63 protein-coding genes and 4 tRNA genes (2 of these 67 running past the window's edge) are annotated in these 55221 nt (G+C 68.5%); 39 read left to right on the forward strand and 28 right to left on the reverse strand.

Annotation, left to right across the window (positions count from 1 at the left end; all coding sequences use genetic code 11):
- Positions 1-330 carry the 5' end (the start) of an ABC transporter permease gene (locus HQ306_RS20045; protein WP_222633266.1) on the reverse strand. It extends 546 nt beyond the left edge of the window, so 330 of the gene's 876 nt are visible here — the first part of the coding sequence; the start codon lies at positions 328-330; the stop codon falls past the left edge of the window.
- Positions 331-357: 27 nt separating this feature from the next.
- A complete protein-coding gene (locus tag HQ306_RS20050; protein ID WP_222633267.1) occupies positions 358-969 on the reverse strand; it encodes a bacterial proteasome activator family protein in 612 nt (203 codons plus the stop codon).
- Positions 970-1063: 94 nt separating this feature from the next.
- Between HQ306_RS20050 and HQ306_RS20055 the strand changes: the two genes are divergently transcribed.
- Positions 1064-2266: a cysteine desulfurase-like protein gene (locus tag HQ306_RS20055; protein ID WP_222633268.1), complete on the forward strand. Its 1203-nt coding sequence runs from the start codon at positions 1064-1066 to the stop codon at positions 2264-2266.
- Between the two features lie 10 nt (positions 2267-2276).
- On the opposite strand, the gene HQ306_RS20060 is transcribed toward HQ306_RS20055, so the two are convergent.
- Together HQ306_RS20060 and mgrA are read right to left on the reverse strand one after the other, a co-directional pair.
- Positions 2277-3266, reverse strand: coding sequence for an NAD(P)H-quinone oxidoreductase (locus tag HQ306_RS20060; RefSeq protein WP_222633269.1), 990 nt, complete (start codon positions 3264-3266; stop codon positions 2277-2279).
- A 20-nt stretch (positions 3267-3286) separates the two neighbouring features.
- Entirely contained in the window at positions 3287-4333 is a 1047-nt protein-coding gene (gene mgrA / locus HQ306_RS20065) for an L-glyceraldehyde 3-phosphate reductase (protein WP_204869541.1), read from the reverse strand.
- 79 nt (positions 4334-4412) lie between these two features.
- Between mgrA and HQ306_RS20070 the strand changes: the two genes are divergently transcribed.
- The 3 genes from HQ306_RS20070 to HQ306_RS20080 all read left to right on the forward strand — a co-directional run bounded on the left by HQ306_RS20070 (position 4413) and on the right by HQ306_RS20080 (position 6245).
- Complete coding sequence (locus HQ306_RS20070; RefSeq protein WP_308115535.1) at positions 4413-5588, forward strand: alpha-hydroxy-acid oxidizing protein; 1176 nt, start codon at positions 4413-4415, stop codon at positions 5586-5588.
- 50 nt (positions 5589-5638) lie between these two features.
- Positions 5639-6145, forward strand: a complete 507-nt coding sequence (locus tag HQ306_RS20075; protein WP_222633270.1) for a MarR family winged helix-turn-helix transcriptional regulator — start codon at positions 5639-5641, stop codon at positions 6143-6145.
- A 10-nt stretch (positions 6146-6155) separates the two neighbouring features.
- Positions 6156-6245: transfer RNA gene (locus tag HQ306_RS20080), tRNA-Ser, on the forward strand.
- Positions 6246-6312: 67 nt separating this feature from the next.
- Here HQ306_RS20080 and HQ306_RS20085 read toward each other — a convergent pair.
- On the reverse strand, positions 6313-7482 hold the full coding sequence (locus tag HQ306_RS20085) for a CdaR family transcriptional regulator (protein WP_261770345.1): 1170 nt from the start codon (positions 7480-7482) through the stop codon (positions 6313-6315).
- A gap of 631 nt (positions 7483-8113) precedes the next feature.
- Here HQ306_RS20085 and HQ306_RS20090 point away from each other — a divergent pair.
- Entirely contained in the window at positions 8114-9130 is a 1017-nt protein-coding gene (locus HQ306_RS20090) for an alpha/beta hydrolase family protein (protein WP_222633271.1), read from the forward strand.
- 94 nt (positions 9131-9224) lie between these two features.
- On the opposite strand, the gene hisC is transcribed toward HQ306_RS20090, so the two are convergent.
- A complete protein-coding gene (hisC, locus tag HQ306_RS20095) occupies positions 9225-10298 on the reverse strand; it encodes a histidinol-phosphate transaminase (protein WP_222633272.1) in 1074 nt (357 codons plus the stop codon).
- A gap of 92 nt (positions 10299-10390) precedes the next feature.
- Between hisC and HQ306_RS20100 the strand changes: the two genes are divergently transcribed.
- From HQ306_RS20100 to HQ306_RS20130, 7 genes are all read left to right on the forward strand, one after another.
- Entirely contained in the window at positions 10391-11104 is a 714-nt protein-coding gene (locus tag HQ306_RS20100; RefSeq protein ID WP_222633273.1) for a dienelactone hydrolase family protein, read from the forward strand.
- Positions 11105-11198: 94 nt separating this feature from the next.
- Positions 11199-11288 (forward strand) — tRNA-Ser (locus HQ306_RS20105).
- Positions 11289-11331: 43 nt separating this feature from the next.
- Positions 11332-11407, forward strand: a tRNA-Arg gene (locus tag HQ306_RS20110).
- Between the two features lie 121 nt (positions 11408-11528).
- Positions 11529-12317, forward strand: coding sequence for a crotonase/enoyl-CoA hydratase family protein (locus HQ306_RS20115; protein ID WP_027506574.1), 789 nt, complete (start codon positions 11529-11531; stop codon positions 12315-12317).
- Between the two features lie 34 nt (positions 12318-12351).
- Positions 12352-12690: a DUF2834 domain-containing protein gene (locus HQ306_RS20120; RefSeq protein WP_037186452.1), complete on the forward strand. Its 339-nt coding sequence runs from the start codon at positions 12352-12354 to the stop codon at positions 12688-12690.
- A 34-nt stretch (positions 12691-12724) separates the two neighbouring features.
- Positions 12725-13363, forward strand: coding sequence for a TetR/AcrR family transcriptional regulator (locus HQ306_RS20125; RefSeq protein WP_027506576.1), 639 nt, complete (start codon positions 12725-12727; stop codon positions 13361-13363).
- Positions 13364-13508: 145 nt separating this feature from the next.
- Positions 13509-14882: a lipase family protein gene (locus HQ306_RS20130; RefSeq protein ID WP_222633274.1), complete on the forward strand. Its 1374-nt coding sequence runs from the start codon at positions 13509-13511 to the stop codon at positions 14880-14882.
- Positions 14883-14913: 31 nt separating this feature from the next.
- On the opposite strand, the gene HQ306_RS20135 is transcribed toward HQ306_RS20130, so the two are convergent.
- The 3 genes from HQ306_RS20135 to HQ306_RS20145 form a co-directional block, all read right to left on the reverse strand.
- On the reverse strand, positions 14914-15546 hold the full coding sequence (locus HQ306_RS20135; RefSeq protein ID WP_222633275.1) for a dihydrofolate reductase family protein: 633 nt from the start codon (positions 15544-15546) through the stop codon (positions 14914-14916).
- Positions 15547-15625: 79 nt separating this feature from the next.
- Positions 15626-16480, reverse strand: coding sequence for an LLM class flavin-dependent oxidoreductase (locus HQ306_RS20140; RefSeq protein ID WP_222633276.1), 855 nt, complete (start codon positions 16478-16480; stop codon positions 15626-15628).
- The gene (locus HQ306_RS20145; protein ID WP_222633277.1) at positions 16477-17469 is read right to left on the reverse strand and encodes a YafY family protein; all 993 of its coding nucleotides are present in this window, start codon (positions 17467-17469) and stop codon (positions 16477-16479) included. Before HQ306_RS20145 ends, HQ306_RS20140 begins: the two co-directional genes overlap by 4 nt.
- Before the next feature lie 110 nt (positions 17470-17579).
- Here HQ306_RS20145 and HQ306_RS20150 point away from each other — a divergent pair, with 110 nt between their 5' ends.
- Entirely contained in the window at positions 17580-17990 is a 411-nt protein-coding gene (locus HQ306_RS20150; protein ID WP_222626241.1) for a VOC family protein, read from the forward strand.
- Here the strand turns inward: HQ306_RS20150 and HQ306_RS20155 are convergent.
- Complete coding sequence (locus HQ306_RS20155; protein WP_308115534.1) at positions 17968-18861, reverse strand: amidohydrolase family protein; 894 nt, start codon at positions 18859-18861, stop codon at positions 17968-17970. The genes HQ306_RS20150 and HQ306_RS20155 overlap by 23 nt on opposite strands.
- A gap of 85 nt (positions 18862-18946) precedes the next feature.
- On the opposite strand from HQ306_RS20155, the gene HQ306_RS20160 reads away from it, so the two are divergent.
- Positions 18947-19798 carry an SDR family oxidoreductase gene (locus tag HQ306_RS20160; protein ID WP_222633279.1) on the forward strand — a complete coding sequence of 284 codons (852 nt, stop codon included), beginning with the start codon at positions 18947-18949 and terminating at the stop codon, positions 19796-19798.
- Here HQ306_RS20160 and HQ306_RS20165 read toward each other — a convergent pair.
- Positions 19795-20406: a TetR/AcrR family transcriptional regulator gene (locus HQ306_RS20165; RefSeq protein WP_222633280.1), complete on the reverse strand. Its 612-nt coding sequence runs from the start codon at positions 20404-20406 to the stop codon at positions 19795-19797. The two genes, HQ306_RS20160 and HQ306_RS20165, sit on opposite strands and share 4 nt — an antisense overlap.
- A gap of 44 nt (positions 20407-20450) precedes the next feature.
- Between HQ306_RS20165 and HQ306_RS20170 the strand changes: the two genes are divergently transcribed.
- The 3 genes from HQ306_RS20170 to HQ306_RS20180 are packed head-to-tail and all read left to right on the forward strand — an operon-like array spanning position 20451 to position 23358.
- The gene (locus HQ306_RS20170; RefSeq protein WP_222633281.1) at positions 20451-22004 is read left to right on the forward strand and encodes an acetyl-CoA acetyltransferase; all 1554 of its coding nucleotides are present in this window, start codon (positions 20451-20453) and stop codon (positions 22002-22004) included.
- Positions 22001-22798: an enoyl-CoA hydratase-related protein gene (locus tag HQ306_RS20175; RefSeq protein ID WP_222633282.1), complete on the forward strand. Its 798-nt coding sequence runs from the start codon at positions 22001-22003 to the stop codon at positions 22796-22798. The genes HQ306_RS20170 and HQ306_RS20175 overlap by 4 nt, the downstream gene beginning before the upstream one ends.
- On the forward strand, positions 22783-23358 hold the full coding sequence (locus HQ306_RS20180; RefSeq protein WP_222633283.1) for a DUF6518 family protein: 576 nt from the start codon (positions 22783-22785) through the stop codon (positions 23356-23358). The genes HQ306_RS20175 and HQ306_RS20180 overlap by 16 nt, the downstream gene beginning before the upstream one ends.
- Positions 23359-23364: 6 nt before the next feature.
- Here the strand turns inward: HQ306_RS20180 and HQ306_RS20185 are convergent, their stop codons facing one another.
- The 4 genes from HQ306_RS20185 to HQ306_RS20200 all read right to left on the reverse strand — a co-directional run bounded on the left by HQ306_RS20185 (position 23365) and on the right by HQ306_RS20200 (position 25970).
- Positions 23365-24246: an NAD(P)-binding domain-containing protein gene (locus HQ306_RS20185; RefSeq protein WP_308014337.1), complete on the reverse strand. Its 882-nt coding sequence runs from the start codon at positions 24244-24246 to the stop codon at positions 23365-23367.
- The gene (gene modA / locus HQ306_RS20190; RefSeq protein ID WP_222633284.1) at positions 24128-24886 is read right to left on the reverse strand and encodes a molybdate ABC transporter substrate-binding protein; all 759 of its coding nucleotides are present in this window, start codon (positions 24884-24886) and stop codon (positions 24128-24130) included. Before modA ends, HQ306_RS20185 begins: the two co-directional genes overlap by 119 nt.
- 66 nt (positions 24887-24952) lie before the next feature.
- Complete coding sequence (locus tag HQ306_RS20195) at positions 24953-25492, reverse strand: thioesterase family protein (protein WP_051613550.1); 540 nt, start codon at positions 25490-25492, stop codon at positions 24953-24955.
- A 37-nt stretch (positions 25493-25529) separates the two neighbouring features.
- The gene (locus HQ306_RS20200; protein WP_027506590.1) at positions 25530-25970 is read right to left on the reverse strand and encodes a MarR family winged helix-turn-helix transcriptional regulator; all 441 of its coding nucleotides are present in this window, start codon (positions 25968-25970) and stop codon (positions 25530-25532) included.
- 77 nt (positions 25971-26047) lie between these two features.
- On the opposite strand from HQ306_RS20200, the gene HQ306_RS20205 reads away from it, so the two are divergent.
- A complete protein-coding gene (locus HQ306_RS20205; RefSeq protein ID WP_222633285.1) occupies positions 26048-27295 on the forward strand; it encodes a multidrug effflux MFS transporter in 1248 nt (415 codons plus the stop codon).
- On the opposite strand, the gene HQ306_RS20210 is transcribed toward HQ306_RS20205, so the two are convergent.
- Together HQ306_RS20210 and HQ306_RS22690 are read right to left on the reverse strand one after the other, a co-directional pair.
- The gene (locus tag HQ306_RS20210) at positions 27279-28655 is read right to left on the reverse strand and encodes an ATP-binding protein (protein WP_027506591.1); all 1377 of its coding nucleotides are present in this window, start codon (positions 28653-28655) and stop codon (positions 27279-27281) included. The genes HQ306_RS20205 and HQ306_RS20210 overlap by 17 nt on opposite strands.
- Positions 28652-29356, reverse strand: a complete 705-nt coding sequence (locus HQ306_RS22690) for a response regulator transcription factor (RefSeq protein WP_308115533.1) — start codon at positions 29354-29356, stop codon at positions 28652-28654. The genes HQ306_RS20210 and HQ306_RS22690 overlap by 4 nt, the downstream gene beginning before the upstream one ends.
- Before the next feature lie 158 nt (positions 29357-29514).
- Between HQ306_RS22690 and HQ306_RS20220 the strand changes: the two genes are divergently transcribed.
- The 8 genes from HQ306_RS20220 (at position 29515) to HQ306_RS20255 (ending at position 33725) form a co-directional block, all read left to right on the forward strand.
- Positions 29515-30141, forward strand: a complete 627-nt coding sequence (locus HQ306_RS20220; RefSeq protein ID WP_222633286.1) for a hypothetical protein — start codon at positions 29515-29517, stop codon at positions 30139-30141.
- A 533-nt stretch (positions 30142-30674) separates the two neighbouring features.
- Positions 30675-31145, forward strand: a complete 471-nt coding sequence (locus HQ306_RS20225) for a MarR family winged helix-turn-helix transcriptional regulator (protein WP_027506593.1) — start codon at positions 30675-30677, stop codon at positions 31143-31145.
- Positions 31142-31519 carry a DUF5313 family protein gene (locus HQ306_RS20230; RefSeq protein WP_027506594.1) on the forward strand — a complete coding sequence of 126 codons (378 nt, stop codon included), beginning with the start codon at positions 31142-31144 and terminating at the stop codon, positions 31517-31519. Before HQ306_RS20225 ends, HQ306_RS20230 begins: the two co-directional genes overlap by 4 nt.
- A gap of 45 nt (positions 31520-31564) precedes the next feature.
- Complete coding sequence (locus HQ306_RS20235; protein ID WP_231476430.1) at positions 31565-31918, forward strand: YidH family protein; 354 nt, start codon at positions 31565-31567, stop codon at positions 31916-31918.
- A complete protein-coding gene (locus HQ306_RS20240) occupies positions 31915-32214 on the forward strand; it encodes a DUF202 domain-containing protein (protein WP_027506596.1) in 300 nt (99 codons plus the stop codon). Before HQ306_RS20235 ends, HQ306_RS20240 begins: the two co-directional genes overlap by 4 nt.
- Positions 32215-32281: 67 nt before the next feature.
- Positions 32282-32971: a ZIP family metal transporter gene (locus HQ306_RS20245; RefSeq protein WP_027506597.1), complete on the forward strand. Its 690-nt coding sequence runs from the start codon at positions 32282-32284 to the stop codon at positions 32969-32971.
- 108 nt (positions 32972-33079) lie between these two features.
- A complete protein-coding gene (locus HQ306_RS20250; protein WP_027506598.1) occupies positions 33080-33250 on the forward strand; it encodes a CsbD family protein in 171 nt (56 codons plus the stop codon).
- Between the two features lie 211 nt (positions 33251-33461).
- On the forward strand, positions 33462-33725 hold the full coding sequence (locus tag HQ306_RS20255) for a lipopolysaccharide assembly protein LapA domain-containing protein (protein WP_056443214.1): 264 nt from the start codon (positions 33462-33464) through the stop codon (positions 33723-33725).
- Between the two features lie 4 nt (positions 33726-33729).
- On the opposite strand, the gene HQ306_RS22395 is transcribed toward HQ306_RS20255, so the two are convergent.
- From HQ306_RS22395 to HQ306_RS20270, 4 genes are all read right to left on the reverse strand, one after another.
- Positions 33730-35589, reverse strand: coding sequence for a GGDEF domain-containing protein (locus tag HQ306_RS22395; protein ID WP_308116127.1), 1860 nt, complete (start codon positions 35587-35589; stop codon positions 33730-33732).
- Positions 35590-35709: 120 nt separating this feature from the next.
- Positions 35710-35925 carry a PAS domain-containing protein gene (locus HQ306_RS22400; RefSeq protein WP_261770343.1) on the reverse strand — a complete coding sequence of 72 codons (216 nt, stop codon included), beginning with the start codon at positions 35923-35925 and terminating at the stop codon, positions 35710-35712.
- 121 nt (positions 35926-36046) lie between these two features.
- Entirely contained in the window at positions 36047-37462 is a 1416-nt protein-coding gene (locus HQ306_RS20265; protein WP_037186465.1) for an acyl-CoA desaturase, read from the reverse strand.
- A gap of 38 nt (positions 37463-37500) precedes the next feature.
- Positions 37501-38598 carry a ferredoxin reductase gene (locus tag HQ306_RS20270; protein ID WP_222633287.1) on the reverse strand — a complete coding sequence of 366 codons (1098 nt, stop codon included), beginning with the start codon at positions 38596-38598 and terminating at the stop codon, positions 37501-37503.
- Between the two features lie 178 nt (positions 38599-38776).
- Here HQ306_RS20270 and corA point away from each other — a divergent pair, with 178 nt between their 5' ends.
- Positions 38777-39793, forward strand: a complete 1017-nt coding sequence (gene corA / locus HQ306_RS20275) for a magnesium/cobalt transporter CorA (protein WP_056443220.1) — start codon at positions 38777-38779, stop codon at positions 39791-39793.
- Positions 39794-39804: 11 nt separating this feature from the next.
- Here corA and HQ306_RS20280 read toward each other — a convergent pair whose 3' ends face one another.
- Positions 39805-40947: an FAD-binding oxidoreductase gene (locus HQ306_RS20280; protein ID WP_056443223.1), complete on the reverse strand. Its 1143-nt coding sequence runs from the start codon at positions 40945-40947 to the stop codon at positions 39805-39807.
- Between the two features lie 95 nt (positions 40948-41042).
- Between HQ306_RS20280 and HQ306_RS20285 the strand changes: the two genes are divergently transcribed.
- Entirely contained in the window at positions 41043-41582 is a 540-nt protein-coding gene (locus tag HQ306_RS20285) for a hypothetical protein (RefSeq protein ID WP_222633288.1), read from the forward strand.
- Between the two features lie 2 nt (positions 41583-41584).
- Here the strand turns inward: HQ306_RS20285 and HQ306_RS20290 are convergent, their stop codons facing one another.
- Genes HQ306_RS20290 through HQ306_RS20300 form a run of 3 tightly spaced genes read right to left on the reverse strand, consistent with a single transcriptional unit; the run spans position 41585 to position 43979 of the window.
- Positions 41585-42013, reverse strand: a complete 429-nt coding sequence (locus tag HQ306_RS20290) for a very short patch repair endonuclease (protein WP_027506605.1) — start codon at positions 42011-42013, stop codon at positions 41585-41587.
- The gene (locus HQ306_RS20295; RefSeq protein ID WP_056443224.1) at positions 42010-42819 is read right to left on the reverse strand and encodes a hypothetical protein; all 810 of its coding nucleotides are present in this window, start codon (positions 42817-42819) and stop codon (positions 42010-42012) included. Before HQ306_RS20295 ends, HQ306_RS20290 begins: the two co-directional genes overlap by 4 nt.
- The gene (locus HQ306_RS20300) at positions 42819-43979 is read right to left on the reverse strand and encodes a DNA (cytosine-5-)-methyltransferase (RefSeq protein WP_222633431.1); all 1161 of its coding nucleotides are present in this window, start codon (positions 43977-43979) and stop codon (positions 42819-42821) included. Before HQ306_RS20300 ends, HQ306_RS20295 begins: the two co-directional genes overlap by 1 nt.
- A gap of 313 nt (positions 43980-44292) precedes the next feature.
- On the opposite strand from HQ306_RS20300, the gene HQ306_RS20305 reads away from it, so the two are divergent.
- Complete coding sequence (locus tag HQ306_RS20305) at positions 44293-44901, forward strand: putative glycolipid-binding domain-containing protein (RefSeq protein ID WP_285189678.1); 609 nt, start codon at positions 44293-44295, stop codon at positions 44899-44901.
- Between the two features lie 11 nt (positions 44902-44912).
- Here HQ306_RS20305 and HQ306_RS20310 read toward each other — a convergent pair whose 3' ends face one another.
- Positions 44913-45872, reverse strand: coding sequence for a prephenate dehydrogenase (locus HQ306_RS20310; RefSeq protein WP_307096718.1), 960 nt, complete (start codon positions 45870-45872; stop codon positions 44913-44915).
- Between the two features lie 121 nt (positions 45873-45993).
- Here HQ306_RS20310 and HQ306_RS20315 point away from each other — a divergent pair, with 121 nt between their 5' ends.
- The 6 genes from HQ306_RS20315 to HQ306_RS20340 all read left to right on the forward strand — a co-directional run bounded on the left by HQ306_RS20315 (position 45994) and on the right by HQ306_RS20340 (position 49336).
- Positions 45994-46551 (forward strand): tRNA adenosine deaminase-associated protein, encoded by a 558-nt coding sequence (locus HQ306_RS20315; RefSeq protein ID WP_027506608.1) that lies wholly within the window; start codon positions 45994-45996, stop codon positions 46549-46551.
- A 32-nt stretch (positions 46552-46583) separates the two neighbouring features.
- Entirely contained in the window at positions 46584-47021 is a 438-nt protein-coding gene (locus HQ306_RS20320; protein ID WP_027506609.1) for a nucleoside deaminase, read from the forward strand.
- A 117-nt stretch (positions 47022-47138) separates the two neighbouring features.
- On the forward strand, positions 47139-47336 hold the full coding sequence (locus tag HQ306_RS20325; protein ID WP_222633433.1) for a CsbD family protein: 198 nt from the start codon (positions 47139-47141) through the stop codon (positions 47334-47336).
- Between the two features lie 69 nt (positions 47337-47405).
- Positions 47406-47496 (forward strand) — tRNA-Ser (locus HQ306_RS20330).
- A 67-nt stretch (positions 47497-47563) separates the two neighbouring features.
- Complete coding sequence (locus HQ306_RS20335; protein ID WP_261770341.1) at positions 47564-48580, forward strand: aldo/keto reductase; 1017 nt, start codon at positions 47564-47566, stop codon at positions 48578-48580.
- A gap of 72 nt (positions 48581-48652) precedes the next feature.
- The gene (locus HQ306_RS20340; protein WP_222633290.1) at positions 48653-49336 is read left to right on the forward strand and encodes a YceI family protein; all 684 of its coding nucleotides are present in this window, start codon (positions 48653-48655) and stop codon (positions 49334-49336) included.
- On the opposite strand, the gene HQ306_RS20345 is transcribed toward HQ306_RS20340, so the two are convergent.
- Positions 49249-50250, reverse strand: coding sequence for a sterol desaturase family protein (locus HQ306_RS20345; RefSeq protein WP_374197687.1), 1002 nt, complete (start codon positions 50248-50250; stop codon positions 49249-49251). The two genes, HQ306_RS20340 and HQ306_RS20345, sit on opposite strands and share 88 nt — an antisense overlap.
- Before the next feature lie 26 nt (positions 50251-50276).
- On the reverse strand, positions 50277-51338 hold the full coding sequence (locus HQ306_RS20350; protein WP_027506613.1) for an acyl-CoA desaturase: 1062 nt from the start codon (positions 51336-51338) through the stop codon (positions 50277-50279).
- A gap of 351 nt (positions 51339-51689) precedes the next feature.
- Here HQ306_RS20350 and HQ306_RS20355 point away from each other — a divergent pair, with 351 nt between their 5' ends.
- From HQ306_RS20355 to HQ306_RS20370, 4 genes are all read left to right on the forward strand, one after another.
- Positions 51690-51827: a hypothetical protein gene (locus tag HQ306_RS20355; protein ID WP_155957101.1), complete on the forward strand. Its 138-nt coding sequence runs from the start codon at positions 51690-51692 to the stop codon at positions 51825-51827.
- A 19-nt stretch (positions 51828-51846) separates the two neighbouring features.
- Complete coding sequence (locus HQ306_RS20360; RefSeq protein WP_027506614.1) at positions 51847-52428, forward strand: antibiotic biosynthesis monooxygenase; 582 nt, start codon at positions 51847-51849, stop codon at positions 52426-52428.
- A 93-nt stretch (positions 52429-52521) separates the two neighbouring features.
- Positions 52522-53160 (forward strand): TetR/AcrR family transcriptional regulator, encoded by a 639-nt coding sequence (locus HQ306_RS22410; RefSeq protein WP_051613574.1) that lies wholly within the window; start codon positions 52522-52524, stop codon positions 53158-53160.
- Between the two features lie 56 nt (positions 53161-53216).
- Positions 53217-55221: the 5' portion of an MMPL family transporter gene (locus HQ306_RS20370; RefSeq protein WP_222633292.1), read on the forward strand. It continues 326 nt past the right edge of the window; 2005 of the gene's 2331 nt are visible here — the first part of the coding sequence; its start codon is at positions 53217-53219; its stop codon lies off the right edge, out of view.

Raw genomic sequence — 55221 nt, forward strand, 5'->3', positions numbered from 1 at the left:
GAGGATCGACGCGCTGATGAGGTTCCAGATGATGAGCCCGACGGTGACGTGGGGCAGGAACGACTTCAGGTCGATGTCGAGGAGGACCGAGTACAGCAGACCCATCGCGACGGCCTGCACACCCGTGGCGATGGTGATCCAGAACGGGCCGATGACGGAACGCCGGTACCGCTGCTTGATGTCCTGCCATCCGAGGCTCAGCCACAGCTCACGCTGGGCGTAGCCCTGCCGGAGATCGCGGACGGCCCGGCGGAACGTCTGCGAATCGGACGCGGGTGCATCCCCGGAGTTCGAGTCCCCGGTGTTCGAGTCGATCGCTGGTGCTGCCACGACCGACGACCCTACAGACGAGAACCGTCAGAGGTACTGGCCGGTGCCCTGCCCGTGCTGGCCCTGACCGCCGCCGCCGATGGACACACCGGGAGGAAGTGCACCCTGGCGCATCTGCTCGAGCTGGGCGCGCGCCGCCATCTGCTGGGCGAAGAGTGCCGTCTGGATGCCGTGGAACAGTCCCTCCAGCCAGCCCACCAGTTGTGCCTGGGCGATGCGGAGCTCGGCGTCGGACGGCACCGCGTCCTCGCCGAAGGTGAACGCCAGGCGCTGGAGCTCGTCGCGCAACTCCGGCGCGAGTCCCTGCTCGAGCTCACGGATGGAGGAGGTGTGGATCTCCTTGAGGCGGGTGCGGCTGGCGTCGTCCAGCGGTGCCGCGCGCACCTCCTCGAGGAGCTGCTTGATCATGGTGCCGATGCGCATGACCTTGGCGGGTTGCTCGACCATGTCCGCCAGCGATTCCTGGTCGTCGCCGTCCGACGAGTCGCCGGCCCCGGTGACGTTCGCGCGGGCCGCGGCGGCCGCCGCCTCGCGGGGACTGAGCGCGATCGGCTGCCCGTCCGGACCGATGACGACGACGTGGTCGGCGCTGTCGTCCGCGCGGCCGCCGTCCGAGTTCTGCTCGTGTGAAGACGTCATGTCTCCATCTTGACCCGGGTCGCTCACCAGGGTGGGGTCCGGGGCGTGCCCGTGCGTGCCCGCCCTGTCGCCGTCGGCGCCTAGAGTGTGCGGCATGACCTACGACGTCGCCCGCGTACGAGGGCTGTTTCCCTCGCTCGGCGACGGCTGGATCCACCTCGATCCGCAGCTGGGCATGCAGATCCCCGACCGGGTGGCCACGGCCGTGTCCACCACCTTCCGCGGGACCGCATCGACGCACATCGGTCGGCACCCCTACGCGCAGCGCAGCGCGAAGGTCGCCGACGATGCTCGGCAGGCCGTCGCAGATCTGGTCGGTGGATCCCCCGAGGGCGTGGTCCTCGGTCCGGACCACGGCATCCTCCTGACCGCTCTCGCGGAAGCCCTCAGCACGCGTCTCGGCCTCGGTACGGGCATCGTCCTGTCCCGGCTGGACGACGAGGCGAACGTGGCACCGTGGCTGCGCATCGCCAATCGGTACGGCGCCCAGGTGCAGTGGGCCGAGGTGGACATCGAGACGTGCGAGCTCCCCAGTTGGCAGTTCGGGGAACTCATCGCGGCGAACACTCGGCTCGTCGCGCTGACCGCGGCGTCGACGGTGGTGGGGTCGGCCCCCGACGTCCGTGTCGCCGCCGACCTCGTGCACGACGCCGGCGGGTTGCTGGTCGTCGACGCGGTGGGTGCGGCCCCCTACGCGGTGCTCGACATCGAGGAATTCCGGGCGGACGTCGTCGCCGTCAACGCCGCGGCCTGGGGTGGGCCTCGCGTCGGAGCGCTGGTGTTCCGGGACCCCGAGCTGCTCGACCGGTTGCCGTCGCAGGCGCTCGACACCGATGCGAAGGGTCCGGCGCGGCTCGAGGTCGCCGGTCTGCACTACTCACTGCTCGCGGGGATGACCGCGTCCGTCGACTGTCTCGCCGCCCTCGACGAGAACGCGAGCGGGACACGCCGACAGCGTCTCGAGATGTCCATCGGCTCGCTGCAGGACTATCAGGATCGGCTCTTCGCGTACCTGCAGGAGCGCGTGGCGGCACTGCCGCACGTCATGGCCATCGGTCAGGCGTCCAGCCGCATCCCGTGCCTGAGCATCAGCGTGGACGGCGTCGACTCCGACAAGGTGGCGGCGCGTCTGGCGGACAACAGGATCGACGTGGTCGGTGGCCTGCACGGCGGCAGCCGCCTGCTCGAGTCGCTGGGTGTCGCCGATGCCGGTGGCGCGATCACGGTGGGGCTGGCCCCGTACACGACGCGGCACGAGATCGACCAGCTCGTCACGGTTCTCGAGACGCTGACCTGACCCGCGCCCGTCAGCGGACGCGCAGGATCACCTTGCCCACCGTGGCGTGGTCGTCCAGCATGCGATGAGCCTGCGGTGCGTCCGATACCGGCACCTCCGCGTGCACGACGGGCACGACCGCACCGTCGGCGATCATCGGCCACACGTGCTCGCGGACCTGGCGCACGATGTCGGCCTTGCCGCCCGGGCCGGTGAGGGGGCGCGCCCGCAACCCGGCGCAGTGCACACTGCCGCGCTTGGCCATCAGCGCGCCGAAGTCGAACTCGGCCACCCGGCCGCCCTGCATGCCGATCGTGACCAGGCGGCCGTCCATCGCGAGCGCAGAGATGTTGGGAGAGAGGTACTTCGCGCCCATGTTGTCGAGAATGACGTCGGCTCCGTGCCCGTCCGTCGCGGACCGTAACTCCTCGGTGAAGTCCGAGGTCTTGTAGTCGATGAGGATGTCCGCGCCGAACGACCGGCAGATCTCGAGCTTCTCCGCCGAGCCGGCGGTCACCGCGACGCGCGCGCCGAGGGCCTTCGCCACCTGGATGGCGTGCGTGCCGATGCCGCTGCCACCGCCGTGGATCAACAACGTGTCCCCGGCGGACAGCCCGGCGTACATGACGACGTTGGACCACACCGTGCACGCGACCTCGGGCAGCGATGCGGCCACGTGCAGGTCGAGCCCGTCGGGAACGGGCAGCACCTGTCCGGCCGGCACCACCACCTGCTCGGCGTAGCCACCGCCAGCGAGTAGCGCGCAGACCCGGTCGCCGACCTTCCACGCGGTGACGTCGTCGCCGACCTCCGCGATCACACCGGAGCATTCGAGCCCGAGCACGTCGGAGGCGCCGGCAGGCGGCGGGTAGTTGCCCTGCCGTTGCTGCAGATCGGCGCGGTTGACGGCGGATGCGGACACCGAGATCAGGACCTCGCCCGGGCCGGGCACCGGATCGGGTACCTCGGTCCAGACCATGACCTCCGGGTCGCCGTACTCGGTCAGCGTGATGGCATGCACGTCTCGATCGTATGCCGCCCTCAGATACGGGAGGGTTCCTCCCACAGGTTGATCCCGGCCTCGGTGGCGTGTTCGTCGATGCGGCTCAGTTCGTCGTCGTCGAAGCGGAGTCGCGCGAGTGCACCCACGTTGTCGTCGAGCTGCTCGACGGACGAGGCGCCGATCAGCACCGTCGTGACCCGCGGGTCGCGCAGCGCCCACGCCAACGACATCTGGGCGAGCGACTGCCCCCGCGCCGCGGCGATGTCGTTCAGCGCGTTCAGATGCCCGCGCATGTCCTCGGTCAGCCACTCGGGATCGAACGACTTCCCCTGTGCCGCGCGCGACTCGTCGGGGATTCCGCCGAGGTACTTGTCGGTCAGCATGCCCTGCGCGAGAGGGGAGAACGCGATCACGCCGACTCCCAGCTCGTCGACGGCCGGCAGTAGATCGGACTCGATCCAGCGATTGAGCATCGAGTAACTCGGCTGGTGGATCAGCAGTGGCACTCCCGCATCGGACAGCAGTGCCGCCATCTGGCGGGTGCGCGCCGCCGAGTACGAGCTGATGCCCACGTAGCGCGCCTTGCCCTGCTCGACGGCACTGACCAGCGCGCCCGCGGTCTCCTCGACAGGTGTGTCCTTGTCGGGGCGGTGGCTGTAGAAGATGTCGACGCTGTCGAGCCCCATGCGCTCGAGTGAGCGGTCCAGTGAGCTCAGCAGGTACTTGCGCGACCCGCCGAAGCCGTACGGGCCCGGCCACATGTCCCACCCCGCCTTCGTCGAGATGACCAGCTCGTCGCGGTACGGCCCGAAGTCCTCCCGCAGGATGCGGCCGAAGTTGATCTCCGCGCTGCCGTACGGCGGCCCGTAGTTGTTGGCGAGATCGAAGTGGGTGATGCCGAGGTCGAACGCCCGGCGGAGGACGGCGCGCTGGGTGGCGAGCGGCACGTCGTCACCGAAGTTGTGCCACAGCCCCAGCGAGATGGCGGGCAGCTTCAGTCCGCTCTCACCGGTACGGCGGTAGGGCATCGCGGTCGGGCGGTCGGTGTCGTAGCGGTCGGGGGAGGCGACATAGGGATCCGGCATGGCGCCATCCTGCCGGACATGTGACGCTCACCAGCGTGAAATCGTGTTGCCGGGCGTGCGCGTTCGCTAGCGTTTGCGTGTGAGCACTTTCGGCAACTTCCAGAACGAGATCTACCTGACCGGGCTCGGCGGCACGACCCCCGACCTGCCGATGACGGCCGACGGTCTCGAGGAGCGGGCGCGCGAGACGCTGTCCGCGGCCGCCTTCGCGTACATCGCCGGTAGTGCGTCCACGGAACGCACGGCGCGTGGGAACGTCGACGCGTTCGCCGCCCGCAGGATCGTTCCCCGGATGTGGCGCGGGGCCAGCGCACCGGACGCCCGCGACCTGTCGGTGACCGTGCTGGGGACCACCCTCGCCGCACCGGTGCTCACCGCGCCCATCGGCGTCCTCGGCATGGTGCACCCCGCGGCGGAACCCGCCGTCGGGTCGGCCGCCGCCGAGCTGGGGATCGGCTCGGTGCTGTCCACCGCGTCGTCCACTCCGCTCGAGGACGTCGCGGCGGAGTCCGGCGAGAACTGGTGGTACCAGCTGTACTGGCCGTCGGACGACGGCGTCGCGGAGTCACTGGTGCGTCGTGCCACCGCGGCGGGAGCGAAGGTCATCGTCGTCACGGCGGACACCCCCGGCATCGGGTGGCGTCCGCGCGATCTCTCGCTCGGTCATCTGCCCTTCCTCCGCGCCGAGGGCATCGCGAACTACCTGTCCGATCCGGTCTTTCGCTCACGCCTGGCGTCGCCTCCCGAGGAGAGTGCCGAGGCGCTGCAGATCGCGGTGCTCACCTGGGTCGGCATGTTCGGCAACCACACGCTCCGCCCGTCCGACGTCGCGCGGGTGCGTGAGTGGACGCATCTGCCCGTCGTGGTCAAGGGGATCCTGCATCCCGACGATGCCCGTGCCGTCGTCGACGCGGGTGCCGACGGCGTCGTCGTCTCCAATCACGGTGGGCGACAGGTGGACAACTCGATCGCCGCGCTCGACGCGCTCGAACCCGTCGCCGCGGCCGTCGGCGATCACGCGACCGTGCTGCTCGATTCCGGTGTCCGCTCCGGCGCCGACGTGGTGGTCGCGCTGGCCCTCGGCGCCGACGCGGTGTTCTACGGGCGGCCGTGGGTGTACGGCCTGGGACTCGCGGGCCGGGAGGGTGTCGTCCATGCGCTGCGGTGCCTGCTGGGCGACCTCGACATCACCATGGGACTGGCCGGGCTGTCGTCGGTCACCGAGGTGGACGGGTCGATTCTGTACCGGTCCTGAAGATACGCAGGTCGGCACGCGCGGGGGTCACCTAGGTCTAGCCTTCCGTCATGGTCGTTCACAGTGCGCGTCCCGAGGAGTCACAGACCGCGGCCCCGCCGGTGGCCTGGTTGAACGAGGCGGAGGCCCGCGCGTGGCGCGCGTTCATCGATGCCGACTACCGCCTCATGGACACCCTGAACCGCGACCTGCACACGCGAGAAGGTCTGACCCTGGCCGAGTACCGCATCTTGGTGCGACTGAGCGAGGCTCCCGACGGTTCGCTGCGGATGAGTCTGCTCGCCGACGGCGTGCTCTCGTCGAGGAGCCGGCTCACGCACCAGATCCGCCGAATGCAGGAGCAGGGCTTGGTCGTTCGAGACACCTGCGACGAGGACGGGCGTGGTGTCCTGGCCGTCATCACGGACGACGGACGCGCCCGCCTGGCGGCAGCGGCACCGTCGCACGTCGCCGCGGTACGGCGATGCCTGATCGATCTGCTCACGGCCGACGAACTCGCGACGATGGCCGAGGTGTTCGAGAAGGTCGATCGACGACTGCTCACGGGAGACCACTAGTATCGATCGCGGAAGCGTGGCAGAGCGGCCCAATGCACTCGCCTTGAAAGCGAGAGACGTGTGAAAGCGTCCGGGGGTTCAAATCCCTCCGCTTCCGCCAGTGCGATGTGATCGACGACGAACGCCCCCTCCGTCCGGAGGGGGCGTTCGTGTCGGTCGGTGCCGCGTTACTTCTGCTTCGCGGCGGCGAGTCCGCGGGCCACGATGGCGGCCTGCAGGTAGCGCAGTCCCGAGGGCACGCTGGGATCGATGCCGGTGAGCTGGCCGATGCGCTTGAGGCGGTAGTCGACGGTGTTGGCGTGCACGAACAGGTGTCGCGCGGTGCGCTGGCGGTTGAGTTCGTGACCGATGTACGACGTCAGCGTGTCGAGCAGTTCGGGCGCGTCGTCGAGGGGCTTGAGAGCGCGGAGCAGCTGTTCCCGGCCGCGGCCCGGACGGGTGAGCTGGTATTCGAGCACCAGGTCCTCGGTGCGGTACATCCCGGCCGGTCGGCCGAGTTGCCGTGTGAGCGAGAGCAGTTCGTAGACGTGCTCGGCAGCACCAGGAATGTCCTCGCGCTCGGCCGACGTCATCGTGGCGGTGATCGGGATCTCGCCGGCGCGGGAGAGTCGCTCGACGAGGGTGTCCACCCACTCGCGTTCGCGCGGTGCGGGCAGGAGCACGGTGCCGCCGTCGGTGCTGAGCAGGGCCAGCGGCGACTTGCCGCACATGGTCGCGAGTTCCGCCTGGATGCGGCGCAGCTTGCGCCGTGCGGACACGGTGCGATCGACGACGGGGTTCGCCTCGTCGGGATGCTGCGGGAAGTGCAGCGCGATGACGAGGTACTCGTCGGCGAGGTCGATGCCGCACTGCTGCGCGGTGGACAGGGCGTTCTGCCCGCCGCTGAGCAACGTGGTCACCAGAGTGTGCGTGGCGGTGTGGTGCTCGGACGCGACGGAGCGGTACTCCTCCACGTACGCCATGGACACCTCGGTGGTGACGGCCTCGAGGAGGCTCACCAGGACGAGCGAGTTGTCGGTGACGTTCTCGATGTTCTGAGCCTTGGCGTCCCGGCTGACGAGAGTGAGACCGAAGCGGAATCCGTCGTGATAGGCGCGCAGGATCGAGCGCAGCGGCACCCCCTCGCGAGCCCAGCGAGCGGCCGCGTCGTGGACGTTGGCGAGGTCCTTGTCCGACGGCGTCTTGCCCGATTCGAGCATGCGGACGGCGAGACCCAGGCACTTGACGGTGACCTCGGTGACGTCGCCGTGCAGGAGCTCGCCGGGGAGCGTTCCGCAGGGGGTGTTGGCCTGGAAGTGATCGACCAGATGACGCGCCACCCCTCGCAGATCGCTCATCGCCAGAGAGTTTGTACGGGTGCCGGCGATCAGGCCCGCTTCCATGTGTCCCGGAAGCGGCTTCGGAGCTGTCTTCGGTGTGGTCATCGATCCCCCCATGACTGTGTAGTTCATGTCAGTCGTGCATGTTCTCGGGGTACCGTAACAATCATTAACGGGTCCCGAGATTGTTTCGAGATACCTATTCGAGAGCCACGGTATGCGCTCAGGCCCACTGCGGTGTCTGTTCCCGTTGTCAGGCCAACCGCTGTGACCTGCGATGACACCCCTGCATGACGCCTGTTGAGGCAAAACAAGTCGCGTTTTCACCTAGTTCCATCTTGCTTTCACACAATTTACGGTGACCCACTTCATGAAATGTCACACACGTGGGTGATGCCTCCAAGTCCGGTTCACGTGTCGTCCACCGTCTCGCGGTACGCTTTCGGCACGGTTCCCGGTCTCGGTGTCCTCGTCGCCGGTTCTTGTGACCGCAGACAGGACGTCGAGCAGTCCTTTGGACCCGAAGGTGGCGTACCTACCGGCAAGTAAGTTGGTACGCGTTCCCCCGGGCGCGCGGGACGTTCCGCGCGTCGTGTCTCTCTGTTCACCGGTGGCTCCGCGCGAGCCACATCGGACGAAAGGTCTGTCGATGCGACGTCCCGCTCTGCTCGCCGCGGGGTGCCTCACCGCGCTGACGCTTCTCGGCTCCGCGCCGGTGGCGGGTGCGCAGCCGGGCGTCCCGACGCCGGCCGTGGACGCGTCGTCACCCACTCGCGTCGTCTCGGTGACCATGGCGACCGATCGCCGGGCCGTCATGTCGGTGTTCTCCTCGTCGATGAACCGCGAGATCCAGGTGCAGGTGTTACTGCCCGCCGATCGATCGGTACCGCGTCCGTCGCTGTACATGCTGGACGGGGTCAGTGCGGGCGAGGAGTCCGGCTACACGGAGAGCACGTGGACGCAGAAGACGGACGCGGTCTCGTTCTTCTCGGACAAGGCCGCCAACATCGTCCTTCCCGTCGGGGGACGCGGTGCCTACTACGCCGACTGGGCCCAGCCCGATCCCGTGCTCGGAGTCAACAAGTGGGAGACGTTCCTGACGTCGGAACTGCCCCCGTTGATCGATGCCCGCTTCGACGGCAACGGCGTCAACGCGCTGATGGGTCTGTCGATGGGCGCACAGGGCGCGATGAACCTGCTGACCAAGCATCCCGATCTGTACACGGGCATCGCCGGATTCAGCGGTTGCTACGACAACCGCTCCAACGAGACGAAGAACGCGGTGCGTGCCACCGTCGGGTCCACCGGGGGCGACGCCACCAACATGTGGGGCACGAACGCGGATCCGCTGTGGGCCGAGAACGATCCGAGCACCCGCATCGAGACGCTCCGCGGCAAGCAGGTGTACCTGTCGACGGGCAACGGATTCCCCGGACCGTACGAGGCGGGTGGCGGTTTCGGTGAGGAGATCATCGATGCGCTGACCGTGGGCGGCCCCCTCGAGGCCGCCGCGAACATCTGCACCACCGGCTTCGCCGACACGCTGCGCGCGGCGGGGGTCCCGGCGACCATCGTGTTCAAGCCGTACGGCACGCACTCCTGGCGCTACTGGCAGGACGAGATGCACAACTCGTGGCCCGTCGTGGCCAGGGCGCTCGGCCTGTAGCTGTCAGGGGCGTACACCCTCTCCGTCGACCGCACACCCTCTCCCGCCGGCTGCGGAGGGTGTGCGCCTCACGCACCGCGTGCGCACACGGGCCCTATCGCGAGGCCGTGGCCCCGGCGAACTGCTCGGCAGCCGACGCGGCGAACGCGAGGAACGCATCGTTCTCGTGTGGGTCGCCCACGGTCACGCGTACGCCGTCGTCCCCGTACGCCCGCACGATGACACCGGCCTCGGTGGACGCTGCGGAGAAGTCTCCCGACTCCGCCCCCAGCGGGATCCACACGAAGTTCGCGGACGACTCGGGCACCTGGAACCCCGTGTCGCGCAACGAGTCACGGAGGCGCGACCGCTCGGCCGTCACGACTGCCGTACGTGCGAGGAGTTCGTCCGAGGCCGCGAGCGACGCGACGGCGCCACTCTGCGCGACACTGCTCACGCTGAACGCGGTGTGCACCTTCTTCATCGACGTGATGATCGACGGTGCTCCGACGGCGTACCCCACCCGCAGTCCGGCGAGGCCGTAGGCCTTCGAGAACGTCCGCAGCACCACCACGTTGGGCCGGGTTCGTCCGATCTCCACGCCGTCGATCGCGCGGTCGGTGTACTCGAAGTAGGCCTCGTCCAGCACCACGACGATGTGGTCGGGGATCGCGTCGAGGAACCGTTCGAGGTCGGCGGGGTCCACCACGGTGCCCGTCGGGTTGTTCGGGTTGCACACGAACATCAGACGGGTCTTGTCCGTCACCGCTGCGGCCATCGCGTCGAGGTCGTGCACGTCGTCGTGAGTGAGCGGCACACGCACGGCGGTGGCGCCGGCGACGAGCGTGACGATGGGGTAGGCCTCGAACGAGCGCCAGCCGAAGGCGACCTCGTCCCCGGCGTTGCAGGTGACCTGGACCAGCTCCTGGCACAGCGCGACCGATCCGCAGCCGACGGTGATGGTGGTGGCCGGGACGTCGAGGAAGTCCGCGAGCGCCTCGACCAGGACTGTCGACTGGTTGTCGGGATAGCGGTTCACTCCGGCCGCCGCCTCGGCGATGGCCTCGCGAACGCTGGGCAGCGGGCCGGCCGTGGTCTCGTTGCTGGCGAGTTTGATCGCGCCCGGGAACGAACGACCGGGTAGGTAACCGGGGATGGCATCGAGGTCGGGGCGCGTGCGTGGGGTCACGATCACCGATTATGCGCGGCGGTCGGACACAGTGTGGTCGCGGCTCTCGCTCGACCCTCGCTTTCGCCATTGTGTGCCATTACCGTGGAGCCATGTCGGGTCTCATCGAGGACACTGCGCCCATCCGCCCCCGCGACGAGGGTGCGGACACAGCCACGCTCGATCGCGTGCCGCTCACCGCGTTCGAGCCGGACAGCAGGGCTCGCGGCGGCATCGTGGTGTTGCACGAGGCGCGCGAGCTCCCGCAGGCCCTGCTCGAGTTCATGCGGTCCCTCGCCGCCGACGGCTGGTTGGTCGCGGCGCCGCACCTGTTCCACCGGGCGGCGGGCGACGACGAGGTGTTCGGCACGCCGTTGTTCGAGGACTTCGACGCCACCGTCGACTGGCTGCAGAGCCGAGGCGTCCCGACCGACTGCATCGGCGTCATCGGATTCGACGACGCCGGAACCGCAGCCGCCCTGGTGGCCACCGATCGAGCCATCGGTGCGGCGGTGAGTGTCGCGGCTCCCGGCATCGTCGAGGCGCTGACCACGGATGCGCTCGCTCTCGTCGACGCGGCGGCATCCCTCAAGGCGCCCTGGCTCGGTCTCTACGGACGGGACGACGTCCGCACTCCCGTGGAGCACGTGGAGCAGTTGCAGGAGGCCGTGTCGAAGGCGTCCGTCGCCACGCTCGTCGTCAGTTACGCCGGTGTCGAGCATCGTGCGGACGAGGGATCCGCCGTGTCGGAGGAGTCGGCCGGCGAGGAGGCGATCGTCGACGCCCAGCGTCGCATCTTCGACTGGTTCGACAGTCATCTCCGATAAGACCGCCCCACCAGCCGTTTTGCGTCTACTCCGGGGCGTGTGTAATCTTCCTTCTCGGCGGTTCGCAAGGACCGGTGCCCTCGAAAGAGGTCCAGGAGGCGTGCCAGAGCGGCCGAATGGGAGTCACTGCTAATGACTTGACCCTTCACCGGGTCCGGAGGTTCAAATCCTCTCGCCTCCGCCACTTTCGACTTCGGTCGGAGGACAACTGAACAGCACCACAGCATGCGCCCGTAGCTCAACGGATAGAGCACCTGACTACGGATCAGGAGGTTAGGGGTTCGAATCCCTTCGGGCGCACCACAGAGAGCCGGTACCAGGATCATCCTGGTGCCGGCTTTCTGCATGTACGGGTCCGGCACCTCTGTGTACTATGCGATGAAACATATAACCGGGTTCCGGCCCGCCACAGGGGGAGTGTGTCGTGACCGAGTTTCAGACCATCACTGTCGAACCGCGTGGGCACGTCCTGCACATCGGGCTGAACAGGCCGTCGAAGCGGAACTCCTTCACCACCGACATGATCCGCGAGCTGTCGACGGCCTACGGAATGGTGGAGGAGGACGACGACCTCCGTGCCGGCGTGCTGTTCGCCCACGGTGAGCACTTCACCGCCGGTCTCGATCTCGTGGACGTCGCCCAGCACCTGACTGGCGATCGCCTGCCGTTCGCCGAGGGTGGGCGAGATCCGTGGCGCCTCGACGGGACGTGGACCACTCCGGTGGTGACGGCGGTGCACGGCTGGTGCATGACGCTCGGCATCGAATTGCTGCTGGCGTCCGACATCCGGGTCGCCGCAGCCGGAACTCGTTTCTCCCAGATGGAAGTTCAGCGCGGTATCTATCCCTTCGGCGGGGCGACCCTGCGCTTCCCTCGCGAGACCGGCTGGGGGAACGCGATGCGGTGGATGCTCACCGGCGACGAGTTCGACGCCGAGGAGGCTCATCGCATCGGGCTCGTGCAGGAGGTCTGCGCGGATCCCGCGGCGACGATCGAGCGCGCGATCGAGCTCGCTCACCGCATCGCGGAGACCGCTGCGCCACTCGGTGTGCGGGCCACGCTCGAGTCCGCGCATCGCAGCCTGATCGAGGGGGACGCGGCCGCGGCTGCGCAGCTGCTCCCCGACATCCGGGCACTGTTCTCGACGTCCGATGCGGCCGAGGGGATGCTGTCGTTCGTCGAGAGACGGCAGGCCACCTTCACCGGCAGGTGATACTCATCAGATCCACACCACGAACGGAGCATCGGTGACGACGTCGGACGAACGCAGACTCATGGCCCTCGCGGCAGTGGCGGGTGTCGCGCAGAACGCGATCGCCCTGCCCTACGTCCGGAAGCACGGGACACGATCCGCCGCCGACTTCTTCGTCGGGAAGATCTGGTCCACTGTGCCCGGACGGTTCGCGATGGTGGACCTCATCCTCGTGGTGATCGCCTTCCACGTCTGGGCATTGCCGGAGGCGCGGCGTCTCGGCATCGTCCGGTGGTGGCTGGTCACGGTGCTCCTCACCTTCGGCGTGGGCATCGGATCTGCGATCCCGTTCTTCCTCGCCGTGCGCGCGCGGACGGTCCGCCTCGCGGGCTGACGATCGACGAGAGCCGCTTCGATAGGGTTCTCGCGTGGCAGAGGACGTGGATCGCGTCTACGGCGGACGGTCGATGACGGATCGACGTGCCGACCGGCGACGACGGTTCCTGCAGGCCGGCATCGAGGTGATCGGCGACAAGGGGTACGCCGCGACGTCCGTCGCCGACATCTGCTCGGCCGCGGGTCTGGCACGCAGCCAGTTCTACAGCGAGTTCGCCAATCGCGAGACGCTGCTCGTCGCCGTGTACGACCTCGTGCAGGACGATGCCCTCGCCGCGGTCGTCGCTGCGCTCGCCGACGCGACGGACCGCACCCGACGAGCGCTCGTCGTCGCCGCGATGACCGCGCTGATCGAGTCGTTGGGACGGGACCCACGTCGGGCACGCATCTCGTACCTCGAGATGGTCGGGGTGAGTGACGACGTCGAGCAGCACCGCAGCAGGCGCCGCGCGACCTGGGCCGAGTTCATCGAGGCGACGCTCCGTGCCGAGATCGGCGCCGACTTCGTCCCGCCGGGCGGTCACCGGCTCGCCGCCACCGCCTTCCTCGGGGCGCTCACCGAGTTGGTGTCGGACTGGTCGCGCACCCCGCCGCCCCGGCCACGCGTGGACGGGATCGTCCAGACGATGATCGCCGTCCTCGGCGCGTTCGTTCCTGACCTCGATCGATAGCGGGGATTGTTATCCAGCCCACAACGCTCTACAGTCCTGATCACAATCATGGACACGCGTGTCCAACATGTTGAATGTGCTGAACACTGTTGCCGGGCGCACATGCGACTGCTGTCGAGGCTCGGCGCGAGAAAGAGTGAGATCGATGTCCGCTCGTCGGTTCCGTCCTTCGTACGCACTCGCGGTGGTGGTGGCCGCCGTGGCTGTGTCCGCGACGGTGGTCACGCCCGTGTCCGCGGCGCCCGTCACCTTCCCCGCGATCCCTGAGTTCGACACCGACTTCTACCTGCCGCCCGACGCCGTGGTCGCCGCCGCCGCACCGGGAGAGATCATCGCCGCGCGTCCCGTGGACCTGGCCACGCTGAATCTGATCCCGACGCAGGTCGACGCCTGGCAGTTGTCGTACCGGTCGAACAACGGCCGGGGCGAGCCGATCCCGGCGGTGACCACCGTCATCACCCCGCGCGGCGCCGCCTCGGCTCCGCGTCCGCTGCTCTCGGTGCAGATGGCCGAGGACTCACTGGCCGCGTACTGCGCGCCGTCGTACGTCATGCGCCAGGGTGCGATCCCGTGGCCTCTGACGGGTGCCGTGACGTCCGGCGTGCAGTTCCTCGAAGTGCAGGCAGCGCTGGCCCAGGGCTGGGCGGTGTCGGTTCCGGACCATCAGGGGCCGAACAACGCGTTCGCCGCCGGGCCGGTCGCCGGCCGCATCACGCTCGACGGCATCCGGGCGGCGGAGAGTTTCGCTCCGATGGGACTGTCCGGGGTGGACACGAAGGTCGGGATGAGCGGCTACTCGGGCGGAGCGATCGCCACCGGACACGCCGCCGAACTCGCCGGGACCTACGCCCCGGAGCTGAGCATCGTCGGCGCCACGGAGGGCGGCACCCCCGCCGAGCTCGCCGCCCTGGTGAACAACGCGAACAACGCGCTCGGATCCGGCATCGTTGCGGCCGGCATCATCGGCGCCAGCCGTGAGGACCCCGACTTGGCGCGATTCGTGGACGAACACATCGATCCCGCGGGTCGGGCCCTCTTCGCGGCCAAGGACAACCTGTGTGTGGGGTACACCTCTGCCCTCCTGCCGTTCCTGAACCTGAAGGGTTTCCTGCGGACCGAGGGGGATCCGTTGGAGCAGCCGGTGGTGAAGAAGTCCCTGGACGCGCTGAACCTCGGTGGCACGACGCCGACCATGCCGGTCTACGTCTACCACTCGAACCCGGACTGGTTGGTTCCCGTCGGGCCGGTGAACGGGATGGTCGACGCGTACTGCAGTCGGCCCGGAGCGAACGTCACCTACACCCGCGACCACTTCAGCGAACACCTGTCGCTGGAGGTGATCGCGTTCCCGAGTGCCGTTCTGTGGATGCGTGATCGGTTCGCCGGTGTACCTGTGGAGCCCGGTTGCCGTACCGCCGACGTCGGGTCCATGGCACTGGACGAGCGCACCTATCCCGTCTGGGTCGATGCTGTGGGCGAGATCGTCGCGGGTCTGTTCGGGAAGCCGATCGGGGGATGAGACACCTCGTGTGACGCCCGCGACGGGCCGGTCAGAGTCCCCGGTCCGGAGCGCCCATGTCACCGGTCGTCGGCGTGCCGTCCGCCAGCGCGTACTGCAGGAGCACGGTGCCACCGGGGCTCGCCTGCGGTGGGGCCACGAGGGCGAGGCTCGTCGGCAGAGCGCCGGTGTCGAACACCGTCTTGCCGACACCCAGCACGATGGGGTGCAGCCACAGGTCGAGGCGGTCGAACAACCGCTCCCGCAGCAGCGTCTGCACCAGGTCCAGACTGCCCACGACCTTGATGTCCTGATGCCGCTCTCGGATCTCGCGCACTGCGGTCGGTAGATCCGGGCCCAGTACCGAGGATCCGGCCCAGTCGAGCGTGCGCGGATCGCGCGAGGCGACGTACTTGGGAATCCCGTTGAAGAGACTCGCGATGCCGTCGTCCGGTCCGCCCTGCTGGTGCGGCCAGTACGACGCGAAGATGTCGTACGTCCGTCGCCCGAGCAGTAGCGCATCGGTGCCGCGGTAGGCCGCATCGATCTGCGCGCCGGTGACGTCGTCGATCAGCGGCGCCTGCCAGCCGCCGAACGGGAACCCGTCCGGGTCCTCGTCGGGTCCGCCGGGAGCTTGCCCGACGAGGTCGAGCGTCGCGAACATCTCGATGGTGATCGTTCCCATGGCGTCACTCCTCGGTCGTGTGTGACGAGATGGACCACCGAGCGGTTCGGAAGTCATCGCGGAGGGCTGTGGCGACCGGCTACCGGAGTGCTGCAGCCGTCTGACCGAGCACCTCGATCAACCCCTCGAGATCGGGCTCGTCGTCGGTGGGGTGGGCGACGACCGTCGTGATGCCGAGGTGCCCCAGGCGGGCGACCTCGTCCGCCACCTCCGCCGCGCCGCCCGTGACCGCGAGCCCGCTCGCATCGGATTTGCCCCAGCGCGCGACCTCGTCGCGAATGCGGTCGTCCGCGCCGGCGCCCACCGCCACCAGTCGAGGCGCGATGACGCGGTGGTCGGCGGAGCGCCGCGCTGCGCTCACCTCGGCACACGAGGCGGCCAGCTCGTCGTCCGACATCGCGGCCGCGAACAAGGTGCCGTCCGAGTGGGATGCCGCGTAGCGCAGCGTCTTCGGACCGGTACCGCCGAGAAAGAACGGTTCGTCGGGCGCCGGCCACTGCAGCTGCACGGCATCGAGGGAGACGTACCGGCCGTCGACGGTGACCTCCTCCCCGCGCAGCAGCGCCTGCAGAGCGGTCGAGTACTCGTCCAGCAGCGTCATCGGAGACGCGACGCGGGCGCCGACCTGCCCCATCCAGTGCTGCACGCCGTGTCCGGCACCGGCGAGGAACCGGCCGGGGAACAGTCGATGCAGCGACGCGACCTCCATGGCGCACAGGGCGACGTTGCGCAGCGGCCCGGGCATGAGTCCCAGGCCGACCTGGATGCGCTCGGTGCTCGCCAGCACTGTGGCCGCGGTCGTCAGCCCACCGTGGCTGAAACAGTCCTCCCACAGCCAGAACTCGTGGAGTCCCGCCTTCTCCGCGTCGCGTGCGGCCGTGATCAGCCGGGCAGGGTCGTGGGCGGGGGTGAACACGATGCCGAGTCTCGTCACGAGTCAGTCGTAGCAGATCGAGCGCCCGCCGGGGGCGCGTCGGTTCGTTCGGGGCCGAGACGTGCCGCGACCGTGGCCATCGCCGTCACGAGATCGGGCGGGGAGACGTCCTCGAGGTCCGCGTCGAACCGTGCGAGGGACGCGGCCACGGCGACCCACGACCACGAGCCGACCGTCACGCGGCACCGCTCTGCGTCGACGTGTTCCACGGACTCGTCCGACTCGGTGAGGAACGGCCGCAGCGCCTCGGCCGGCAGGCGGACGACCGCCTCGCCGACGCAGGGCCAGGTACCCGTCTCCGATCCGCGGAGTCGCGCCTGGAGCAGGCGACCGGCGGATCCGCCCGGGACGGGCCGCGGTGTGAAGCGTCGGCCGGTCGGTGGGCGCAGCACCATGCGATCGAGTCGGAAGATGCGCCAGTCGTCGCGCGCCAGATCCCATGCCACCAGGTACCACCGCGCCCGCGCGGTCACGACGCCGTAGGGCTCGACGTGTCGCGACGAGGGTTCGGACGAGGGGGACGTGTACGTGAACCGCAGTGCCTCGGTGCCGACCGCACCGGCGACCGCCAGCAGTGTTCGGCTGTCGACCATAGGCGCGGACTCGGGCGGAGGCGTCGTCGCCACGCGGTCGAGTCTGTGGCGCAACCTGCTCGGGAGCACCTGACGCACGGTGGCGAGAGCTCGGGCGGCAGGCTCGGCCACGTCCACGCCGAGTGACGTGGCACCGCCGAGGGCGACGGCGAGTGCCACCGCCTGGTCGTCGTCGAAGAGCAGAGGCGGAAGGTCGGCGCCCGCGTCCAGGCGATAGCCCCCGTCGGGCCCCTTCGCGGACGACACCGCGTACCCCAGCTCGCGGAGCCGGTCGACGTCCCTCCGGACGGTGCGCGGACTCACCTCGAGTCGCCGAGCCAGTTCCTCGCCCGGCCAGTCCCGTCGGTGCTGCAGCAACGACAGCAGCGTGAGCATGCGGGACGAGGGTGCGGGCATGCCGCCGATACTGCCCGAAGTAGCGGACAGAAACTGGCCGCTTCGACCGACACAGTGGGTCCGCAGGCGGTGATCACCGCCCGCGAGAGACCACCCATGAGGAGAACCCCATGACCGTGACCAGCACCCTGCATCTGAACTTCGACGGCGACGCGCGCGCCGCGCTCGAGTACTACCACTCGGTGTTCGGCGGCGATCTCGTCGTGGTCCCGTACGGCGACACGAGCCCAGATCAGGCCGACCAGGTGGTGTGGGGCCAGGTCTCCTCGCCGGACGGCTTCCACGTGATGGCCTACGACGTGCAGCACGACCTCGTGCGGGACGCGGGCCGCAACGCCTTCTACTTCTCGTTGCGCAGCACCGACACCGACGCGATCACCGGCTACTGGACGGCGCTCGCCGCGGGGTCGACCGTCGAGGTGGAACTCGGTCCGTCGGTGTTCTCCCCGCTGTACGGCAAACTCACCGACCGCTTCGGTGTCGTCTGGATCATCGACGTCATGGTGCCGTACGGCGGCTGAACCGTGCCCAGTTGTCGTGCAGCACAGCGCGGGACCAGTCGTCACCGAGTCCGAGGCCGACCACGCTCTCGACCGCGTGCGCGTACGAGTAGGGGATGTTGGGGAAGTCGCTGCCGAACACGATCTTGTCCTGCAGGTCGCGCAGGCGCGGCAACGCCGATCGCGGGTAGGGCGAGAGCTGTTCGGTGAAATCGGTGAACACCATCGTGGTGTCGAGCCCGACGTTGTCGAACGTCTCGGCCAGGGTGAGGAAGTCCTCGTACTCGGGCATGCCCATGTGCGCGATCAGCAGGGTGAGTGTCGGAAAGCGGCGCAGTAGTGCGCGGATCGGGTCCGGTCCGGTGTGGCGACCGGGTTCGGGTCCCGATCCGCAGTGGATGACGACGGGTACGGCGGCGTCGTCGAGAACCGCCCACACGTCGTCCAGGTACGGATCGTGGACGTCGATGTTCCCCACCTGCACATGGCATTTCATCACTCCGACCCCGTCCTCGACGGCGGCACGGACGTACCGAGCAGCGTCCGGTTCGGGGTGAAAGGTGGCGGTGCGTACACAGTCGGGTGTCCGGTCCGCGAACTCCGCGGCCCACCCGTTCAACCACTCCGCCATGCCGGGCTTGTGCGGGTACAGCAGGGACGTGAACGTCCCTACCCGGTACCTGCGCAGCAGGTCGGTGCGTTCGTCCTCGTCCACGCGGTACTCGATCGGCCACGCGGTACCGAGGCGGTCGTCCACGGAGTCGAAGTAGTTCCACACCTTGGCCAGAACGCTGTGCGGCATGAAATGCGTGTGCACGTCCACCAGTGACTCGAGGCGGAGGTCGTCGAGCACTCGGTGGACCCGGCGGATGTCGTCGTCACGGTTCTGCACGGGATCGATCCTCGCATCGCCGGGGCGGCCGCGACGGCACTCCGAACCCTTGACTTTGCGGACACTGCGTGTCTGTAATAAGACGATGACGGGATCACTGCAGGGACGAGTCATCGCCATCACCGGTGGCGCACGGGGAATCGGCCTCGCGACGGCGCGCGCGCTCGTCGCCGCCGGCGCCAGGGTGGCGATCGGGGACGTGGACGCGGACGCCCTCGCCGCCGGGGCCGAGTCCGCGCGGGTGCACCTGCACGGAGCACTGGACGTCACGGACCCGGCGTCCTTCGACGCCTTCCTCGACCGCGTCGAGCGTGAGTTGGGCCCCGTCGACGTCCTGGTCAACAACGCCGGGATCATGCCGGTCGGGGCTCTGACCGACGAGCCGGACGCGGTGGCGCGCCGAATCATGGACGTGAACGTGCACGGCGTCATCATCGGCACCAAGTCGGCGCTGCACCGCATGGTGCCGAGACGGCGCGGACACGTCGTCTCCATCGCCTCGATGGCGGGTGAGACGGTGGCGCCAGGCCTGGCCACCTACTGCGCCAGCAAGTCTGCGGTCATCGCGTTCACCGAGGCGGCGAGGGTGGAGTACCGATCCTCGGGCGTCGAGTTCTCCCTGGTTCTGCCGTGGTTCGTCAACACCGAACTCACAGCGGGAACGAGAGACGTGCCCTTCATGAAGAAAGCCGAACCCGAGGACATCGCACAGGCGGTGGTCCGGCTCGTCGAGAAGCCGCGACCCAAGGTGCGCATCCCGGCCTCCGCCGGCGCGATCGTCGTCAGCCAGCGCTTCATGCCGCGCCGACTCGGTGAGTTCGTCAGTCGCCGTTTCGGATCCGAGCAGATCTTCCTCAGCGACGTGGACGCGGAACGGCGTCGCGCGTACGAGGACAGGGCGCGCGGGCAGTCGTCCGCTCCCGAGTCGACGCGCTAGCGGCGCACGCTCGCCAGCACCGCGTCGACCAGTCCGTCGATGTACGTGTCGTCCGCGGTGGCAGCGGACGGCGCCTCGGTCGCATCGTGTGCGAACAACACTCGGCTCAGAACGGCGCCCGTGAGCATCTCGAGCAGCAGTGTGGTCCGCACGTGTTCCGGTAACTCGCCGCGGGACACGGCGCGGTGGACGATGTCTCGGGTCGCGACGAATCTGCTCGTGCTGATGGTGGCGGTCAGCGCCTCGAGCAGATCGGGATACACGCGGGCGTCGAGGGCCACGCGTACGGCGATGAGCCCCGCGGCGTCTCGATAGCCCCGCAGGAGTTGACGAGCCAGTTCAGTGAGATCGCCTGTCAGGGTGCCGGTGTCGATGGGGTCGACGAGGGGGAGCACGGTCTCCAGAGCCGCGGTGAGGAGTGCCTCCTTGGTGGGCCACCGACGGTAGATCGCCGCACGGCCCACGCCACCGCTCTTGGCGACGGCATCGATGGTGAATCCCGCCCACCCGGTGCGCCAGTACACGTCCACGACGGCGTCGTACACCCGCGATTCCATGGCGGGGTCGCGTGGCCGCCCCCGTCGCGCCGTGCCGTCGGTCGATTCCATGCCATCAGATTACAGACAACTGGTGTCTGTAATATGGTGATCCCATGTCACAGGAAGCAGACCGCATTCCGGTCGTCGTGGGTGTGGGCGATGTCGTGTCCGGCAGCGCCGGCGCTGCGGCCGACTCCGTGGAGCCGATGGAGCTCGTGCTGCGCGCGGTCCGTGCTGCGCTCGACGACAGCGGAACGTCGGCGCTCGGCGCCGCGGTGGACGCGATCCACGCCGTGCGCACGACGAGCTGGAACTACGACGATCTCCCGGCTCTGATCGCCGCACGGCTGGGGGCATCCGCGCCGACGCGGTCCACCAGCACCATCGGCGGTCACCACCCCGCGCGCCTGATGGACCGAGTGGGACACGACATCGCCGCCGGTCGCAGCTCCGTGGCACTCGTCGTCGGCGGCGAGACGCAGGCATCCGTGCGAGCACTGACGAAAGCCGGAAGGGATCCCGTCGAGCTCGGCTGGGCCGTCGCACCGGGCGGCCCGCCGACCTTCGCACCGGACGACCTCGGCAGCGCCGAGATGCAGCGAGCGGGCATCCTCGCCCCCGTCCAGATCTATCCGCTGTTCGACCGCGCTCGGGCCGACCGTCTCGGTCTGCGACCCAGCGAGTCACTGACGGCGTCGGCAGAGCTGTACTCGCGGTTCTCCGCTGTCGCGGCGCGACATCCGGTCGCGTGGAGTCCGGTCGAGCGGTCGCCCGACGACATCGCCGGCGTGGACGCGTCGAACCGCGCGGTGTCCGACTGCTATCCCCTCGCCATGAACGCCATGCCGTTCGTCGACCAGGCCGCCGCGGTGCTGGTGTGTTCGCTGGCGGCAGCGCGCGCGGCCGGGGTGGACGAGGACCGCATCGTGTACCTGTGGGGCGGCGCCGGTGCGTCCGATGCCCCGGACATCATGGCGCGCAGCACCTTCGATCATTCACCGGCGCTCCGCGCGGCGGTGCGCACCACCCTCGCCGCGGCGGGTGTCGCGGGTGCCGATCTCTCCTTCGTCGATGCCTACAGCTGCTTTCCCGTCGTCCCTCTCCTGTTGATGGACGAGCTGGGACTGTCGTCGGATGCCACTCCCACGGTCCTGGGCGGCCACTCGTTCTTCGGTGGGCCGCTCAGCAGCTACTCGTTGCACGCGGTCGCGGAATCGACCCGGCTGCTGCGACAGTCCCGCGGCGGACGCGCTCCGGCGGTCGCGATGGTGCATGCGAACGGCGGCTACCTCACCCACCAGCACACCATCCTGTTGTCGACCGATCAGCACGAGGCCGGGTACATCGGGAACCCCGATGCGGTGACCGAGTCGGCGACAGCGGTACCCGTGACGCACGGCCACAGCGGTCGCGCGATCATCGAGACGGCGACTGTCATGTTCGGGCGCGGCGGGGAACCGGAACAGGCGCTCGTCATCGCCCGCACACCCGAGGGTGACCGCATCGCCGGTCGTACCGGGGCGGACGCCGCGGCGGCGCTTCATCGAGTGGTCACCGACCGCGACGTCTCACCGGTCGGCCTCACGATCGACGTGGTGGACGAGGGCGGGAACCTGGACATCACCCTCGACTCGATCACGGCGAACGGCAGGGGAGTACGGGCATGAGCGATCAGGACGTGGTTCTCACGGAACGCCGCGGACACGTGCTGCTGGTGACGTTGAACCGCCCCGCCGCGGCCAACAGCGTGAACGCAGAGGTGCACACCCTGCTGGGCGAGGCGTGGGAACTGGCGGACGGCGACGAGTCGATCCGTGCCGTCGTCCTCACGGCGGCGGGCTCCGGCACCTTCTGCGGCGGAGCCGATCTGAAGGCACTCGGCACGCGGGGTCCCGACGGCGTGACCCCTCCGGAGACGGCACACTGGGGCTTCGCCGGCGTCACCAGGCACCCGATCTCCACGCCTGTCGTCGTCGCGGTCACCGGGAACGCACTCGGCGGTGGGACCGAGATCGCGCTGTCCGGTGATGTCGTGATCGCCTCCACCACTGCACGATTCGGGCTTCCCGAGGTACATCGCGGGCTGATCGCGGGAGCGGGCGGACTCTTCCGGCTGGTCGACGCGATCCCGCGAGCGATCGCGATGGAACTGATCCTCACCGGTGAGCCCATGAGTGCGGACGACGCGGCGCGGTGGGGACTCGTCAATCGTGTGGTGGAACCGGACGCCGTTCTCGACACGGCGCTTCGGCTGGCCGAGACCATCGCGGCGGGAGCGCCTCTCGCGATCCGCGCCAGCAAGGTCATCGCCCGGGGCATCGTCGACGGGCGCATCCCGTCCGAAGCGGCCGCGTGGGAAGAGACCGACCGCGCGCTGGCGCGGTTGTCCACGTCCTCCGACACGGTCGAGGGGATCATGGCGTTCATGGAGAAGCGCGAACCCCGGTGGACGGGGCGCTGATCGACGCACGACGTCTCGTCGCGGCGGACGCGCTCGGATCTGCTGCGGGTGTGGCCCTCGTGGTTCTGTTCACCATCGTGCCGCCGCCGTGGGATGCGCTCGTGAACACGAGTGCGCTGTGGGGCATGGTGCCGTTCGCGGTGGCGGCCCGGTCCCCGCACGGACGCGGTGTGGCAGTCGGAGTCGCGTCGATGCTCGCGCTCGTCCTGGTGTGGATCCTGCTGTCGCCGAACGTGATCACCGTGCGGGAAGTGCTGGTCTTCGTCCTCGTCGGACTCGGTGCGGGGGCGGTGTGCGGCGCAGCCGGTGCTGCTGTCGGGCGTGACCGCCGTGTGAGCGGGACGGTGGTCATGGCGGGGATCGTGCTCGGTGAGGCCGTGTACGGGACTGTCGTGGTCGGCGGTCCGCACTGGTTCGTGGAAGCCGCGCTGGCGAGCATCCTCGTGCCGGCGTGTTGCCGCACCGCGGCGACACGAGTCCGTGCGGGACTGGGTGCCGCCGCGGTGGCGGGTGCGCTGTTCGGCGCCTACTGGGCCTACGACGCGGTGCTCACCACCTGAGGGGTGTCAGGCCTTCCACTCCGCGGTGCGTTCCGGGGTCGCCTGCGCCAGCGCATCGACCGTCGCGTCGACTCCGAAATCCTTGCCGTACACAGGTGTACCCGGCTGCTGGCGCCAGGAGTCGGCCAACGATCCGGCGTCGACGACGTCGAAGCCGATCTCGTCGATGACGGCGGACACGATCTTCTTGGCGTCGGCATCGTCGCCGGCGATCGGCAGCGCGATGCGGCCCTCGGTGCCGGCCGGGACGCCCTTGTTCAGGAGGTGCTTCCACCAGATTCCGTTGAATGCCTTCACGACCGGCTCGCCCAGCAGTTCCGAGACCCACACGCTCTCCGGTGTGCCGTCCTCGATCGCGTCGATCTTGCCGTCCCGCTGCTGCGGGTAGTAGTTGTTCGTCTCGATCACCGGAGCACCGGGCTTGCGGGCCGAGAGGATGCCGGACGCGAGGTCCGGCGTGTTCTTCTGCGGGATGCTGACGATGACGAGATCCGCGTCGGTCGCGGCGTCCTTCGCCCAGACCGCGGTGGCGCCGGTCTCGGACGCCAGATCCGCGAGGGTCTCCGGATCCCGAGAGTTGGCGACGGCAACCTCGTGGCCCACGGCGCGCAGCCGTCGGGTCAGGGTTCCGCCGATGTCGCCTGCTCCGATGATGCCGATCTTCACGTGCTTCTCCTTCGGTCGTGCAACGAACGTCTCGTTCGGCCAACCCCGTCCGCGCGGGAATGATTCCCCCGTGGCGGCGGATCCTCGGCGCAGCGGCGGTCTCTCAGGGCGCGCCGAACCCGGCGTCGGCCAGCACCTTCCGTCCGTCGGGACCGGAGACGAAGTCGACGAAGGCGCTCGCGATGTCCGGTGCGCCGGAGTCGGCCAGTGCGGCGATGGGATAGGAGTTCACCGCGCCCGACGCCTCCGGGAACGGCACGGTGACGACGGCGTCACCGGCGCCGGCCGCGTCGGTGACGTAGACCAGGCCGGCATCGGCCTGACCGGACGTGACCTTGCCCAGAACGTCCGTCACGGACGATTCCTCGCTGGCAGGGGTGAGGCTCACCCCGGCGGCCGTCTCGATCTTCTCGGTGGCGGCACCGCACGGAACCTGCGGCGCGCACACGACGACCGTGGCCCCGGACGTCGCCAGGTCCGAGAACGAGCCGATCCCGGCGGGGTTGCCCGGCGGAGTGACGATCGCCAGAGTGTTGGTCGCGAACGTGACCGGGTCACCGTCGATCAACTCGGCGTCCCGTGCCTTGTCCATGGTGATCGTGTCCGCCGAGGCCAGAACGTCCCCGGGCGCACCCTGCGACAACTGGGACACCAGATCGGACGACCCCGCGAACGTGAACGTCACGGTGGTACCCGGGCGGGTCTGCTCGAACTGCTCACCCAGCTGGGTGAACGACGCCTTCAGCGACGCGGCAGCGAACACGGTGATGCCGTCTTCGGCCGGTCCGGGCGAGGAGCACCCCGTGAGCGACAGTGCCACCACCGCCGCGCACCCCAGCACTGCGATCCTCGTCGGGACCATGTCGGCTCCTTTCGCCGCAGATGCGGTTCGAAGGAGACCATATAGGAGCATGCGCGCCCGGAGGGGTCAGACGTCCTCGAATGCGGCGACCACGAGATGCTGAGTGCGTCGGCCGAGCGGAATCTCTGCGTCCGGGCGGCGAAGTGGGGCTGCATCGCCGTCGAACAGGGCGACGATGTCGTCGGTCGGTACCGAGGATCCGCTGTCGTCGAGAAACCTGAGGGCGACGATCGCGGTCGCGTGGACACGTCCGTCGACGTCGAAGATCTGTTCGAGATAGGCGTTCTTCGCGTCGACACCGAGGAAGCGGGTGGACACCGAGAACTTCGTCCACAGGGTGAGGGAGCGGACGTACGTGATGGTCTGTGACGCGACGACGGGATGCCACCCGCGTCCACGCAGGGCTCGCCACAGGCCACCGCGCACGAACATGTCGACTCGACCCGCGTCGAGTACGGACAGGTATCGACCGTTGTTCATGTGCATCAGCACGTCCAGATCGGACGGTGCGACGCGGAACCACGTACGGGTCGGGTCGACCCGTACCGGCCCGCGTCCCGTGCGCCACGGCGCCATCTGTCGGAGCAGGCGGAGCGACATCAGCATGGCGTCACTATGACGGTTCGGTCGCCCCGCGGAGTCGTCAGGGTTCGGTCGGCATGGACGTGAGGTGCGCGAGGAGCGGCGCGGCACGGGTGAGCAGAGCCGCATCCTCCGCTGACATGGCCGCGAGTCGGCGTCCGACGGCGTCGATCCACACGTCGTCGATCATCTCACCGTGTCGACGTGCCGTGGCGGTGGAATGCAGCCGACTCGACCGTCTGTCACCGGGATCGGTGTCCCGCGCGAGCAGCCCCTTGTCGATCAGACGTCGCACCGTCGTGCTGACGTTGCTGCTGTGCAGGCCCAGCATGCGGGCGACGTCCGAGACGGTGGTCCCTTCGTGGCTGACCACCACACGCAGAACCTCGAGTTCGGAATGGGGGAGGGCGGGCAGTCCGGACTGTCGTTCGCCGAATCGGCGCAGCGACCACACGAGAGCCCGCACCTCGCGGGCGATGTCGATCACATCGGACTCGCTCACTGGACTTCCAGACGCCATGACTGACATTCTACTCATGTGAGTATGTATAAATTTATATCCAATACGGAGGCCACCCGATGAGCGTCGACACTCGGTCCGGCGACACCGTCGACTCGACCGCCGCGCGGCCGGTGGCGTCCGGCGTGATCGCGATGCTGGCGCTCCTTGCCGCCGTCGCGCCCCTGTCCATCGACATGTATCTGCCGGCATTCCCCCGCATGGCCGAGGAGTTCGGTGTCAGCGCCACGGCGATCCAGCTGACCCTCACGACGTTCCTCGTCGGTCTCGCGATCGGCAACCTGGTGATCGGGCCGCTGTCCGACCGCTTCGGTCGACGCCCCTTGCTCCTCGTGGGCACTTTCGTGTCCATCATCGCGACCATCCTGTGCGCGTGGTCTCCGACGGTCGAGTGGCTCACCGTGTTCCGGTTCTTCCAGGGCTTCACCGGCGCCGCCGGCGTCGTTCTCTCCCGCGCCGTCATCAGTGACCGTGCACGCGGCGCGGCGGCAGCGAAGCTGTTCAGCCTGCTCGTGCTGGTCAACGGAGTCGCTCCCGTCATCGCTCCGCTGCTCGGCGGTGCGGTCATCGGTCTGACAGGGTGGCGCGGCGTCTTCTGGGTGCTCGCCGGTGTGTCCGTCCTGATGTTCGTGGGTGTGCTCGCACTCCTGCCGGAGAGTCATCCCGCCGAGCTCCGCAGCACGGGCGGACTCTCCACCATGATCGCGGACGCACGGGAGGTCATGTCCAACAAGCGATTCCTGGGCTATGCGGGCGCGTTCGCCTTCGGCTTCGGCGTCATGTTCGCCTACATCTCCGCATCGCCCTTCGTGCTGCAGGAGGTGCACGGGCTTTCGACGACGTGGTACTCCATCGCCTTCACGGCCAACGCACTCGGCATCGTCGTCACCAGTGGTGCCAACGCCAAGCTCGTCGACCGCGTCCGTCCGGAAGCGCTGTTGCGCATCGGTCTCGTCTCGATGGTCGCGTTCTCGGCGCTGCTCGTCGTCGACGCGGTGGTCGGGCCCTACCTGTGGGCGACCCTGGTACTGCTGTGGTTCGCCGTCGCCAGCCTGGGTCTGGTGATCGCCAACGCGACGACTCTCGCACTGGGAGAGGCGCGCCGGGCCGCGGGCACGGGATCGGCCGTCATGGGCGCGGCCCAGTTCGGCCTCGCCGCGGTCATCTCGCCGCTGGTGGGACTCGGCGGCGAAGGCACCGCGGTGCCGATGGCCGTCACCATGCTCGTCAGCGCGATCATCGGCCTCGGCGGGGTGGTGCTCGGAACCCGTTCCCCCACAGAGCAGTCGGTCACCGAGGCACACTGAGGACGAAGGCGGTGCCGTCGTACACGACGTCGCCGCCGTGGGCCCGCGCGTAGGTTCGGGCGATGGTGAGGCCGAGTCCCGATCCCTCCGAGGTGCGAGCGCTGTCCAGCCGCACCATCCGGTCGAAGATCCGCTCGCGATCCTGAGCGCCGATGCCCGGTCCTTCGTCGGACACCCGGATCGTCGCGGTGGTACCGGCGTCGCGCACGTCGACGGTGACGACGCCGTCCGGCGGTCCGTGGCGCAACGCGTTGTCGGTGAGGTTGGCCAGGATTCGAGCGAGTCGTGCGGCGTCGACCGGCGCGACCACGCTCTCGCCGGTCACCACGACGGTCGAGTCCGGTGCGAGCAGCCGCGCCCGGTCGGCGTCGGCACGGGCCAGAGCGAGAAGGTCGTGGTCATGCCGATCCAACTCCACGTCGTCGTCGGTGCGCGCCGACATCAGCAGATCGTCGATCAGCCGGGATGCGCGGCGTGATTCACGAATCATCGACGCCAGCAGTCGTTCCCGCACGTCGCGCTCGGTGTCGACGCCGCCCCGCAGCAGCGTCTCGGCGGCGGCGGAGATCCCGGCGACCGGCGTTCTCAGATCGTGAGCAGCATCGTCGACGAACTGCCGTGTGCGATCGGCGGTGGCACGCTCGCGCGCCTCGGCTCCTTCGAGCTCGTCGAGCATCTCGTCGAATGCCGTTGCGGTCTCACCCAGCTCGGTGTCCGACCGGGTGGGAGCGAGTCGATCACCGCGATTACCCCGGGTGATCGAGCGGGCCAGTGCCGTCATGCTGCGCAACGGTCGGAGCGATGCGCCGACGACCACCGCCATGAGCAGTGCCGCCACCGCCGACGCGACGAGCACCAACGGAATCAGCACCACGAGCAGCTGCCGCTGCACCGCGTCGATCGAGGACGTGTCGACGGCGACCGTGAGAACCGATCCGTCGGTCAGGGTCGTCGTCGAGACCCGCGTCGGCCTCGTCTCCTCCGGGCCCGGTGGGGGTCCCGGCGGGGGACCGTCTCCCGGCGTCGTCGGGGGGCGTAGTGCGGGCGGCGGTGTCGTCGCTCGGAGCGCGAGGTCGCCGACGATACGGCCGTCCGTCGTCACCAGTTGCGCCGCCACGTTCTCTCCCTGTGTGGCGGAGACGATCTCGGTGGGATCGGCACCGTTGTCCAGCAGTTGCTGCGCGGTGGCGGTGCGGCCGGCGAGGCTGTCTCCCGCCGAGGCCTCGAGCTGGCGTTGCAGCAACACCGTCGTCGCCACGACGATGCCGACGAGCAGGACGAGCACCACCGACATCACCGACACCAGCAATCGCAGGCGCAGAGATCCGGTGCGGAGACCGCGACGGGGTGGGGTCGTCATGCCGTCGGACTCACGGTGTCGACGGCCAACACGTAGCCGATGCCGCGCCGGGTGTGGAGGATGCGGGGGCCGAACTCCTCGAGCTTGCGACGCAGCGCGCTGATGTGGACCTCGACGAGGTTCTCGTCGTACGCGTCGTAGCCCCACACCTGCGTGAGGATCTGGGTCTTGGACACCGTCCGCCCGCGCTGAGCGGCGAGGTAGGACAACAGCTTCCACTCCGTGGCCGTCAGGTTGAGGGCGTTGCCGCCCCGACTGGCGTCGCCCGATTCGGTGTCCACCGACACGTCTCCGCATTCGATCGAGGTGGCGACCGCGCCGTGTCGTCGGAGTACGGCGGTGACGCGGGCGAGGAGCTCCGCCATCGCGAACGGTTTCACCAGATAGTCGTCTGCACCGGCGGTGAGCCCGGTGACGCGGTCGGACACCGAGTCGCGCGCCGTGAGCATCAGCACCGCCGCGTCGCTGCTGCGGCGCGCGACTCGCAGCAGCTCGAGTCCGTCTCGGCCGGGAAGCATGATGTCCAGGACCACGAGGTGGGGTCGATGGTTCGCGAGCGCGGCCTCGAACGCGGAACCGTCCGCGTCGGACCGGACGTCGGCACCCAGGTCCGCGATCGCGGTGGACACGGACAGCCGCAACGTCTCGTTGTCCTCGATCACGAGGATTCTCGGGGTCGCTGCGGGTCGCCGTTCGGTCACGACACCACTATGCGGGTCCCGAGCTGAAGACTTGCTGAAGACGAGGCCCTGATCGCCGCGACTTCAGGCAGGCTTCAGGTCCACGATCGAGTGTCGACCTCACGAACGGCGCCGCCCGGTGCCGACGAGAGATGAGGACGACAATGTCGACAAGAGTCATGCGTGTCAGGACAGGCCGACTGATCGCCGGAGCAGTGCTCGCCGGTGGGCTGCTCCTCGGAGCGGTGGGAACCGCGTCCGCCGACGGCCCGGGCGAGGCGCCCCCGGTCTCCGAGAGCGCGGCGCCCGACGCCTCGGCGCCCGCAACACCCGCACCCGACGCTGCGGCACCCGACGCCGGTGCGACGTGCGCGACGCCTCCGGCTCCGCCGGAGGATGCTCCCACTCCGCCTGAGGGTGCACCGACTCCGCCCGAGGGTGCGCCGACCCCGCCTGCTGCGGGTGAGGATGCTCCGACTCCGCCCGAGGGTGCTCCCACTCCGCCTGCTGCGGGTGAGGATGCTCCGACTCCGCCCGAGGGTGCTCCCACTCCGCCTGCTGCGGGTGAGGATGCTCCGACTCCTCCCGAGGGCGCCCCGACCCCGCCTGAGGGTGCACCGGCTGCCCCCGAGGGCGCGCCGGCTCCGCGTGCGCCCGGTTGCGGTCCTGACGGTGGCCCGGCGGGCCCCGGCCATGGTGGTCCGGCCGGTCACGGGCCTGCAGGTAAGGGTCCGGGCGCAGCGCCGGGCGCTCCGGCGCCCGAGGGTGCTCCCGCACCGGCCGAGTGCGAGGCCCCCACACCCTGATCGTCTCGCGTGGTGTCGGCACGCGTTGCCGGCACCACGCGCACGGGTTCCAGCGCCGTGCACCCCGTTCAGCTGGCTGAAATGGGTGTTCACCTGCAGGAAAGGGTGCGCATCGCCCGGTGCCCAACCCGTTCGCCCGAATCGTGGACTTCTGCCACCGCTCTGCGGGGGTGACCGTCCACGATCACCGCCGTCCTTCGACCCGCACGGGTTCCAGCGCCGAACACCCCGTCCAACCGGCCGCAGTAAGTGTTCGCCTGCAGTAAGGGGTGCACATCGCCCGGTGCCCAACCCATCCGCCCGAATCGTGGCCTCCCTCTCGGGGGCTGCGCGTCCGCTATCAGCGCCACCCGCACGGGTTTCAGCGTCGTGCACCCCGTACAGCCGGCCGGAGTGGGTGTTCACCTGCAGTAGGGGGTGCGAATCGCCTACCGCATCGCCCACAGCGCCGACCCCCGACCGACAGCACCCCGCCCAGCCAACCGTGAGCCATCGAACAGTACGTACTCTCACTATCAGCGTACGATGGAACCGTGACCACCACCGACCCCCTCGCGCTCGACCGTCAGGTGTGTTTCGCCCTGGCCGTCACCAACCGCGCGGTGCTCTCGGTCTATCGGCCGATTCTCGAACCGCTCGGACTGACGCACCCGCAGTACCTCGTCATGCTCGCCCTCTGGGAGCGGGCACCGATGTCGGCGGGGGAGATCGCGTCGGCTCTGCAACTCGAACCCGCCTCGCTGACGCCGCTGCTCAAGCGGCTCGACGCCGACGGTCTGCTGACCCGGCGCCGGAGCGACACCGACGAGCGCAGGCTGGTGATCGACCTGACCGACGAGGGGCGACAGTTGCGAGGTTCGGCGGAGTCCATACCGGGCACCGTCATCGAATCTCTGGGTGTCGACGTGAGCGAGCTCGAACAACTCCACGCGGTGCTCACCCGGATCAACACCGCGGCCATCGCGGCCGGTGCACTGTCGACCGAGCGGAGGAGCACACGATGAGCAGGACTCGCCCGGGGCCGCTGCAGTGGATCGGTTATTCGTTCGGCCGCACGTTGCCCCTGTCCATGCAGGCCTGGGTGCGTGAGGACCTGATCGGTGATCGTGCGGTTGCGCGTCATCTGCTGCGCAGCATGGTGCCGTTTCTCCCCATCTTCGCGGCGTTCCTGCTGTTCCCCGGTGAGTTGTGGCTGCGCGGCGCGATGATCCTGCTGGCGGTACTGCTCGCGCTGTTCTACGCCGCCGCGTACATGGAACCCAACCGTCGCCGTCGTCTCAAAGCGCACGGGTTGTCGCCGGACCTGCAGAACCCGAAGAAGGTCGCGCGGGACGAGGCGGAACGCCGCGCCTACGAGCGCTGGCACCCCAACCGCTGACACCCGCTGTGGCACTGCGGGCCGTCGCCGACGAGAGTGGGTGCGGTGCGACTGTGGCCGACCGGACTGCGCGACGGCAGTGACCCCGATCCGAGATTCACGCTCGCGAACGAGCGGACGTTCCTGGCGTGGATCAGGACGTCACTCGGCCTCGTGGCCACGGCCGCGGCACTCGAGGCGTTCGGCGGGGATCTGCTGCCTCCGTGGCTGAGAACCACCCTCGTGCTGGGGCTGCTCACTCTCGCGGCGGTTCTGGCCGTCGGGTCGTTCGTGCGCTGGATCCGTATCGAGACGGCCATGCGCCGGCGGGCGTCACTGCCTCTCCCCGCTGCGGCGGCGCTGCTCGCGGGGGGTCTGGTGATCGCCGTGGTGGCGTTCGCGGTGGGGCTGTACCTGTGACGGAGGCACCGGGCCTGCAGGCCGAGCGCACCACGCTCGCGCGGGTGCGGACCGCACTGACCATGGCGGTCACGGCCCTGATCGTCGCGCGTGCGGTGCGAGATCATCCGCCGCTTGTCGCGATCGCGGTGCTGTGCGCTGCGCTTCCGATGGTGTCGGTCGTGTTCTCGACGAGGACCCATTCCCGACTCGTCGACGGCATGGACCGGGACGTGCTTCCCGGTGCCGCAGGCCGGCTCGTCGTCCTGCCCGTCGTCGTCGTCCTGCTGGCAGTGGTCACCGCGCTGGGTCTGTGAGAGCAGGTCGTCGGATGACTCGACGACGCGGACGGGGGTACTCCCCGCCGGTGACGAGACGATCGAGATGCTGACCGCCGCCCTGTACGGCATCGGCACGGCGCTTCCCCTGGTGATCGGTGCGGCGATCGGGCTGCGGTGGACACTGCCGAAACGGGTGTTGGCCGGTCTCATGGCCTTCGGTGCCGGGACGATGATCGCCGCCGTGTCGTCGGAACTGTTCGAGCCGGCGTTCCGTCAGGCCGGCATCCTCGTCGCGGGCGCGGCGCTGTTCCTGGGCGCGGGTGTGTACGTCGTGGCCAGCCATCTGATCGAGAACAAGCTCGGGCCCGCAGCGATCGGGTGGGCACTGATGCTCGGCACGATCCTCGACGGAGTCCCGGAGAACACCGCGCTGGGTGTCTCCCTGACGTCCGGTGGCGGGCTGGTGCTGCTGGTGGCGGTCGCGGTGGGCAACGTTCCGGAGGCTGTCGGTGGTGCATCGTTGATGCGGGACCGACACGACTTCTCCGCGGCTCGGGCGATGACCCTGTGGACGGCCACGGCGGTCGTGCTCGTGGTGGTCACCGTACTGGGCCACCAGTTGTCCGACGCCGTCCCGGAGGTCGGCATCTCGACGGTCCAGGCGTTCGCGGGCGGTGCCACTCTCGCCGTGCTCGCGGACTCCCTGATGCCCGAGGCCTACAAGGACGGCGGATGGTGGGTGGGCATGTCCACCGCGCTCGGCTTTCTCGTGGCGTTCGCACTCGGCGGATAGCTGTGACCGGGATCACTCTGCATGGACGTGCGCTTTCCGCGCCGGGCCTCGACTCACCTTTCAGAACGCGATGGTCACCCGCCGTCGCTCCGAACGAAAGGTTTCATCATGGGAATCGTCGACAAGGCAAAGAACGCAGCAGAAGACGCCATCGGCAAGGCCAAGGAAGTTGTCGGTGACGCCACCAACAACAAGGACCTCGAGGCCGAGGGCAAGAAGGACCAGGGTTCGGCCGGCGTGAAGAAGGTCGGCGAGAACGTCAAGGACACCTTCAAGTAAGACTGCACCACTCCACACCCGGGCGGCGCCGGACCCTCAGCGGGTCCATCGCCGCCCGTGGTGTGTCCGGACACTGTCGAGTTCGACGCACACCTCGCTCGAACCGACCGAACGGACATGTTTCTTCCGCGGGTCCGCGGACCATCACTCCTTCGAGCATCCGCTCACTCGATCGCCGGCCAGGACCGGCGACATCGCGAAAGGCACCACCATGACCGACACCACCACCCACGCACACACCGGACGTCGCCGTGCCGGAGGCTTCGTCTCTAAGCTGTCTCTCCTGATCGCGCTGCTCCTCACGATCGCACTGGTGATCTTCATCCTGCAGAACACCGTGCACACGACCATCAACTTCATCGGGTGGAACTTCGATCTGGCACAGGGTGTCGCACTCCTCGGTGCCGCCGTCGTCGGTGCCGTCATCGCCTGGACCATCTCGGGCGCGGTCCGGGTCCGACGCGCCGTCAAGTAGCGCGTCACCGCGGCGATCGGACACCCTCTCGTAGGAGTTGTTCGATCGCCGCAGCGGGCATCGGGCGCGCCAGATGGAAGCCCTGTGCGAGGCGACCGCCGCATGCGCGATACGCCTCGGCCTGCTCGGCGGTCTCGATGCCTCCACCCACCACGTCCACTCCGAATGCAGTGCCCAACAACACGATCGCGGCCACGATGGCGTGTGGTCTCGCACCGGGTAGCGCGTTGACGTACGACCCGTCGATTTTGAGACAGTCGAAGATCGGATAACGGTCCAGATACGCGATGCTGCTGTGGCCGGTTCCCAAATCGTCGAGTGCGAACGACACCCCCATCGCGTGCAGCGCCTCGAGAGTGGTGGCCACGCGGGCGTTCTTCTTCACCCACACGGTCTCGGTGATCTCCAACCCGAGACGCGTCGCCGGCAGGCCGGTCGCGTCGAGAGTGCGTCGGACCGACTGCACGAAGTCCGGATCGTTGAGCTGGTGGGCGCTCACGTTCACGCGTACCGAGACGTCCTCGGGCCAGCGCACCGCATCCGTGCACGCGGTCTGCAGTGCCCACAGGCCGAGGTGTCCGACCACGCCGGTGCGCTCCGCCACCGCGACGAACTCACGAGGCGAGTCGCTGCCGAGTGTCGGATGATCCCAGCGAGCCAAGGCCTCGGCGGCGACGACGGCGCCCGTCACGAGGTCGACGATCGGCTGGTAGACGAGCCGCAGTTCGCCGTCCACGAGAGATCGTCGGAGGTCTGCGGCGAGTCGGAACACGCGATCGGCCTCGTAGCGATCGCGCACGTCGTACACGTCCGTGGTCCCGGGAGCCGTGCCCTTGGCGCGGTACATGGCCAGATCCGCGCGGCGCACCATCTCCTGCGCGGAGGGCACATCGTCACCGGCCACGGCGATTCCGATGCTCGCACTGAACGGGATGGGCTGATCGCTCTGCGGATCGACGGTGGCCAGCGCTGTCGAGATGCGCACCGCCCGGCTCCGCGCGTCGGCCTCGTCCACCACGTGGTCGCACACGACGAGAAATTCGTCGCCGCCCAGCCTCGCCACCGTGTCGCCGACCGCCACCGTGCGCTCGAGCTTGCGCGCCAAGGTGATCAGCGCCGCGTCTCCACTCACGTGTCCGAGGCTGTCGTTGACGGTCTTGAAGTCGTCCAGGTCGGCCAGCAGGACCGCGACGGTGGTCTCGCTGTCCGCGGCGCGAGCCACGGCCTCGTCGATACGTCGGTACGCGAGCGCTCGATTGGCCAGACCGGTGAGCGGATCGTGGAGTGATCGGTACCGCAGTTCGTTCTCGAGCTCGATACGCCGGATCGCCGCGACCAGGATGTCCGTGGCCGTCCGCAGGAACGTCACGTCCCGATCCGTGTACTCCCGCGGAGCCGCGCTGTGCACGGCCAGCACCCCGGGCCGAGGCGTGGAGTCGAACGGGACGCAGACGGTGCTGAGCAGTCCGCGCGAGCGCATCGTCGTGGTGTCGAATCGCGACTCGGTCCGCGCGTCGGAACAGATGACCACCGTGCCGGAGGAGAGGGCGAGGCCCGGAGCCGAGCGGGTACCGGTTCCGAACACCTCGGGCCGCTCGCTCACCCCGCTGTAGGCGACGACGCGCAACGCGGTGCGGGTGTCGTCGAGGCGTGCGATCGACGCGCTCTCCGTACCCATCAACGACGAGGCGGCGCTGGTCGTCGCGTCCAGAATGGTCGTCAGATCACCGTCGACCGCGAGCCGCCCCAACAGGCCGACAGCACTCTGCTCGCGAGCCCGGTGGGCGGCCGATTCCAGGACGTCGGTGAGGGCGCTCTCGTGACTGGTTCGCAGCCGTCGATCACGCATGATCGACGCGATCACCGGCTCGTCGCGCTCACCCGCGGGAACCAGGAACGTCGAGATGGAGACCGGTACGGGTTCTCCGGTGTCGAGCCGCCGGAGTTCGCCGACACCCTGCCAGTGGCCGGTGGTGTGCAGCGATCATTCCACGTCGGGCGCAGCGAGCAGACCGACGTCGGAGAAGAAGTTCGCCGTGGTCAGGCGGAGCACGGCGTCGAGTGACGGTGCGCCGACGAGCGCGAGGCCCGCCGGGTTCAGGTGGAGGATGCGGCCGTCCCGTGCGGACAGGGACACCAGCTCGGGCGCGTTCTCGAACACACCCGTCAGAAGGGCGGGGTCCAGGCCGTCGAGCGCCACGAACCACCTCCGAAGTGGGAAACGACCGGCGTCTCCGGCCCGATTCACTCGGGTATCCAGAGAACGCCGGTCGACACCACTCGTTCGTCAGATCAGTGCTGCCGTCACCGGCAGCGCGTCGTCACTCCCCGCGCGGAGGAAGCTTCGCCTCGACGCCGCCACCGTTGTGCTCGGGGCCCGAGTCGGGATGACCCGCCGGCACGCGGTTGCGGAAACGAGCCGCCTCGCTGGGCTTCGACGAGGAACCCCCGACGCGCTCGCCGCGGTACGGTCCGGGCTTCGGGGCCATCTTGCCGCCGGGGAAGGCGAGTCGAATGATGGTGCGCTGCACCGATCCCCACTGCTTCATCAAGGGGCCCGAGTTGTACGGAAGCTGGTAGCGCTCGCAGATGTCCTTGATCTTCGGCGCGACTTCCTTGTACCGGGTGCTGGGCATGTCCGGGTACAGGTGGTGCTCGACCTGGTAACTGAGGTTGCCACTCATCAGGTGGAACAGCGACGAGCCCTCGATGTTGGCCGCTCCGACGAGCTGGCGGACGTACCAGCCGCCGCGGGTCTCGTTCTCGGTCTCTTCCTTGCTGAACGTGTACGCCTGGTCCGGGAAGTGACCGCAGAAGATGATGCCGTGCGACCACAGGTTGCGGATGATGTTGGCGACGAAGTCCGCCGTCACCGTGGCGACGAAGGTGCGTTCGATGCCGGCACCGTGCTTGTCCAGAACCTTGGCCACGGAGTTGGTCGCCTTCGACGAGCTCAGCGAGCGCAACCGCGCACCCAGCTTCGACTTGCCGGCGCCCGAGACGCGTCCACCCGAGACGACCTGCACCGCGCCGTAGGCGAGCGCACTGACCGCGGGCCAGCCGATGTAGTCCTTGACGATCTGACGGCGCGCCTTGGTCCCGATACCGCGCAGATCGGTGAGCAGGTCCTTCATGGGCTTCTCGCCCTTGCGGATGGCCTCGATGTCGAGGTCGTGGAGCGCGACGCCCCACTCGAAGAAAGCCATCAGCAGCAGGTTGTAGAACGGCTGCGCGAGGTAGACGGGCGACCACGGCTGGTTCGGGTCGATCCGCATGATCTCGTAGCCGAGATCCTTGTCCTTGCCGCGGATGTTGGTGTACGTGTGGTGCACGTAGTTGTGCGAGTGCTTCCAGGCCTCGGCGGTGGACGCGGTGTCCCAGTCCCACACCGACGAGTGGATGTCCGGATCGTTCATCCAGTCCCACTGGCCGTGCATGACGTTGTGGCCGATCTCCATGTTCTCGAGAATCTTGGCCACACCCAGGCAGGCCGTTCCGGCCACCCAGGCGGTGCGGCTCTTGGAGCCGAAGAGGATCACGCGCCCCGCGACAGCGAGTTGGCGCTGCGCCGCGATGACCGTGGTGATGTAGTTGCGATCGCGCTCACCGAGGTCGGCGTAGACCTCGTCGTGAATGGCGTCGAATTCCTTGGCAAGCTGTTCGATGGTCTCTTCGCTGAGATGTGCGAGCGGACTCTCGATGGACACTTCGGTCTTTTTCCCGGTGTCGATGCTCATGACGAACCCTCCCTGTTACTGCATGTGAATCGGTCTCGTCAGAGATCGATTTCGATATCTCCCTCGGCGGTGTTCACGCAGATGCGTACCGCCTGCCCCGTATGCTCGGAGACTTCCCCATTACGTAGATCTCTCAAACGTCCCTTCTTCAGGGTTCCGGTGCAGGTGTGGCAGATGCCGATCCTGCAACCGAACTTGAGATCCAGCCCCGCTTCCTCCCCGGCCGCGAGAATGGGTGTGCCTCCGTCGCATTCGACGTCGGTGTCGCTACGGATGAAGCGGACAGTGCCGCCCTCTCCTTCTTCGTCACCGCCACCGATGACGGGTTGGAAACTTTCGTAGTGGAATTTCTCCGGGTCACCCTCGGATTTCCAGTAGTCGCGCAGATCGTCCAACAGGTCGCCGGGACCGGAGCAGAATGCCTCGCGCTCACGCCAGTCGGGGCACAACTCGTCCAGATCGGTGGCTTTCATTCGACCTCGCTCCTCGGTCACCCGAAGGTCGAGACGCAGCGACGAGTGCTTGCGATCGAGGCGCTCGAGGGTCTCGGAGAACATCGTCTGGTCGCGACTGTGCACGGAGTGGATGACCACGACGTCGTGCATGGCGTCGAGGTGGTCGAGTTCGCGCAACATGCTCATGATCGGTGTGATGCCACTGCCCGCGCTGATGTAGAGCAGTTTGGCGGGCACGGGATCGGGGAGGGTGAAGACTCCCTCGATCTCGCTCAGTCGCACGATGTCGCCCGGCTTGATCCCTTGCACCAGGAACGGGGACACCGTGCCCTCGGGGACCAGCTTGGGGCTGACGGAGATCAGGCCGTGGTCGCCGTGCGGGTCGGAGGTGATCGAGTAGGCGCGCCAGTGATAGCGGCCGTCGATGACCACGCCCAGTCGGAGGTACTGGCCGGGCTGGTGCCCACCCCAGTCGTACCCGGGCCTGATGAACACCGACACCGCGTCGGTGCCTTCCCTCTCGACCCGGTCGACCTTCCCGCGGAGCTCCTGGGTGGTCCACAACGGATTGATCATCTCGAAGTAGTCGTCCGGCCTCAGCGGGTTCGACAGATGTTTGAATGCCTTGAGCATGGTTCGGCGGAGTACCGAAACCTGGGGTCGTGCGCCGCGTTCTGCCACAGGTCACACGCTATCGCCACGGCGCGGATCCGCGTCCGTAAACGGACGATTGTGGACAGAAACGAGTCCGTTTCGCTTCCGTCGTCGCGGTGGACGAAGATTCGTGTCCGAGGTTTGGATGCAAGCGTCCTGGTAGCCGCCCGACGGGCGGCGGACGTGCGACGACGAGGGGTGAACTGTGCCGATCGTGGACAACGCCGTGTACGTGCACGGGGCGCGTACCGACGAGCCGGAGAGTCTGGATCGCACGTACGAGCTCCTGCGGGCGTGCGGCGGCATGGCGTGGATCGGGCTGTATCGTCCCGACAAGACCGAGATCGACTCGGTGGCAACCGAATTCGGGCTGCACCGATTGGCGGTCGAGGATGCCGTCCAAGCGCACCAGCGGCCCAAGCTCGAACGCTACGGCGATCAGTTGTTCGTCGTCCTGCACCCCGCGCGCTACATCGACGAGACCGAGAAGGTGGAGTTCGGCGAGCTCCACGTGTTCTGCGGTCCCGATTTCGTCGTCACCATCCGCCATGCCGAGTCACCCGACCTGGGCGTGGTCCGTAAACGGCTCGAAGGTGCGCCGAAGCTGCTCGAACTGGGAACCGAGGCCGTGCTGTACGCGATCCTCGACCAGGTGGTCGACGAGTACGAACCGGTCGTCGCCGGTCTGGAGAACGACATCGACGAGATCGACGACCAGCTGTTCACCGGCGATCCCGACGTCTCCCGTCGCATCTACGAGCTCTCCCGCGAGGTGATCGAGTTCCAGCGCGCGACCCACCCGCTGGTGTCGATGATCGAGGCCCTCGGCCGCGGATCGGAGAAGTACAACGTGGACATCGAGCTGCGGCGCAACCTGCGCGACGTGCTCGACCACGCGATCCGCATCACCGAGCGCGTCGACTCGTTCCGCGCCAATCTGCAGAACGCCCTGTCGGTGCACACCACCCTGGTGGGACAGCGGCAGAACGACGAGATGCGTGCGATGACCCAGGTGAGTCTGGAACAGAACGAGCAGGTCAAGCGGATCTCGTCCTGGGGCGCCATCCTCTTCGCGCCGACTCTCATCGCCGGCATCTACGGTATGAACTTCGAGCACATGCCGGAGCTGAGCTGGACGTTCGGCTATCCGGCGGCTGTCAGCGCGATGCTGGCCGCGTCGTGCGTGCTGTACATCGTGTTCCGGAGACAGAAGTGGCTCTAGCCCCGTGCGGCTCAGCGCAGCCGGCCCGGCGCCAGGTCCTCCGCGGTGACGCCCCGGTCGGTCACGTCGGCCGGTAACGGCTCGCCGCGGACCAGCGCCGCACCGACGCGCGCCAGTGCCGCGCACGTCTGGATGCCGTACCCACCCTGACCCGCGCACCAGAAGAAGCCCTCCACGCTCGGGTCGAACCCCACCACCGGTGTGCGATCGGCGACGAAGGAGCGCAGACCGGCCCACGACGACCGGACACGGCGGCTCGTCACCACGGTCGCCTCCGTGATCTCGTCCAGGGCGCGGGCGATCTCGAGATCGTCGGGCTTCGCGTCACCGGGCGGGCACGGTGTCTCGTCGGCAGGGGAACAGAGCAGACGGACACCCTCCGGCTTGATGTAGAACGACTCGTCCATGTCGCTGATCAGCGGGTGGTGGGTGTCGGCGATCTCGGGCGGCGCGTCCATCACGGCGATGGTGCGTCGTCGCGGCTGCAGGCCGATCCTCGGTACGCCTGCGAGGTCGGCCAGGTCGTCCGCCCAGGCACCCGCCGCGTTCACCACCACCGTGGCGACGAGAGTGTCGCCGGTCGAGAGATCGACCCGCCACTGCTCGCCGACGCGGTCGATCGCGACGACCCGCGCCCCGGTGCGAACGGTGCATCCGCGTCGGCGTGCTCCGCGCAGGAAGCCCTGGTGCAGCGCGTCGACGTCCATGTCGAGTGCGCCCGGTTCGACGACGGCCGCCTCGACTGCCGCAGGCCGCAGGAGGGGCGCCCGGTCCACCGCCTCGGCGGTCTCGAGCAGGCGGGCATCGGGAGACAGCGTCCGCAGAGTCGTGAACATCTCCGCGAGAGCGTCGCCCCGGCCCGGACGTGCGAACTGCACGAAGGGGCGTGGAGTCATGACCGTTCCGCGCACCATGTCCGGCGGGTCCACGAGGAAGGCTCTGCTCGCCGTCGTCAGGCCACGGATGACGTGGTTGCCGTAGGTCTCGAGGAACATGGCGGCCGACCGTCCGGTCGAGTGCATCGCCAGGGTCGACTCCCCTTCGAGGAGACACACGGTCCGATCGGACGAGAGTTCCCAGGCGAGCGAGGCACCCGCGATTCCGCCGCCGATCACCAGTACGTCGAGGGCTCGAGAGGCGGCATCGGTGGTCATGGCGGTCGAGGGTAGGCGGCCCGTGTGGAAATCGGGCGCCAGGGGTACCCCGTCCCGCGCGCAACCGTGCGCGCACTCGAACATCGGGAGCCGTCATGAACACAGCTGTCTGGATCGTCATCGCGGTCGTGGTGGTGTTGCTGCTCGTCGCCGTCGGCGTCGCACTGTCGAAGAAGGCGAAGCAGAAGCGCGTCGAGCAGGCCGGTGAGATCCGGGAGCGGGCCGCCGAGCGCAGCGCGGAGGTGGAACGGTCGGAGGCGCTGGCGCAGAAGTCGGAGGCCGACGCCCGTCGTGCGCAGGCCGAGGCGGACGCCGCGGCAGCGGAGGCCCGCATCGCGCAGCAGCGCGCGCAGGAGCACCAGGGCACTGCCGCCACCGGGCGTGACGAACTGGACCGTGAGTGGGAGCGGGCGAACAAGCTGGACCCGACCGTCCACGACGACGGCACCCCGCGTCGACAGGACGCGAACGCGGCACAGCAGAACCAGAATCCCGCAGACCGGAACGTCACGGACCGGAACGTCACGGACCGGAACGTCACGGACCGGAACGTCACGGACCGCACCACCGGTCTCGGACACGCCGATGCGCCTGTCGTCGGCCCGCACGACACTCCGGGACGCCACGAGCGCTGACGTCAGTCGCCGGGGCGCACTGCCTCGGTGACCCGCTCCGCTGCCACGGCTGGATCCTCGTGCTCCCAGATGCGCACGACGGTCCAGCCGGCCTCGTCCAGTCGACGATCCGTGTCGCGGTCCCGAGCGACGTTGGCAGCCAACTTGTCCGCCCACCACTGGGCGTTGTTGCGCGGGTGGGTGGCGTGCTCCGGGCAGCTGTGCCAGAAGCATCCGTCGACGTACACCGCGACTCGGCGACGCGGGAACACCACGTCGGCCCGTCGTCGCATGCCCTTCAGTGGGGCCTTGTCGACGAAGTACCGCAGTCCCGCTCGGTGCAGTTCCTTCCGCAGGGCCACCTCGGGCTTGGTGTCACGCCGCTTCTGTTTCTTGAACCGGGCACTGGTCGCGGCGTCCGTCGGCGGCGTCGCCCGAGCGTCGGGCGTCATTCGTCGTCGTCGATCTCGGACCAGCTGGGGGCGAACCTGTTGCGCCGCTCCACTTCCGAGTGCACCACCTCGACGAACTCCTCGAACGAGAGTGTGGTGCGGTCCGACGGACGGCCGTTGCGCGGCGGCGCGTCGTCGACGTCGAAGAAGCGCACCTCACCCCGGTACGGACCGTCCGGCTCGTAGAGACCGATGAACACCTTCTCGAACAGGTCGTAGCGCGTGTCCTCGGCCCCGAGGTCGACCCACGCTCGGCCCGGCATGCCGACGACGGGGCGCTTGCCGCGGCCCGACCGCTTGGACAGCGTCGTGACGTGGTGCGCGAACGAACTCTTGCCGATGTCGCTGCTCTTCGCGGGATCGCCGTCCTCGCACGTCGACCAGGGCTCGAACATCACGGCGACGAGCACGCTGTACGGCTGGCGCTGGTGCAGCACCATCGCCTCACCCCGCAGTTCGTGGTCGTTGCGCACGATGTTCTTGGTCCAGCGGCCGAGCCGACCGGACGTGGGGCTGTAGTCCTGGAAGCTGTAGGTCTTCACGGACACGCAGAGGATGAGGCCGAGCGTCGGATCGAGTGCCTTGACGTCGAGCCGCTTGCGTCCCTTCGCGACGTCCACCTGCGCTTCCTGGCCCAGGCCGTGCGCGTCGGGCGTGATGGACGGATACCGAGGCCTCAACGCATCGGCGACCACCTGCGCGAGGTTGTTGGACAGGCGCTGCGCGTAGTTCTTCTTCTCCCCGCGGTCGGCATCGGGCGCGGGACGGTCGCCGGCGAAGTCGAGTGCGAACGTCAACGGGAACATCAGGCCACGCGAACGGGTTCGGGGACGACGGGATCGTCGGTCATCCGGTGCAGGTGCGACTCGACCGTGTCGAGGAAGCCGGGGGCGAAGCGCAGCCGACCCGAGCGTGCGCGCTTGAGGAACCCGGCAGTGGCCCTGGCGGACAACAACTTCGACTCCTCCAGGAATCCGCTCAGATCCTCGTAGGGGTGCTGGACCGGCCAGGTGCTCGCGGGTACCCGGAACGCGCGACGGTCACGGCCCCACGCGGCCGACGGCCAGCTCTGGCCGGGTACGAGCTCGGTGTCGGACCCCTCGTCGTAGGGAGTGCGGGTGGCCAGCTGCTCACCGACCCAGGTCGCCATGCGCACGCTCACGGCATTGCCGACCAGCTTCCACCGATGCCCTGCCCGGACACCCGGGGACTCGACGGCGGGGGCGGTCCACCCGGCGTCGAAACCCTGCAGCCGCTCGGCGTCCGAGATGCCCGGGGTGACCAGCTCGCCGGACGGGAGCCGGACGGCCGGGGGACTGGCGATGCCGAGAGTCGATCCGCCCTTGAGCGTGGGCACCGCGTTGATCGCCCAGCCCAGGCCGCGCACCCCCTCGGTCCAGTAGAAGCCGCACGGGAGGACGTCGGCGTCGCCGGCCTCGGGGATGCCCGCGTCGGGTCCGAAGAGCACCTCACGCGGGTCGTCCGTACGTGAGGCGAGCATGACGACGCGCTGACGCCGCTGGGGCAGGCCGAACGAGCGAGCGTCGACGACGCGATACGCCCACATGTAACCGAGATCCTCGAGCGCGTGCGTGATGTGCCGCATCGCCGCGCCGCGGCCGAGCTGCAACATGAAGGGCACGTTCTCGATCAGCAGCCACCGGGGACCACGCTTGCGTGCGACGAGTCGGAAGACCTCGTCGACCAGACCCGATCGCGCGCCCGTGATGCCCGCCGTGCGACCGGCCTGTGAGAGGTCCTGGCACGGGAAACCGGCTGCGACCAGCTCTGTTCCGGCGGGGAGCGCCCGCAGCGTCGCGACGTCGGTGTGCAGCGGCACGTCGGGAAAGCGCGAGCGCAGCACCGCCCCCGCGCCGGCGTCGATCTCGCAGAGCTGAGTTGTGGACCATCCGCTGCGCGCCAGGCCCAGCTCCAGACCGCCGATGCCGGCGAACAGGCCGACCATGGCACCCTGGCTGGACACGCTTACCCCCGCTCACCGTCGTGTGCGACGGCGGCTCCGGCCACCGACGTCGATCTCGAGTGAGGCTACTCGAGAACACCGACACGGCGTCCGACCGAGAGGGCGACACCGCTGTGAGCAGCGCCCGCAGACGGGGGCGTGGTGCGCCGACTCACGCCCACTGTCGACGAAAACCCTGCTCGTGACCGTTTCATCTCGCGAGAACGGGGCACTCGGACGTTGACGGGGACGCGGATTCACAGGCAATTCGCCCGGCTCCGGTACTTGTCGTGCTCGTGTGATCTACCGTGAACGCGTGACCACACCCACCGCCGATTCCCTGTCGTCCGCCGACGTGACGGGCTCGTCGTGGCCGGCCATCCTGACGTGGCGCGCGCACAGCGCCCCGCGTATGGAGTCGGTGCGCGTCCAGCTCAACGGCAAGCGGATCAAGGCCGCCGGCCGGATCATCGGCGGCGAGTGCGACGAACACCCGGCGTTCTCCGCGTCGTACGACCTGGTCACGGACGAATCGGGAGTGACCAAGCGGTTGTCCGTACGCGCGGCCGTCGCGTCGGGGGAGAAGCAGGTCTCCATCAGTCGCGACTCCGAGGGCTACTGGCTCGTCGACGACGGGTCACCGACCCGCAGCTCCTTCGGCGGTGCGCTCGACGTCGAGCTGGTGTGGAGCCCCTTCTTCAACACGCTCGCCATCCGTCGTCTCGGCCTGCAGACGAACCCGTCCGATCATCAGGTGCCCGTCGTGTACGTGGGTCTGCCGGTCCTCACCGCCCGCGCGGAGACACTGTCCTACAGCCGCGGTCCGCACGAGTTCGAGGTGGTCTCGCCCGTCGGGACGTCGGCCGTGAGCGTCGACTCGGACGGGTTCGTCGCCGACTACCGGGGACTCGCCGAGCGCATCTGACGGGCCGACCGTCACGCCCGCCGGGGCAGCCGCTGGACCACACCGCCGCGGCGACCGGCGTCGACGAGGTCGCCCTGCCAGGACGGCGAGCCGACGACGACGTCGGTGATCTCCCACCACTGCAACTGCTCGTCGTAGCGCGACCGCGCCGCATGGCCCGCGGACACCAGTGTCTCGGTCGAGGCGTCGGCGACGAGAGCGTCCCTGGCGCTGTGCAACGCGGCGAGCGCCTCGTCGAGCGCGTCGACCAGGGCGGGCGCGTTGGCATCACACATCGCGCTGACCAGGGCTGGAGCTGTTCCTGCCACACGGGTGCCGTCGCGGAACGAGCCGGCTGCCAGCCGCAACGTGAGCTCCCCGCCCTGCGCGCCCACCGCGGCGAGTGCTTCCGCCAGCAGATGCGGGAGATGGGACACGCGGGCGACGGCGCGATCGTGGTCGTCGGCTCGGGCCGGGACGACGACGGATCCGGAGGACAGTGCGAGATCGGCGACCGCGAGCCAGGCGTCGGGATCGGTGTCGTCGTCCACGGTGACGACCCAGACCGCGTTGCGGAAGAGATCGACGTCGGCCGCGAGCCACCCCGAGGCGGATGTGCCGGCCATGGGATGTCCGCCGACGAACCGAGCGCCGAGTCCGGCACGCGCGACCGCGGCCGCCATCTCCGCCTTCACACTGACGACGTCCGTGAGCACGCAGTGCGGCGCGTGCGCGGCCACCGATTCCAGGACGGTGTCGACCGCCGGCATGGGCACCGCGACGACGACGAGAGCGTCCTCCTCGGCGGCGCGCTGGAGGGCGGAGGCGATGTCCGCCGTGACGTCGTACCCGTCGGCGCGAGCGGCGTCCACGGCACCGGTCGATCGGTTCCAACCCCATGCCGGGCGACCCGAGTCGACCACGGCGCGCAGTAACGAGCCCCCGATGAGGCCGAGGCCCAGGACGCAGACGGGACGGTCGGGTGTGTTCACCGGGGGAAGATTTCCACATCGGCACCGTCCGCCGGGTGCACGACACCGAAATCTCCCGCTGTTTCCCTTGAACAGGGAGGTCTGCACGCCGGGGCGACGGTGTGGGACTACGGTTGCGCGCATGGCTGCACAGCGCGGAGGCAGTACCTCGTCCCAGGGTCGAGGTGACAACCGCTCCGACGACTACGACGATCTCGAGGGGTTCGCCATCGCGGTCGTCCGCGAGGAGGGCACGTGGACGTGCCGGCCGTTGTCCGCGGACGCCCTGACGAGTCTCAGTGCCGCCGAGACCGAGCTTCGTGAACTCCGCAGTGCCGGTGCGGTGTTCGGGCTCCTCGATGTCGACGACGAGTTCTTCGTCGTGCTGCGTCCGGCACCGTCGGGCACGCGGGTCCTGCTGTCGGACGCCACCGCGGCGATCGACTACGACATCGCGGCCGACGTCCTGGACCGACTGAACGTCGATGTGCCCGATCTGGATCCGGACGAGCTCGACGACGTCGAGCCGTGGGACGAGGGCGATCTGGATCTGCTGAGCGACATGGGTCTTCCCGAGCCGGTCCTCGGCGTCATCCTGGCCGAGTCCGACCTCTACCCCGACGAGCAGCTCGGCATGATTGCCGCGCGACTGGGATTCGCCGCGGAGTTCGCCGCGGTGCTCGACAAGCTGCCTCGCTGACCGTGGTGCCTCTCCACCTGCGTGACGTCTGGATGCGTCGCGCTCTGGAGGTCGCCCGCACCACGCCGGCGGGCGACGTTCCCGTGGGTGCCGTCGTCGTGAACGCCGACGGTGACGAGATCGCGTCCGCGGTCAACGAACGCGAACGCCGCGGGGACCCGACCGCCCACGCGGAGGTGCTCGCGCTCCGCGCCGCCGCCGAACGGCACGGGGACGGCTGGCGACTCACCGGATGCACTCTCGTCGTCACGCTGGAGCCCTGCACGATGTGTGCGGGCGCGGCGGTGCTCTCGCGAGTCGACGGGCTGCTGTTCGGGGCCTGGGAACCGAAGACGGGCGCCGTCGGCTCGCTGTGGGACGTGGTGCGGGATCGGCGTCTGACGCATCGACCGGAGGTGGTCGGCGGCGTCCTCGAGAGCGACGCGGCCGGTCTGGTTCGGGACTTCTTTCGAACCGCGAACGACGTTTGACGCGATCCGTCGACGGGGTATTACTGCCCGGTAGAACACCAGGCGCGACGTTGCGTCGCCCGCCCCGCCGAAACGGAGGGGTGGATGACATGTTCTTCCGCTTCGAAGGAGCACCACATGGGTCTCGACGACAAGATCGGCAACAAGGCAGAAGACCTCAAGGGCAAGGGCAAGGAAGCCGCGGGCGATGCCACCGGCGACCAGGACCTGAAGGCCGAAGGCCAGGGCGATCAGACTTCCGCAGCGTTCAAGGACGGCGCGGAGAAGGTCAAGGATGCAGCGTCCAACATCAAGGACAAGCTCACCGGCCACTGAGTCACCCGCGTTGTGACTCCTGACGTCGCGATTTCGGTTCCGCGCCACCCATACGGTAACGTATCCGCCGGTGGCGTGTCCGAGCGGCCTAAGGAGCACGCCTCGAAAGCGTGTGACGGGTAACCCCCGTCCGAGGGTTCAAATCCCTCCGCCACCGCCATGAGCCCCCCACCTGCCTCGGCAGCTGGGGGGCTTTGTCGTTCACCAACTTCGGGTACACCGACGAGATGAGAAACATGAACGCGATGGAGAACCGCACCCTGGGACGCACCGGACGGCAGGTGTCGTGCGTCGGACTCGGCACCTGGCAATTGGGAGCCGACTGGGGCGACGTGTCCGAGCAGGACGCCGTGGCGGTGCTCGACGCCGCCGTGGACAGCGGCATCACCTTCTTCGACACGGCCGACGTGTACGGCGACGGGCGCAGTGAGCGGGTGATCGGCGGATTCCTGGCCGATCGCGGCCTGCGGGACACCGTCACCGTGGCGACCAAGATGGGTCGACGCGTCGACCAGGTGCCGGAGAACTACACGCTCGCGAACTTCCGCACGTGGGTGGACCGGTCGCGCGGCAACCTCGGTGTCGACACCCTGGAACTGGTGCAGCTGCACTGCCCGCCCTCTGCCGTGTACGGCGACGACCAGGTGTTCGATGCCCTCGACACCCTCGTCGAGGAGCAGGCGATCGCGCATTACGGCGTCAGCGTGGAGACGGTCGCGGAGGCGCTCGAGGCGATCCGCCGACCGAACGTGGCCACCGTGCAGATCATCGTCAACGCCTTCCGGCTCAAGCCCGTCGACGAGGTGCTGTCCGTCGCCGCCGATGCCGGAGTCGGCATCATCGCGCGGGTGCCGCTTGCCTCGGGCCTGCTCTCGGGGAAGTACGACGAGTCGACGACGTTCCCCGAGAACGATCACCGCAACTTCAACCGCAACGGTGAGGCCTTCGACGTCGGCGAGACGTTCTCGGGCGTTCCGTTCGACACGGGCCTTGCGGCGGCTCGTGACTTCTCCGCCCTGGTCGCGGACGCGGCTCCGGAGGGTACGACGCCCGCCGCCGCCGCCATCGCATGGTTGTGGCAGCACCCGCAGATCTCGACGGTCATCCCGGGCGCCCGCAACGTGGACCAGGCTCGTGCCAACGCCGAGGCGGGGCGCGTCGCGCTTCTCGGCGCCGAGTTCGATGCCGGCGTGCAGAGCATCTACGACCGCTACCTCCGGGACGTCGTTCACTCGACGTGGTGACGGACGCTTTCACAGGGGATTCCCAGGCCGCAGCGGTGGCCGCACGTTGAAGCGACAACTAAAGTTCGTCCCATGAAGAAGAAATGGTGGATCACCGGAGCCGTGGTCGTCGTCCTGGCGATCGTGGCGCTCGTCGTCGGACCGCGCATCTACTCGTCGATCGAGAGCAGCGATCCGGCGGCGTCGGTGTCCACCTCCGGTGCCGAGGCGGCGACGGGCGATCTGGACGGTGAGTGGACCGTCACGCCCGGTGACGCAGCGAACCCGACGTCGGCCGGGTACACCGTCGCCGAGGTGCTCAACGGCACCGACGTCACAGTCGTCGGCACCACGCCGGACGTCTCGGGAAGCGCCACGATCGCGAACCAGGAGCTCACCGCCGGTGAGATCGTGGTGCGCACCGAGACCATCACCACCGACAGCGATCGGCGCGACAACCAGTTCCGCGGCAACATCTTCGATGTCGCGAACAACCCCACCGCCACGTTCACGGTGACGTCGCCGGTGGACCTGTCCACCGTGCCCACCGACGGCACCACGGCGACCGTCACCCTCGACGGCACGCTGACCCTCAAGGGCCAGACGCGCGACGTGAGCGTCGAGACGCAGGTGCTCCGGTCGGGCGAGACCATCGTCGCCTCGGGCAACATTCCCGCGATGTGGACCGACTACGGCATCGAGCCGCCGTCGCTGGGCTTCGTGACCGTGGATCCGACCGGCTCCGTCGATTTCCTGGTGACGCTCGGGAAGGCCTGAGCCGTAGCGTCCGCGGGAGTCCAGCCGGGCGGTCCGACGATGTAACCGAGTTTCTGTCGAAGAGTCGCCGCCGTCCGCACGTCCCGTGCGATGGCGGCGTACTCGTGTGTCTGGAGCTTCAGGATGTCGAACGTCTGCACCGGAGTCGTCAGCCCGTAGTGCGGTCGGAACGTCTCGTCGGCGTAGGTCCCGAACAGGCGGTCCCACACGATGAGGATGCCGGCGTAGTTCTTGTCCAGGTACTCCTTGTCGCGGCCGTGATGCACGCGGTGGTGCGACGGCGTGTTGAAGACGAACTCGAACCAGCGCGGCATCCGGTCGATGCGCTCGGTGTGCACCCAGAACTGGTAGACCAGGTTGATCGCGAACCCGGTGAACACCATCCAGGGCGGGACGCCGAGCAGGGGCAGCGGCAACCACATCAGGATCTCGCCGCTGTTGTTCCACTTCTGCCGTAGTGCGGTGCTGAAATTGAAGTACTCGCTCGAGTGGTGCGCCTGATGCGTGGCCCAGACGATGCGCGTGCGGTGCGCGATGCGGTGATACCAGTAGAAGAGGACGTCGACGCCGAGCAGCAGGATCACCCACGTGTACCACTGGTCCGAGGGCAGCTGCCACGGTGCGACATACGCGAAGATCAGCGAATAGCCCAGCAGCGCCAGGGTTTTCCATGCGGTGGTGGTGGCGATGGACACCAGCCCCATCGCGATGCTGGCCCGGGCGTCGGCGCGGAGGTAGCTTCCACGGGCCGGTCGGCCGGGTTTGTCCTCGGTCTCGTCGCCGTGGCTCTCGAGGACGATCGCTGCGGTCCACTCGAGCGCGAGCAGAACGAGGAATGCCGGCACCGCGAGGGCGACCGGGTCGCGGAGCGCGGTCGGCAGACTGTTCCAGAGATCGGCGATCACCCGCCGCAGTCTACGTGACCGCGGTCACACCGAGTTCAGGCGCGGTACTCGCGTACCAGCGGGCAGTCGAAGGGGTTGCGCTTCGACAGTCCCACCTGGTTGAGGTAGCGGACGACGATGCCGTAGGACTTCACGAGCGACGTCTCGGTGTACGTGACCCCGTGCTTGGCGCAGTGCTCGCGCACCATGGGCCGCACCTTCTTGAGGTTCGGCCGCGGCATGCTGGGGAACAGGTGATGCTCGATCTGGTAGTTGAGGCCGCCCATCATGAAGTCGGTGACGGGGCCGCCGTCGACGTTGCGTGACATGAGGACCTGGCGGCGAAGGAAGTCGATCTTCGCGTTGGCCGGAACCAGCGGCATCCCCTTGTGGTTGGGCGCGAACGAGCCGCCCAGCAGAACGCCGAAGACGGCGAAGTGCACGAGGATGAAGCCGACCGCGAGCCCCGCCGGCATCGCGAGGAACGGCAGTGCGAACCCGATGGTGAGCCGCAGCGCGATGAGCGACAGCTCCAGCTTGCGGTGCTTGATCTCCTTGGAGCCGATCAGCGTGCGCACGCTGGCGACGTGGAGTGCGGCGCCTTCGAGGGTGAGCAGCGGGAAGAAGAGCCAGCCCTGGCGGCGGGTGAACGCGCCGTAGAAGCCGGTGCGCTGCGCGACGTACTCGGGGACGAAGGCGATGGGCCCGTTCCCGATGTCGGGATCCTTGCCGATCTGGTTCGGCGCGTTGTGGTGCTTGCTGTGCTTGCCCTGCCACCAGTGCAGCGAGAGTCCTGCGAAGGTGCCGGACAGGATGCGGGCCGTCCACTCGTTCCACTTCGCCGAGTCGAACATCTGGCGGTGGGCGCCGTCGTGACCCAGGAAGCCGAACTGCGTGCTCACGACGGCGAGGGCGACGGCGAGCGCGAGCTGCCACCACGAATCGCCCAGGAGGAACGCACCGACCCAGACGGCGACGAAGGCCGCCACGGTGCCGATGATGCGGGACCAGTAGAAACCGCGGCGGCGGGACATCAGCCCCGAGGCGCGCACGGCGACGGACAGCTCGGTGTACGAACTGACGAATCGATCTCTGGGGCGTTCGGCGGTGACGGACACTGGTGCCTCTGTTCTGTGGACGGTCTGGCCACGGTGGCTGTCGGTCGTTCTGGCAGTCGATGCAGTGGTGAGAACCGCGGAGAGGGCGGGAAGTGCTCAGGTCACGCCTCTGTCACAAGTGTGACACAGGCAGGGCACGGCGTCGACAGTCCGAGAGTGTCGGTCGTCTTCTCTCAGTGCATCCACAGACGACGGTCGACGTGGCCGGGCGTGGTCGTACCGCGCCAGGTCGGCGCCGTGGCGTAGTGTTCGGATCACGAGCACGCCGCGGTTCTCACCGGCGCCTCGTTCTCCCCCTCGTGACGGACGACTCGTTCTCCTCACCACCGAACTACTGATGAAGGGGTTTCCATGGAACCCGAACTGATCTTTCTCGCACCCGTCACCGCCGACGCGGAGCCCGTCGAGGCTCCCGCGACGTCCGCTGCCAGGGACGTCGTCAACGCGGCGCCGCCCGTCTACACCCAGCTGTTCTCCGAGAAGAACTGACTCCTCTCGATCGCCTGACATGACTGAACCCCGGGACGACCGGTCCACGTCCACGAGTACCGCGGTCACGACCTCGGTGGCGCGGCGCATCACGCCCGGCCGTGAGCAGGACTTCGTGGCCTGGACCGATGCCGGAATCAGTGTGCTGCGCACGTTCGACGGGTTCCTGGGCGGCGGGTGGCTGCGCTCCTCGACCGATCCGTACGAGTACTACGTGCTCTACCGATTCGATTCGGACGCTCATCTGCAGGAGTGGCTCTCGTCGCCCTTCCGGCGTGCCTGGGTCGCGCGTGGTGTGGGTGTGGCGGACGACCATGTGACGCATCGCCTCACCGGGGTCGAAGGGTGGTTCGAGCCACAGTCGACGCTCACCGACGCGGTCCGCGTCGTGGGCGCTCCGCCGCCTCGGTGGAAGCAGGCCATCGTCATCTGGTCGGCGTTCTTCCCCCTGTCTCTTCTGCTCAACACCCTTGTCTCCGAGTACCTCTCGCTGGGTCTTGTACTCCGGACCCTGCTCGTCACCCTCGTGAGCACACCCCTCATGGTGTACGTCCTGCTGCCGTTCATCACCGCCCGTGTGAAGCGCTGGCTCACTCCCTGACGGTTCGAAACACCGCGCGAGCGTGGTGAGCGTCACAAAAGTGCACACCACTGCAAACTTGCCGAGCCGTGCAAGTTCCGTACTGTGGGATTCGTGAGTTCCGGACTACGCGACCGCAAGAAGGCGGAGACCCGTGCAGCGCTCAGTGCTGCCGCGATCCGTCTCGGGCGGCAACAGGGTTTCGACACCGTGACCGCCGAGGCGATCGCCCGCGACGCGGGGGTGTCGACGCGCACGTTCCACAACTACTTCTCCAGCAAGGAAGAAGCGGCGCTGTACTACCTCGAGCAGGCAGCGTTCGAGTGGGTGGACCTGATCGAACACCGTCCGCAGGACGAGGACTTCTGGGACACGGTGCGCGCCATCGTCTTCGAGATCGTCGACGATCCCGAGCGCGAGTTGACCGAGACTGTCGCGGTCGCGCGGTTCGTCGAGGAGTCGCCGGCTCTGCTGGCGAAGAAGCTCGAGTTCGACCGCTCGCTCTCCGCGGCGTTCAAGAAGGCCGTGGCCCGGCGCACGGGGCTCGATCCCGATCGGGACCTGTACCCCTCGTTGGTCCAGGCCGCGGTGGGCGCCACCGTCAGCGCCGCACTCGGATTCTTCGCCGAGGCATCCGAGAAGGGCTCCACCACAGCAGAATCCGCCGGCGAGGTGGTCCGCCTCGCCATGCAACAACTCGAACGGGGCTTCCGAGCGCCGCTCACCGGTTCCACCCCGCTCCCGCCCGACTGATCGCGCGTCCGTCCGTCACCCGCAGCACGACACCCCCCCGAACGAGGAGAACTCTCATGGCCACCTTCCTGTATCGCATAGGACGGTTCTCGTACCGTCGGAAAGGCATCGTGCTGCCGATCTGGCTCGCCATCCTGGTGTTGGCCGGTATCGGCGCGGCTACGTTGTCCGGCCCGACGAGCACGTCGTTCTCCATCCCGGGAACCCCCGCCCAGGCTGCGCTGGATCTGCAGAAGGAGCGCTTCGGAGGCGGCGAGGATCCGCTCACGTCGGCGTCCGCGCAGTACGTGTTCCAGGCACCCGCGGGCACCACGCTCGACTCGCCCGAGAACACGGCGGCCATCGACGGCGTCATCGCGAACATTCGCGGCATCGCCGCCGTGAAGGACACGGCCAAGGCCGATCCCGCGGCTGGACCGGTGCCTGAGGGTGCCATGCCGCTCCTCGATCCGATCGCCGGCAACCAGGCGATCGTCGATCAGTACGCGGAGGCCGGTCTCGCGCCGGACGTCGCGGCCGCGAACGCCGCAGCCGTGTCGCCGCTCTCACCGGACAAGACCATCGGCATCCTCGACGTGCCCATCACCGGCACCGTCACCGATGTCACGGCCGAGATCCGCACCGAGCTGACCGACGCCGCCCAGCCCGCCCGTGACGCAGGGCTCACCGTCGAGATCGGTGGCAGCGCCATGCAGGCCGCCGAGCCGCCCGGCGGCACCGCCGAGCTGATCGGCCTGGCCGTCGCCGCCGTCGTCCTCGTCGTCATGTTCGGATCGCTCGTCGCCGCCGGACTGCCGCTCATCACGGCCATCGTCGGCATCGGCGTCACCAGTCTGACCATCACCACCGCGTCGGGCTTCGCCGAGCTCACCCAGTTCACGCCGATTCTCGCCATCATGATCGGCCTCGCCGTCGCCATCGACTACTCGCTGTTCATCGTCGCCCGGTTCCGTAACGAGCTGAGCGAGACGGACGACCGTGAGGAAGCCGCGGCACGCGCCGTGGGAACCGCCGGCAGCGCCGTCGTCTTCGCCGGCACCACGGTGCTCATCGCGCTCGTGGCACTGCGCGTCGTCGGCATCCCGTTCCTGTCCCAGATGGGTCTGGCCGCCGGCTTCGGTGTCTTCGTCGCCGTCCTCGTCGCGCTGACCATGCTGCCCGCCGTCCTCGGACTCTTCGGCGCGAAGGCGTTCGCCGGCAAGATCCGCACCGTGCCGGACCCCGAGCACGACGACAAGCCGACCAACGGCTTGCGATGGGTGCGCATGGTGATCAAGCGTCCCGCACTGGTGCTCATCGTCGGTGTCGTGATCCTCGGTGTCATCGCCGGTCCCATGACGTCGCTGCGTCTGGCGCTTCCGTCGGTGGCCACCGCCGAACCGGGTACCCCCGCTCGTGAGGCGTACGACCTGGTCGACCAGGGCTTCGGACCGGGACGCAACGGTCAGCTGCTGATGGTCGTGGACGCGAGCAACGTCCCCGAGGCCGATCGGACGGCGGCCTTCCAGGCCGTCGTCGACAGGGCGGCGGCGGAACCCGACGTGACCAACGCACAGCAGGCCGGGCTCAACCCGGCGGGCGACACCGCCCTGGTGTCGGTGACTCCCAAGAGCTCACCGATCAGCGAGGACACGCAGAACCTGGTGACCGCGCTGCGCGACGCCCGGGGTGGTCTGGAATCCGAGTACGGCGTCACCTACGGCGTCACCGGCCAGACGGCGCTCGAGATCGATGTGTCGGATCGGCTCCAGAAGGCCCTGATCCCGTACCTCGCAGTCGTCGTCGGATTGGCATTCCTGCTGCTCATGGTGGTGTTCCGATCGATCCTGGTGCCGCTGACGGCGACGCTCGGCTTCCTGCTCAGCGTGCTCGCCACCTTCGGTGCCACCGTCTTCATCTTCCAGGAAGGTGGACTGGGACTGATCTCCAACCCGCAGCCCATCGTGAGCTTCATGCCGATCTTCCTGATCGGTGTGGTCTTCGGACTCGCGATGGACTACCAGGTGTTCCTGGTGTCCCGGATGAGGGAGGCGTACGTCCACGGGGCGACCGCGAGCGATG

It is taken from the genome of Rhodococcus sp. BP-160, assembly GCF_019836205.1.
Classification (GTDB): Bacteria; Actinomycetota; Actinomycetes; order Mycobacteriales; family Mycobacteriaceae; genus Rhodococcoides.

What these genes read in the sequence shown, in the direction of transcription:
- HQ306_RS20050 (WP_222633267.1), bottom strand. Translation starts at nt 969, where the DNA reads ATGACGTCTTCACACGAGCAGAACTCGGACGGCGGCCGCGCGGACGAC.
- HQ306_RS20055 (WP_222633268.1), top strand. Translation starts at nt 1,064, where the DNA reads ATGACCTACGACGTCGCCCGCGTACGAGGGCTGTTTCCCTCGCTCGGC.
- mgrA (WP_204869541.1), bottom strand. Translation starts at nt 4,333, where the DNA reads ATGCCGGATCCCTATGTCGCCTCCCCCGACCGCTACGACACCGACCGC.
- HQ306_RS20075 (WP_222633270.1), top strand. Translation starts at nt 5,639, where the DNA reads ATGGTCGTTCACAGTGCGCGTCCCGAGGAGTCACAGACCGCGGCCCCG.
- HQ306_RS20085 (WP_261770345.1), bottom strand. Translation starts at nt 7,482, where the DNA reads ATGAGCGATCTGCGAGGGGTGGCGCGTCATCTGGTCGATCACTTCCAG.
- HQ306_RS20090 (WP_222633271.1), top strand. Translation starts at nt 8,114, where the DNA reads ATGCGACGTCCCGCTCTGCTCGCCGCGGGGTGCCTCACCGCGCTGACG.
- HQ306_RS20100 (WP_222633273.1), top strand. Translation starts at nt 10,391, where the DNA reads ATGTCGGGTCTCATCGAGGACACTGCGCCCATCCGCCCCCGCGACGAG.
- HQ306_RS20130 (WP_222633274.1), top strand. Translation starts at nt 13,509, where the DNA reads ATGTCCGCTCGTCGGTTCCGTCCTTCGTACGCACTCGCGGTGGTGGTG.
- HQ306_RS20135 (WP_222633275.1), bottom strand. Translation starts at nt 15,546, where the DNA reads ATGGGAACGATCACCATCGAGATGTTCGCGACGCTCGACCTCGTCGGG.
- HQ306_RS20145 (WP_222633277.1), bottom strand. Translation starts at nt 17,469, where the DNA reads ATGCCCGCACCCTCGTCCCGCATGCTCACGCTGCTGTCGTTGCTGCAG.
- HQ306_RS20150 (WP_222626241.1), top strand. Translation starts at nt 17,580, where the DNA reads ATGACCGTGACCAGCACCCTGCATCTGAACTTCGACGGCGACGCGCGC.
- HQ306_RS20160 (WP_222633279.1), top strand. Translation starts at nt 18,947, where the DNA reads ATGACGGGATCACTGCAGGGACGAGTCATCGCCATCACCGGTGGCGCA.
- HQ306_RS20165 (WP_222633280.1), bottom strand. Translation starts at nt 20,406, where the DNA reads ATGGAATCGACCGACGGCACGGCGCGACGGGGGCGGCCACGCGACCCC.
- HQ306_RS20170 (WP_222633281.1), top strand. Translation starts at nt 20,451, where the DNA reads ATGTCACAGGAAGCAGACCGCATTCCGGTCGTCGTGGGTGTGGGCGAT.
- HQ306_RS20175 (WP_222633282.1), top strand. Translation starts at nt 22,001, where the DNA reads ATGAGCGATCAGGACGTGGTTCTCACGGAACGCCGCGGACACGTGCTG.
- modA (WP_222633284.1), bottom strand. Translation starts at nt 24,886, where the DNA reads ATGGTCCCGACGAGGATCGCAGTGCTGGGGTGCGCGGCGGTGGTGGCA.
- HQ306_RS20195 (WP_051613550.1), bottom strand. Translation starts at nt 25,492, where the DNA reads ATGCTGATGTCGCTCCGCCTGCTCCGACAGATGGCGCCGTGGCGCACG.
- HQ306_RS20205 (WP_222633285.1), top strand. Translation starts at nt 26,048, where the DNA reads ATGAGCGTCGACACTCGGTCCGGCGACACCGTCGACTCGACCGCCGCG.
- HQ306_RS20210 (WP_027506591.1), bottom strand. Translation starts at nt 28,655, where the DNA reads ATGACGACCCCACCCCGTCGCGGTCTCCGCACCGGATCTCTGCGCCTG.
- HQ306_RS20220 (WP_222633286.1), top strand. Translation starts at nt 29,515, where the DNA reads ATGCGTGTCAGGACAGGCCGACTGATCGCCGGAGCAGTGCTCGCCGGT.
- HQ306_RS20230 (WP_027506594.1), top strand. Translation starts at nt 31,142, where the DNA reads ATGAGCAGGACTCGCCCGGGGCCGCTGCAGTGGATCGGTTATTCGTTC.
- HQ306_RS20245 (WP_027506597.1), top strand. Translation starts at nt 32,282, where the DNA reads ATGCTGACCGCCGCCCTGTACGGCATCGGCACGGCGCTTCCCCTGGTG.
- HQ306_RS20250 (WP_027506598.1), top strand. Translation starts at nt 33,080, where the DNA reads ATGGGAATCGTCGACAAGGCAAAGAACGCAGCAGAAGACGCCATCGGC.
- HQ306_RS20255 (WP_056443214.1), top strand. Translation starts at nt 33,462, where the DNA reads ATGACCGACACCACCACCCACGCACACACCGGACGTCGCCGTGCCGGA.
- HQ306_RS20265 (WP_037186465.1), bottom strand. Translation starts at nt 37,462, where the DNA reads ATGAGCATCGACACCGGGAAAAAGACCGAAGTGTCCATCGAGAGTCCG.
- HQ306_RS20280 (WP_056443223.1), bottom strand. Translation starts at nt 40,947, where the DNA reads ATGACCACCGATGCCGCCTCTCGAGCCCTCGACGTACTGGTGATCGGC.
- HQ306_RS20285 (WP_222633288.1), top strand. Translation starts at nt 41,043, where the DNA reads ATGAACACAGCTGTCTGGATCGTCATCGCGGTCGTGGTGGTGTTGCTG.
- HQ306_RS20290 (WP_027506605.1), bottom strand. Translation starts at nt 42,013, where the DNA reads ATGACGCCCGACGCTCGGGCGACGCCGCCGACGGACGCCGCGACCAGT.
- HQ306_RS20295 (WP_056443224.1), bottom strand. Translation starts at nt 42,819, where the DNA reads ATGTTCCCGTTGACGTTCGCACTCGACTTCGCCGGCGACCGTCCCGCG.
- HQ306_RS20300 (WP_222633431.1), bottom strand. Translation starts at nt 43,979, where the DNA reads ATGGTCGGCCTGTTCGCCGGCATCGGCGGTCTGGAGCTGGGCCTGGCG.
- HQ306_RS20315 (WP_027506608.1), top strand. Translation starts at nt 45,994, where the DNA reads ATGGCTGCACAGCGCGGAGGCAGTACCTCGTCCCAGGGTCGAGGTGAC.
- HQ306_RS20320 (WP_027506609.1), top strand. Translation starts at nt 46,584, where the DNA reads ATGCGTCGCGCTCTGGAGGTCGCCCGCACCACGCCGGCGGGCGACGTT.
- HQ306_RS20325 (WP_222633433.1), top strand. Translation starts at nt 47,139, where the DNA reads ATGGGTCTCGACGACAAGATCGGCAACAAGGCAGAAGACCTCAAGGGC.
- HQ306_RS20335 (WP_261770341.1), top strand. Translation starts at nt 47,564, where the DNA reads ATGAGAAACATGAACGCGATGGAGAACCGCACCCTGGGACGCACCGGA.
- HQ306_RS20340 (WP_222633290.1), top strand. Translation starts at nt 48,653, where the DNA reads ATGAAGAAGAAATGGTGGATCACCGGAGCCGTGGTCGTCGTCCTGGCG.
- HQ306_RS20355 (WP_155957101.1), top strand. Translation starts at nt 51,690, where the DNA reads ATGGAACCCGAACTGATCTTTCTCGCACCCGTCACCGCCGACGCGGAG.
- HQ306_RS20360 (WP_027506614.1), top strand. Translation starts at nt 51,847, where the DNA reads ATGACTGAACCCCGGGACGACCGGTCCACGTCCACGAGTACCGCGGTC.